This is a genomic window from Paraburkholderia sp. SIMBA_054 (assembly GCF_046534875.1).
Taxonomy (GTDB): Bacteria; Pseudomonadota; Gammaproteobacteria; order Burkholderiales; family Burkholderiaceae; genus Paraburkholderia; species Paraburkholderia hospita.
In genome coordinates, this window is sequence record NZ_JAWRXV010000048.1 from 1 (window position 1) to 57080 (window position 57080).

Below are 57080 nucleotides of genomic sequence, written 5' to 3' on the forward strand. Positions count from 1 at the left end.
CGGCGGCAAAGAAAAGTAGGTGCCGCCCCGCACAGGGGCGACGCTTGAAGCACGCTAACAAAGCGCGGATGCCAGCGAAAAGCAAAGCACACCAAACTAAAAGCAAAAACCAAAAAAACGGCGGCCTCAGAAAGAGAACCGCCGTCCGCAGGACAACAAAAAAATCAACCAGTATTTCTCAACCCAGCCGCAATCCCATTGATAGTCAAATGAATCCCACGCCGCACGCGGACATTGTCATCCCCAGCGCGATGGCGCTTGAGCAACTCCACCTGCAAGTGATTCAATGGATCAAGATAAGGAAACCGATTCTTAATAGACCGCGCGAGCAAAGGATTATCCGCGAGCCGCTCCTTCTTCCCGGTAATCTCAGAAAGCACATTGGACGTGCGCTCCCACTCCGCGACAATCCGCTCGAACACATGCTTACGCAGCTTCTTATCAGCCACAAGCGCGGCATAACGCGACGCCACCGCGAGATCGGTCTTAGCCAGCACCATATCCATATTCGACAGCAGGTTCGCGAAAAACGGCCACGCCTTATGCATCTTGCGCAGCAGATTCACACGACGCTCACGCTCCGTGTTCGTGCCCGCCGCATCGAGCCAACCGGAAACCGCGCTACCAAACCCATACCAACCCGTCAGCAGCAGCCGGCATTGTCCCCATGAGAAACCCCATGGAATCGCCCGCAGATCCTCGATCTTGCGCTGCTTCGGGTCCTGCAGCTTGCGCGACGCCGGCCGGCTGCCGATATTCAACTCGGCGATCTCCGCAATCGGCGTCGACGAGAAGAAGTATTCGGTGAAGCCCGGCGTCTCGTAGACAAGCGCACGGTACGACGCCATCGCCGCATCCGACAGCGTCTGCATCACTTCTTCGAAGTCGGGCAGTTGCGAAGGCGCATTGCCGTGCGGCAGCAACGACGCTTCGAGCGTCGCCGCAACGACGGTCTCCAGATTACGTCGGCCGATGTCCGGGTTGCCGAACTTGCTCGCAATCACCTCGCCCTGTTCCGTCAGGCGAATCTGCCCATCGACCGTGCCCGGCGGCTGCGAAAGAATCGCCTGATAGGTCGGGCCGCCGCCGCGTCCAACCGTGCCGCCGCGTCCATGGAACAGCCGCAGCGTGATGCCGCGCTCATTGAACAGCGACACCAGCGCCAGTTCCGCGCGGTACAGCTCCCAGTTCGACGTCAGGAAGCCGCCGTCCTTGTTGCTGTCCGAATAGCCGAGCATCACTTCCTGCTCGTTGCCCTGGTTCTCGATGACGGTATCGATGCCCGGCAGCGCCAGCAGGTCGCGCATGATATGTGACGCGTTGCGCAAGTCGGGAATCGTCTCGAAGAGCGGGATCACCATTAGGCCCGCGCGCGCCGGATCGACCGGGTTGCCGAGCGCGCCTTGCAGCAGGCCCGCTTCCTTTTGCAGCAGCATCACTTCGACCAGATCGCTCACCGTCTCCGTGTGCGAAATGATGTAGTTGCGCACCGCGCGCGCGCCGAACTTCTCGCGCGTCACGCGCGCCTGTTCCAGCACGCCGAGTTCGCTCTTCACCAGATCCGAGTACTCGACATACGGCGAGCGCAGCAGGCGCGGCTGCGCGAGCTCGGCGAGCAGCACGCGCAGCTTGTCGGCTTCCGAAAGCGCCGCGTAGTCGCTTTCGACTCCCGCGCGCCGCAGCAGCTCTGCGATCACTGCTTCGTGGATGTCGGAGCTCTGGCGCAGATCGATGCTCGCGAGGTGGAAGCCGAACACTTCAGCGGCGCGCGTCAGCGGCGACAGACGAGGCGTCGCCAGCGACGCGCCGTGATGCTCGGTGAGCGAATCGATCAGCACGTGCAGATCGCGCACGAACTCGGACGAATCGTCGTAGGGAATCGCGCGAATCTTCGGCGCGCCGGGGCCGGCGCTGCGCAGCGGCACGACGCCTTCGCCGAGCCTCACGCGCGCACTCGCGCCGAGCCGCGTGTAAATGCCGATCAGCGCGCGCCGGTACGGTTCGTCCGTGCGGTGCGGCGAGTGATCGGGCGAGGCTTCCGCGAGCGCCTTCAGTTCGTCGCTAGCGCCCGCCAGCAGGTTCGACACCGACAGTTCCGCGCCGAGCTTGTGCACCTGTTCCAGATAGTGCTCGAAGATCACCGCGGCCTGGCGCGTGATCGCGTTTTCGAGCGTCTCGCCCGTGACGTTCGGATTGCCGTCGCGGTCGCCGCCAATCCAGCTGCCCATCTGGAAGAAGGGCGGCAGACGCGCATCGAGGCCGTGCTCGACGAGCGCTTCTTCGATGTCGGCGTAGAGCGCCGGAATTTCTTCGAGGAACGTCGCGCGGTAAAACGACAGCGCGTTCTCGATTTCATCGGCGACCGTCAGGCGCGAGTCGCGCAGCATGCGCGTCTGCCACAGCGACGTCACGCGCGCGCGCAGCAGCGATTCGTTCTGCAGACGCTCGCGCGCCGTCAGCGGCTGGTCGCGTTCGGCGAGCAGGCGCGCGATGTCGTGCTGCGCGTCGAGAATGCTCTTGCGCTGCACTTCCGTCGGGTGTGCCGTCAGCACGGGGACGATCAGCGCGTCGTTGAAGAACTGCTGCAGCACGGGCGTGGCGGCGGCGTTCGCTTCGACGAGCCGGTCGAGCGCATGCGCGATCGTGCCCGGCTGCGACGTCGAGCCGGCCAGATCGTGAATCCGGTGCCGGCGATTGCGATGACGGTCTTCGGCGATGTTCGCGAGGTGCGAGAAGTAGCTGAACGCGCGCACCACGCTTACCGTCTGTTCGGGCGACAGCGCGCGCAGCTTCTTGTCGAGCGCCTGCGCGGCGACGCTGTCGTCCTCGCGGCGAAAGCGCACGGCCGTCTGACGAATCGTTTCGACGACGTCGAACACCGCGTCGCCTTCCTGCTCGCGCACCACGTCGCCGAGCAGCCGTCCCAGGTAGCGGATGTCTTCGAAGAGCGGCTGGTCCTTGTCTTCACGCGTGCGGGCGTTGTCCTTCATTTGCGGCGCCGCGCCATTCTTCGGTTCTTTCGACGCGCGCGCGGTCTCCTGCTTGCCGGCGCCGTCGGCCTTAATTCGTTTCGGGGCGCCTTTGGCGGGCGCCTTGGTCTTCGAGGATTTGCCGGTTTTGCCGGAGTCGAGGGCTTGCGTTGCCTTCAGGGCCTTGGCGGCCTTGACAGCGGAAGCGGCGGGAGCGGCCGATGCGGTATTGACGGCATCGGGCGAGGCAGTAGTGCGGCGGGCAGGGCGCGCCGATCCGGAAGACGTCACGATGTTTCCTCAGGAAAGCCAGGGTCTAAGAATGGTGAACTGCAACTGCGGGTACAGCGGGGAACTGCGTTCAAAGCCTGTCAGCGATGCGGCGCGCGCGGCGGAGGAGAGCCGGTTGCGCGTGGTGCGCCGCACTAAATCATCGCGCATGCGGCGCATTGACGCGCGAACGACCGTGCTGGGGCTTCTGGCGGCCACGCGAGTCACGATCGATGCGGCTATGGACGGCTCAGCGTGGATGAATCCGCAGGCCTGTCTCCTCTGGTTCTATGGCGGTTGACGGAAGTAAGCGCTTAGCGCCAACCACCGTCTCGCGCAAGTACCGTCGCGCTGCTTTGGCATGGCCGTGCGGCCAGCGAGAGGTTGCCAAAGCGCGTGCTAACATTCTTTGTTATCACATCCCGTCGTTCAATGAATCAAACAATGAATTCCGAGACGCTTGCGCCCACTCCGCCCGCCACGCTAGTCATCGCGTCGCGGGAAAGCCGGCTTGCCATGTGGCAAGCCGAGCATGTGCGGTGTGCGCTGCACAAATTATATCCATCTTGTGACGTAAAAATCCTCGGAATGACGACACGCGGCGATCAGATTCTCGATCGGACGCTGTCGAAGGTCGGCGGCAAAGGGCTGTTCGTGAAGGAACTGGAGAACGCGCTGGTCGACGGCCGCGCCGATCTCGCCGTCCATTCGCTGAAAGACGTGCCGATGGAACTGCCCGAAGGCTTCGCGCTGTCGACCATCATGGAGCGCGAGGATCCGCGCGACGCGTTCGTCTCCAGCCAGTACGACTTGCTGGCCGCGCTGCCGCCCGGCAGCGTGGTGGGTACGTCGAGCCTGCGCCGCGAAGCGATGCTGCGCACGCGCTATCCCGACCTCGTCGTGAAACCGTTGCGCGGCAATCTCGACACGCGCCTCGCGAAGCTCGACCGCGGCGATTACGCGGCCATCATTCTGGCGGCGGCCGGTCTCAAGCGTCTGGGCCTGGGCGACCGAATCCGCTCGCTGCTCGATCCCGCCGACAGCCTGCCCGCCGCGGGCCAGGGCGCGCTCGGCATCGAGATCCGCGCGGACCGCGCCGACCTCGCCGCATGGCTTGCGCCGCTGCATCACGAGCACACGGCGGCCGCGGTCGAAGCGGAGCGCATGGTGTCGCGCGCGCTAGGCGGCAGTTGCGAAGTGCCGCTCGCCGCTTACGCGACCTGGCATGACGGCGCGCTGCATCTGCGTGGCGTCGTCGCGACACCCGACGGCCAGCGCGTGCTGTCCGCGCAAGCCTCGGCGCCCGCGGCGACCACGGACGCCGCGCTCGAACTGGGCCGCGAGGTCGCGAGCCAGCTCGAAGCGCAGGGCGCACTCGAAATAGTCCGCGCGCTCACCACGGCGAGCGGCCCGGCTGCTTCCGCGTGATGGCGGCCGACTCGAACCCGACACCCGACGCATTGCCGTCCAGGGACGGCACAGGCGCATCGCATGCGACGCATCTGACCGTCGTGCTGACCCGTCCGGCGGGACAGTCCGACGCGCTTGCGAAGACGCTGCACGACGCGGGTGTCGCCACCGTCGAATTTCCTCTGATCGATATCGCCGCAGCGGACGACGAAGCGCCGCTGCGAGCATCGCTTGCGTCGCTCGACCGATACGCGCTGGTCGTCTTCGTGTCGCCGAATGCCGTCGATTACGCGTTCGCGAGCCACGACGCGATCTGGCCGCACGCGCTGCCCGTCGGCGTGGTCGGTCCAGGCAGCGTCGCCGCGCTCGCGAAGCACGGCGTCGAAACGCCCGCGTACCAGGTGATCAGCCCGGGCGCATCGGCCGATGACCACGACGGCGCGCGCTTCGACTCCGAGGCGCTATATGCGGCGATCGAAGCGTCGCTTGGCGACAACGCCTTCGAAGGCAAACGCGTGCTGATCGTGCGCGGCGATGGCGGCCGCGAATGGCTGGCCGACCGTCTGCGCGAAGCGGGCGCCGAAGTCGAGACGGTCGCGGCCTACCGGCGCCTCGTGCCCGACCCGTCGATCGGCGCATGGTCGCGCATCCACACGCTGCTGTCGGACGAATCCAGGACGCCGCACGCGTGGCTCGTGACGAGTTCCGAGGGCGTGCGCAATCTCGCCGAGCTTGTGCACGACCACCTGACGGCGAGCGAGCAGGCGCAACTGAAGCGCGCGATGTTCGTCGCGCCCCATCCGCGCATCGCGGAAACCGCGCGGGCATTGGGTTTTGATAGCATTACGGTGTCCGGTGCGGGCGATGAACGGATCGCCCGCGCGCTGTTGTCTCTCGCGGCACCTTTTGAAGTTCAACCGGTCCAGTCCAACCCGGCACAAGAACGCATGTCTGATACCAACGCATCCACGACCCCCACGCCCCCGACGTCCAACTCCGCGCCGCGGCCCGCCACTGCGCTGCCGCCGAATCAACCCTTTACGCCCTATGAAATGCAGCAGGCCAAGCCCAAGGGCAACGCGCTGCTTTGGGTTGTCATCGCGCTGGTGCTCTTTGCGGCGATCGCGGGCGGCATTGCACTGAACCGCAGGGTCATCAAGCTCGATCAGCAACTGTCGCACCGCCAGCAGGCCAACGATTCGCAGACGGCCGAGTTGCGCGTGAAGACCGAGCAGGCCGTCGCCACCGTGCGTCAGGCCGATGCGCAGATCGCGCAGCTCGAAGGCAAGCTCGCCGACGCGCAGAATGCGCAGAACGCGTTGCAGCAGCAATACGCGGATCTCGCGCGCAATCGCGACGACTGGACGATGGCCGAAGTCGGCCAGATGCTGTCGGCCGCGAGCGAGCAACTGCAACTGACAGGCAACACGCAACTCGCGCTATTTGCGCTGCAGAGCGCGGACACGCGCCTCGCCGCGTCGGACGGCGCGCAAGTGCTGGCCGTACGCAAGGCGATTGCGCAGGACATCGACAAGCTGAAATCCGCGCCGTCCACTGACCTGACGGGCCTCGCCATCAAGCTCGACAACGCGATCGATCAGATCGACCAGCTGCCGCTTTCGGGCGAGGCGCCGATTGCACACGCCACGCCGCATGCGTCCACGCCGAAGGATGTCGACCGCGTTGCGGCCGCCACGGGCGAACCGAAGTGGAAAGTGTGGTGGAACCAGCTCATCGTGGGTATTGGCCAGCAGTTGACGAGTCTCGTGCAGGTGCGCCGCATCGACCACGCCGACGCGATGCTCGTCGCGCCCGATGAGGGCTACTTCGTGCGCGAAAACCTGAAGATGCGCCTGCTGTCCGCCCGTCTCGCGCTGCTCGCGCGCAACCAGACGACGCTCAAGTCCGACCTTCACGCCGCGGACAACGCGCTCGCGCGCTACTTCGACGGGTCGTCGAAGCAGGTGCAGACGGTACGCGACCTCGTGAAGCAGGTCGACGACGGCTCGGGCGCTGTCGACGTGCCGAACCTGGATACGAGCCTGCAGGCCGTGCATCAATACCGGACGCGGGGTTAATCATGGCGCTGCGTGGACTTCTCTGGCTCGCTTTCCTGTTCGCGATCGCCGTGGTGCTCGCGATCGTCGGTCGCTTCGACACAGGGCAGGTGTTGCTGGTCTATCCGCCGTATCGGATCGATATTTCGCTGAACCTGTTCATTGTCGGGATCATCGTCGCGTTCATCGTGATTTATGCGTTGCTGCGCATCGTGCGCAACATCTGGCGCATGCCGCAGCGCGTCGCGGCGTATCGCTCGCGTCAGCGGGTCGCGAAGGCGCATGCGGCGTTGCGCGATGCGATCGGCAATCTGTACGCGGGCCGCTTCTCGCGCGCCGAGAAAGCTGCGCGCGACTCGCTCACCAATCCCGACAACAAGGGTGCGGCGGGCCTGATCGCCGCGAACGCCGCGCACCGGATGCACGAGTACGCACGTCGCGACGAATATCTCGCGCAGATCGATTCGACTGACTGGCAAGACGCGCGCCTGATGGCGACGGCCGACATGCGTGCCGATGGCCGCGATGCGGATGGCGCGTTGCTCGCGTTGACCGAAATGCAGTCGCAGGGCGGTCGGCGCATTCACGCGCAGCAGATTGCGTTGCGCGCGCAGCAGCAGTTGAAGAACTGGGGCGAAGTGCTCAAGCTGGTTAAGACGCTTGAGAAGCGCGAGGCGATTCATCCCGCTGTTGCCGTGCGTTTGCGGCAGCTTGCGGCGGAGAATCTGCTGCGCGATCGCAGGCACAATGCTGATGCGCTGCTCGAACTGTGGCATTCGCTGACGCCTGTTGAGCGGCATTCGCCGCGGCTTGCGGATGTCGCGGCTGAGTTGCTGGTCGCGTTGGGTCGTCCGCTGGATGCGCGGAAGATTGTTGAAGAGGCGCTCGCGCAGAATTGGGATGCGCGGTTGTTGCGGCGTTATCCTGACACCACTGGCGGTGACGCGTTGCCGTTGATTCAGAAGGCTGAAGCCTGGCGGAAGGAGCGTCCTGACGACGCGGATCTGATGTTTGCGCTTGGGCGGTTGTGTCTGCATCAGCAGTTGTGGGGGAAGGCGCAGTCGTTTCTTGAGCAGGCGCTCAAGCTTGCTGATAACGAGACTTTAAAGATTCGGTCGCATCGGGCGTTGGCGAGGTTGCATGAGCAACTCGGGGATGTTGATAAGGCTAGCGCGCATTATCGGGAGAGTGCGTTGGCTATGAATGTGGTTTAGGTTTTTTTTGTCTGCGACGCTTTGGGTGGTTTGCTTGTGCTTTTTGCTCGCATCCGCGGTGTGGTGCGTTTTGGCTTTTCGCTGGCATCCGCGCTATGCCTTCGTGCTTCAAGCGTCGCCCCTGTGCGGGGCGGCACCTACTTTTCTTTGCCGCCGCAAAGAAAAGTAGGCAAAAGAAAGCGGCTCACACCGCCAGTTCTTGTATTTGCCTGAGGGCCCCCGAAGGTTCTTACGCTTCACGCGGCAACCACGTGACCCACGTTCGTTGCCAGCGCTCTTGCGGTGCGCCTCACCCGCTTCACGCGCCCGCGTTGCGGCACGCTGTACCAGATATTCCACGGCCGCCCAGGTGGCAAACTGTGTGTAGGCCGTAGCGCCACACACGCCTCACTTCGGACCGATTGCGCACGCGTTCCACCCTGTAAGAGCGCCAAGCTATACGCCGCGACAACCTACACACAGTTTGCCACCTGGGCGGCATATACCGTTCGCTGCCGTGAGCCCATGTACGAGTGTTTGAAGCGGGTGAGGCGATCATTCGAAGCGTTGGCGACGAACGCGAACAGAAATGCTGCCGTGTGAAGCGTAAGACCCTTTGGGGGCCCTCAGGCAAGAAGAAATGTTGGCGGTGTTAGCCGCTTTCTTTTGCCTACTTTTCTTTGCGGCGGCAAAGAAAAGTAGGTGCCGCCCCGCACAGGGGCGACGCATGAACGGCAGACACCGCAACGCGGATGCCAGCGAAAAGGCAAACGCACAGGGGCGACGCATGAACGGCAGACACCGTAACGCGGATGCCAGCAAAAACCACAAGCAAACCAAACCGTCCGCGCCACAAAGTCAAACGGCCGAATGCCAGAGCAAAGGCAAAAAACCGGCAAAAGCACCGGCAGTGCTCACTTATTCACTAGCCTGGAAGGCACACTAACCGCCAGCACACCTCCAAGAATCATAAACGCGGCAAGCATATACATCCCAGCCGCATTCCCCGCGGTAGCCTGCTTCAGCCATCCCACCGCATAAGGACTAAGAAACCCCGCCAGATTCCCAATCGAATTAATCAGCGCAATCCCGGCGGCCGCGCCCGTACCAGCAAGAAACGAAGTAGGCAAACTCCAAAACAGCGGCAGCGTAGTGAGAATGCCCATAGTAGCAAGCGTAAGCCCAGCCATCGCTAGCGTCGTGTCGTGCGCCCACACGACAGAAAGCACCAGCCCAAGCGCCCCCACAAATCCCGGCACAGCAACGTGCCAGCGACGCTCCCGCATACGATCGGCGCTACGCGCAACGAACACCATCGCCACCACGGCAGCAGCGAACGGAATCGCCGACAACAGCCCAATCGTGAACGCGTCAGTGACGCCCGTCGATTTGATAATGGTCGGCAGCCAGAAGCTCACACCATAAAGCCCCATTACAAACGAAAAATAGATCAGGCTCATCATCAGCACGCGCGGGCTCATCATCACCTTGCCGATAGCATGATCTTCCTTCGTCGCGTCTTCGGCCGCGATGTTGCGCTCCAGCAGCTCGCGCTCTTCCTTCGTGAGCCACTTCGCCTTCGAGATGCGGTCGTCCAGCACGATGAACACCAGAATGCCGACGATGATCGACGGTATCCCTTCGAGCAGGAAAAGCCACTGCCAGCCATGCCATCCGTTCGCGCCGTCGAACGACTTCAGGATGTAGCCCGAGATCGGCCCGCCAACCACGCCTGAAATCGCAATCGCCGTCATGAACCAGGTCGTCATGCGCCCGCGCCGGTGCGCCGGATACCAGTAGGTCAGATACAGGATGATGCCGGGGAAGAAGCCCGCTTCCGCCAGGCCGAGCAGAAAGCGCATCACGTAGAACATCGTCGGCGTGGTGACGAACATCGTCAGCATCGACACGATGCCCCACGTCACCATGATCCGCGCAATCCAGACCCGCGCGCCGACGCGATGCAAGATGATGTTGCTCGGCACTTCGAAGATGAAATAACCGATGAAGAATATCCCCGCGCCAAAGCCGTAGACGGCGTCGGAAAGGCCCAGGTCCGCGCTCATGCCGAGTTTCGCGAAGCCGACGTTCACGCGGTCCAGATAGGCCACGACATAGCTGAGCATCAACAGTGGCGTCAGGCGCCAAGCGACTTTTCTGTAGGTCGCCTCTTCAAAGGTGGAAGGCGGCGCACCTGCGCCGGGATGGTGGAGTGGATTCGCAGGACTGGACACGCTTGTCTCCTATCGACCGGCGTCGGCGCGGCAGCGCTTCACGCTGGTCTTACGCAAAGCTCGTTATTGTGGAAATGTCGTACCGCCGTTCGCGATTCTAAACTTTCAACGGGCGCTGAATAGCCGCCCCAGCGTCGGGGAAAACACTGATTTTTCAAAGGTTAAGGCGCATTTTCGCCGGGCGGTGCGAGCGAGCGCGCCGCCCGCTGCGCTACACGCAGCGTCCGCCGTCCACTTCGAGACACACGCCCGTGATGAACTCCGCTTCATCGGACGCGAGATAGAGCGCGGCGTTTGCGATGTCCTGCGGGGTCGAGAAGCGGCCCAGCGGGATGCCCGCCAGAAACTTCTGCCGGTTCTCCGGCGTGTCGTCGACGCCCATGAACTCGGTCAGCAAACCCGTCTCGCCGATCACCGGGTTCACGCAGTTCACGCGGATGCGATCCGGCCCAAGCTCGACGGCCAGTGCCTTGCTCGCGACGATCACTGCGCCCTTGCTGCCGTTGTACCAGACGAGACCCGGACGCGGCCGCACGCCCGCCGTCGAAGCGATATTGACGAACACGCCGCCGCCTTGCTCGCGGAAGTACGGCACGAATGCCTGCACGCTCCAGTAGATGCTCTTCACGTTGACGGCATACACGCGATCGAATTCGTCTTCCGTCACGTCGAGCACGGGCTTGTTGCGATGCGTGGTGCCTGCATTGTTGACGACGATCTGCACGCTGCCGAAGTCTTCGATCGCGGCGGCGCGCAGCGCACTCCAGTCGCTCGCGCGCGTCACGTCGCCCGCGACGGCGATGGCCTTGCCGCCCGCCAGCGCGATCTCGCTTGCGACGCGTTCGGCCGCCGCGCCGTTCAGATCGTTGACCACGACGTTCGCGCCTTCGCGCGCATATGTCTTCGCGATGCCTTCGCCGAAGCCCGAGCCGCCGCCCGTGACGATGGCCGTTTTGCCGGTCAACCGCATGATGTCTCCTGTTGTTGTAAATGCAAAAACGCCTGGGTTGTCTTGAGTCAGTCGTGCGTCAGCCGTGCCTGATCGCGACGGTCTTCAACACTGTGAAGCCATACAGCGCTTCAAAGCCTTTTTCGCGGCCGTGTCCCGAATGCTTGACGCCGCCGAACGGCAATTCGACGCCGCCACCCGCGCCATAGTTATTGATGAACACCTGGCCCGAGCGCACGCGGCGCGCAATGCGCATCTGCCGGCCGCCGTCGCGCGTCCATACGCCTGCGACGAGTCCGTAGGGCGTGCCGTTCGCGAGCGTGAGCGCTTCCTCTTCGTCGGCGAAGGGCAGCGCGGCGAGCACGGGGCCAAACACTTCTTCGTGCGCGAGCCGATGGGTGGGCGGCACGTCGCGCAACAAGGTCGGCGCCTGATAGAAGCCTGTTTCCGGCGCTTCCGCGATCACTTCGCCGTGCGCCGCCATCGCGATGCCGTCGTGCTGCGCGTCGGAGAGGAAATCCCATACGCGGCGCTGCTGCTTCGCACTGATCAGCGGCCCGCAATCGAGGTCCGCGTGCGCCGGACCGACGCGCAATGCATTGAACGCGGTGGCGAGGCGGTCGAGCAGCGGCTCGTAGATGCTCCGCTCGATCAGCACGCGGCTGCCCGCCGAGCAGGTTTGCCCCGCGTTCTGCACGATCGCGTTGACGAGCGAGGGTAGCGCGGCGCCGAGATCGGCGTCCGCGAAGACGATTTGCGGCGACTTGCCGCCCAGTTCGAGCGTGACGGGCACGTGGTTTTCGGCGGCCATCTGTGTGACGAGCTTGCCCGTATCGGGCGAGCCGGTGAACGAGATGTGATCGATGCCGGCATGGCGCGCGAGCGCGGCGCCTGCTTCGTGTCCGAAGCCGGTGACGATATTGAGCGCGCCCGCGGGCAGGCCGGCTTCGGCTGCCAGTTCGGCGACGCGCAGCACGGAGAGGCACGCATCTTCGGCGGGCTTCACGACGCACGCATTGCCCGCCGCGAGCGCCGCGCCGACGCTGCGCCCGAAGATCTGCATTGGGTAGTTCCACGGCACGATGTGACCCGTGACGCCATGCGGCTCGCGGATCGTGAAGACGGTGTAGCCGTTCTGATAGGGCAGCGTTTCGCCGTGCAGCTTGTCGGCGGCACCTGCATAGAACTCGAAGTAGCGCGCAAGCGCGGCCGCGTCGCCGCGCGCCTGCCTGAGCGGCTTGCCCGTGTCGCGTGCTTCGAGCTGCGCCAGTTCCTCGTGGCAGGCGGCGACGAGCATCGACAGCCGGTAGAGCAGGCGTCCGCGCTCGGCGGCGCTCACGGCGCCCCATGCGCCTTCATAGGCGCGGCGCGCGGACTGGACGGCGATGTCGATGTCGGCGGCCGTGCCGCGCGCGAGCGTGGCGAACGGCTGGCCGTCGGAAGGATCGATGACGGGGATCGTCTCCCCGTTCGACGACGCGGTCCATTCACCGCCGATGAAGTGTTTCGCTTCTTCCACACATGCTCCTTGCCCGGTTGGGCGGTCAGGCGGACATCGAAAGAAACAACGAAGGGATGACGAAAAGGACAGGCGGCGGTTGCGTTGCGCAGGCTTTGGCGAAGCGCAGCGGCCGGCCAGACGCGTGGCCGCCCGGCACGGTCACACGCGTAAGACGATTATCGCGCCGATCGCCACGCGGGTGTCATCGGCCGATTGGCTATAATGGCGCATTCCGCCGTGTCCGGGTTGCGGCGTTGGGTCCCGTATCGAGACGCAGCGCGCGCCGTGCGCCTTATTCCCATTTCTTCCTGATCAGAGAGCGCCATGAGCTTCAATCACGTTCCCCCTGGTAAAGACCTCCCGCAAGACTTCAACGTCATCATCGAAATCCCGGCGCAAAGCGATCCGGTGAAGTACGAGGCCGACAAGGATCTGGGCCTGCTCGTCGTCGATCGTTTCATCGGCACGGGCATGCGTTATCCCGCGAACTACGGCTTCATTCCGCAGACGCTGTCGGGCGACGGCGATCCCGTCGACGTGCTGGTGATCACGCCGTTCCCGCTGCTGGCTGGCTCGGTGGTGCGCGCGCGTGCGCTGGGCATGCTGCAGATGACGGACGAGTCGGGCGTCGACGCCAAGCTGATCGCCGTTGCGCACGACAAGATCTGCCCGATGACGGCGGACCTGAAGTCGATCGACGACGTGCCGCAGTATCTGAAGGACCAGATCAAGCACTTCTTCGAGCAATACAAGGCGCTCGAGAAGGGCAAGTGGGTGAAGGTGGAAGGCTGGGCGGGCATCGAAGCCGCGCACAAGGAAATCACGGAAGGCGCGGCGAACTACAAGAAGTAATTCGCGCGTTTTTCGAGTTTGGTTGCAAAAAGACGCTCCTTCGGGAGCGTCTTTTTTTTTGCTCTACCGATCCGACGCAGCGCTTGGCCGGATCAAATGCCGCGCTGCGTCAGCGCGGGCTGACCGTCGCGAGGCGGCTGCCCGCGAACGGGTCGTTGCGCCAATCGACCGTAGGGCGTTCCTGTTTGACCTTTTTCGCCGGCTTGCCGACCGCAAAGTGTTCCGGCGATTGGCCGGCGCTGACAGCGTTGCTGAGCCACTGGGGCATCGCACCGTTGCCGTCCCATGTTTCGCCAAATGGGCTGCGATATCGCACCGATTGCTGACGCCGACGTTCTTCGGCTAGCGCCGCGGCCAGGTCGGCCACCTTGATGCCGACCTTAGCCATGCGGCCGCGCAAATACGCAATCATGCTGTCACGCTTTCTTTCGTCCATTTTTTCACCTCAAGAGGCCTGGGTATCGCGTCGGGTATGGGAGCGTCGCCGGTTCTGAAGTGAGCGACGCCGTTGCAGTGACCAAAGTATCTGTTCGAGTCAAAACGGCGTCCAGACGCTTATCTTGAAAACACTGTTGCACGCTACGGACAAACCGCGCCGCGTCAGGTTTCTGGTTCGCCAGCCGCTTCTTCATCAGCCGCGACTTCCTCGATCACGGCAGGCAGCACGGATTCAAGCGTGCGCGCACCCGAAGCCAGTTCCCACTTCTGCGCGGGCGCAAGCTGCTTGACGCGGTATTCGGCGCGCGACGCGGTCGAACGGTCGGCCAGTTCGAACGACGCCAGCAGTCGCACCGGCTTGCGCGAGCGCGTATAGCGCGCGCCCGTGCCGCTGCAGTGCTTGTCGAAACGGGCCTGGACGTCGGTGGCGATGCCCGTGTAGACGCTGCCGTCCGAGCATTCGATCAGATACAGAAACCACGGCATGGCGCGCGCCTGTTCCTCGTTATTCCTTGAACGGATTGTGTTCGCGCAGTTCGTCGACATACGCGTGGATGTGATTCTTCTCGTTGTCGAGAAAGTGCGCGACGGCGTCCGAAAAGGCGGGATGCGCTAACCAGTGCGTCGAGCGCGTGACGGTCGGCATGAAGCCGCGCGCCATCTTGTGCTCGCCCTGCGCGCCGCCTTCGAAGACGCCGAGCTTCTGTTCGATGCAGAACTCCAGCGGCTGATAGTACGCGGTTTCGAAGTGCAGGCAGGGCACGTGTTCGAGCGCGCCCCAGTAGCGGCCATACAGCGTGCCGCCCGCATTTGCGCCGTCGCGCTGATAGACGACGAGCGCACTCGCGATCGGCTTGCCCTCGTACTCGGCGATCACCATCATCAGATTCTCCGGCATCGACGCGCCGATCATCCGGAAGAAGTCGAGATTCAGATACGGACTCGAAAAGTGCTCGCGGTACGTTTGCCGATAACACTTGCTGAAGAAGCGCCAGTCGGCGTCGCTGATGTCTTCGCCGAGCAAGCGCCGGAACGTGACACCCGCATCGCGCACTTTGCGCCGCTCCGCGCGGATGTTTTTGCGCTTCTTCTGTTCGAGCGTCGAGAGGAAGTCGTCGAAGTGGCGGTAGCCGTCGTTGAGCCAGTGAAACTGCACACCTTCGCGCTGCATCATGCCGAGATCGGTCAGCGCTTGCGCTTCGCTTTCCGTCGGAAACAGCACATGCAGCGACGACACGTCGGCCTGTTCCGCGAATGCGACGAGCGTTGCGGCGAGATGGCGCAGCGCGTGCGCGTCGGCGGCAATGAGGCGCGTGCCTTGCACGGGCGTGAAGGGCACTGCGCACAGCAGCTTCGGATAGTAGGGCAGGCCGTTGCGCTTGTACGCGTCGGCCCACGCCCAGTCGAACACGTACTCGCCGTACGAGTGTTCCTTCGCGTAGACGGGCGCGGCCGCGGCGAGCTTGCCCGTGCGCGGATCGGTCAGCGTGACGAATTGCGGCGCCCAGCCCGTATCCGCGACGGCGCATCGCGTCGCGTGCAGCGCGCTCAGGAATTCGTGGCGCAAGAACGGCGTCGGCTGCGCCTGCTGGTTGAGCAGCGCATTCCATTCGGCTGCATCGACTTCGAGTGGCGAAGCAAGAATGCCTGCGCGGTAATCAAAACGTTCCTGGTTCAATCTGTTCGACCGTTGGCGATCCCGTGACCGCGGTGCTTGCATTGTGCGGCGGCAGGATCTGATGAGGCTGATAGGCGAATGTCGCGCGCTTCGTTTTGCTGGCACCCGGATACATCGGCACTGGGCGCAGGCGTGACCGCGGCGCGGCGAACGGCCATGTTAAAGCAAATGCGCGCCCCTAGCGCGCGGCGTGGCCCGCACGCACACGCGATCGAGACCTTGAATGCGCTTACGGCTTATCATCTACGCTGATCGATAGCAGCTGTTTCGCGCGCGACCGCTTCTCCCTGTTCGCGCGCATTGGGAATCTCGAACATGAAAGGCAACTTCTTCAACCTGTATTCGCACCGTTTTGCGCGTGTCGCGGTGGGCGTGCCGCGCTGCCGCGTCGCCGATCCGGCCTTCAACGCTGACGAGACGCTAGCGCTCGCGCGCGAGGCCGCGGCGAAAGGCGCGGCGCTCGTCGCGTTCCCCGAACTCGGCTTGCCCGCCTATACCTGCGACGACCTCTTTCATCAGCGTGCGCTGCTCGACGCATGCAAGACAGCGCTGGCAAAGATCGTCGAGGCGTCGAAGACGCTGCCCGTTGCGTTGATCGTCGGCATGCCGCTGCAGGTGGACCACAGCCTGTACAACTGCGCGATCGTCGTCGCGCGCGGTGTCGTGCTGGGGGCGGTGCCGAAGACTTACCTGCCGAACTATGGCGAGTTCTACGAGGCGCGCCAGTACACGCCCGCCGACAGCGCTGTCGCGCGCGACATCGAACTGCTCGGTAAGCAGGTGCCGTTCGGCGCGTCGCTGCTGTTCGAACTGACCGACGTGCCGGACTTCCGCTTCCACGTCGAGATCTGCGAGGACGTGTGGGTGCCCATTCCGCCGTCGTCGTTCGCGGCGCTCGCGGGCGCGACGGTGCTGGTGAATCTGTCGGCGTCGAACGTCGTGGTCGGCAAGTCGGGCTACCGGCATCAGCTCGTTGGCCAGCAGTCGGCGCGCTGTCTCGCGGCATATCTGTACACGTCGGCGGGACGCGGCGAATCGTCGACGGATATGGCCTGGGACGGCCAGGCGCTGATCTATGAGAACGGCGAGATGCTCGCCGAGTCCGAACGCTTTCTCGACGACTCGCACATGATTTTCGCGGACCTCGATCTCGAACGACTCTCGCACGAACGCATGCGGCAGACCACGTTCGGCATGTCGGTGCAGCGGCACAAAGATGAAGCGGCGAAGTTCCAGATCGTGCGCTTCGCGATCGGGCACGATGCGGCGCAGGCGCTGCCGCTCGCGCGCAAGGTCGAGCGCTTCCCATACGTGCCCGCGGATTCGCGCCGCCGCGACGAGCGCTGCAACGAGGTCTACAACATTCAGGTGCAGGCGCTCGTGCAGCGGCTGTCGGCGTCGAATATCCAGAAGGTGGTGATCGGCGTGTCGGGCGGGCTCGACTCGACGCACGCGCTGCTGGTCTGCGCGAAAGCGATGGACCGGCTGAAGCTGCCGCGCACCAACATCATCGGCGTGACGATGCCGGGCTTCGCAACCAGCGACCGCACGCTCAAGCAGGCGCGCGAGCTGATGGAAGTGGTCGGCTGTACGTCGATGGAAATCGATATCCGGCCAAGCTGCGAGCAGATGCTGAACGACCTTGGCCATCCGTACTCGGCGGGCGAGGCGAAGTACGACATCACGTTCGAGAATGTGCAGGCGGGCGAGCGCACGAACCATCTATTCCGTCTCGCCAACTTCCACAACGGCATCGTGATCGGCACGGGCGATCTGAGCGAGCTGGCACTCGGCTGGTGCACGTATGGCGTGGGCGATCACATGTCGCACTACAGCGTGAACGCAAGCGTGCCCAAGACGCTGATCACGCATCTGGTGCGTTGGGTCGCGGAGACGGGTGCCGTCGGCAAGAGCGGCTCGGACACGCTGCTCAACGTGCTCGCCACGGAAATCAGCCCCGAGCTCGTGCCGGCCAAATCGGCTGGCGCGATCGAGCAGAAGACGGAATCGTTCATCGGGCCATACGAGCTGCAGGACTTCAATCTGTTCTATATCTTGCGTTATGGGTTCTCGCCGTCGAAAGTCGCGTTCCTCGCGCTGCACGCATGGCGCGACAAGGAGCAGGGCGGCTGGCCGGAAGGCGCGCATGTCGAGCGCAACGAATACGATATCGCGGCGATCAAGCGCAATCTCGGCATTTTCCTGTGGCGCTTCTTCAAGACGAGCCAGTTCAAACGCAGTTGCGTGCCGAATTCGCCGAAGGTCGGCTCCGGTGGTTCGCTGTCGCCGCGTGGCGACTGGCGCGCGCCGAGCGATTCGGAAGCGACTGTCTGGACCGATGATCTCGCAACGGTTCCGGACAAAGCCGCCTGAAATCAGTCTTTATCTGCCGTTGAGCGCGGGTTACTGCACGCGTTGCCATGCCCGGTGCTGGCAACGTGTGCGCTGCGGCGTAGAATCAACGCATCTGAACCTTCCTTTTTCCGAACCGAGACGAGGCCCGCCATGAAACGCATTACCGCCGTCATCAAACCCTTCAAGCTCGACGAAGTCCGCGAAGCGCTCGCCGAAGTCGGCCTGACGGGGCTGACCGTTACTGAAGTCAAAGGCTTCGGCCGCCAGAAAGGACATACCGAGCTGTATCGCGGCGCTGAATACGTCGTCGATTTCCTGCCGAAAGTGAAGATCGAAGTCGTCGTCGCAAACGATCAGTGCGATCAGGTGATCGATGCCATCATCGGCGCGGCGCGCACGGGCAAGATCGGCGACGGCAAGATTTTCGTCGCGGATGTCGAACGCGTGATCCGTATTCGTACGGGTGAGGAGAACGAAGCGGCCGTGTGAGCTTCACTGCGGGCGTTGCGCCCGGCGATTGACATAGCGCATCGAAGAAGCATCGGCGTTGCACCGCGCCGGTGCTTTTCTGCACGAGCGAAGTGCCTGAGCGAAATAGATAAGACGCTTGCGCCTTCATCGCCCAGAAATAAAAAAAGGTGCGACACCCTTTCGGACATCGCACCGATACGCGCCTCTCGCAGCAGCGTGAAAACCGTTTCTGTTAAAGCTGTTCTGTTTGCACCGTCCGATTAGAACGAGTGCTGGATACCTGCGTACACGCCCGTCTGGCTGTGGCCGGGCAACGGGTTGTCCGTTGCGACTGCCGTGCCGGAGTTGTTGGCGTTCAAGCCGTAGTTAGCACCCTTGCTGTTCTGCACCGTTGCGACTTGCAGGTCCAGCAGCGTGCGCTTCGACAGGTTGTACGAGCCGCCGACCGTGTAGATCGTCGCGTTACCCGCGCCATTGTTGCCGTTCACGTGATACACGGCAGCGATCAGAGCTGCAGCCGGCGTGGCTTGCCACGTGACACCGCCCCATTCGTGATCGAGCGTCGTCGGCTGACCCGGCAGAACTGCCGTTGCGCCCGACGTGCGGACCGCTTGGTAGGCAGCCTGGATCTTGAACTGACCGAGGAACACGTTCACGAGAGCCGAGTATTCGCGCGATGCTGCGAACACGCCCGTGCCGATGTTGCCGGTGTTCGTGGCATCGCCTGACGGACCAAACAGTCCACCGTTTGCCGGATTGCGGATTTCGTCATAGAGACCGCGGATCTGGAACAGCGATGACGTGTACGTGACCTGTGCACCAGCTTCACGGCCTTGCGGCGTCGTGCCGTTACCGTTCCAGTTCGTTGCGTTCGACAGCGCGTATTGACCGTAGAAGTCAAAGCCTGCGATCTTCGGCGACTGGTAGGCTACGTTGTTGCTCGACTGCGGCCAGTTGCGGCCACGAACCAGCGATGCCGACGACCAGTTCGACTGACCGAACGGATCGAAGTCCCACACGCCGTTCGAGATGAAGAGCATGCGGCCCATCGTGAACGTACCGTATTGATCGCTCGCGAAGCCGACGGTTGCCCAACGATTGAAGAGACCGCCGCCGCCAGGGCCAGCACCCGTCATCGTGTTGAACGAGCCTTCCAACTGGAACACGGCCTTGTAGCCGCCGCCCAGATCTTCAGCACCCTTCAAGCCCCACAGGCTGGTACCCCAGTCGCCGCTTTCCGCGCGGAAGCGGTGCGTGCTGTTTGTTGCCGAGCCGTTTACCTGATTCGACGGCACACCCGACATATACTCCAGACCAGCGTCCAGACGCCCGTACAGCGTCACGCTGCTCTGTGCGTGTGCGGCAACGCCGAAAGTCAGCAGCGCTGCGGCAGCCAAAGCTTTCTTCATCTTCTCCTCCATACCCTGTCAAAAAGTAAAGCCAGTACTGCGAGTGGTGCCCGGACGCCAGCGGCGCCGAGCAGGAATCTTTTCCAGGGAGATGCGCGGTGGCCGGTTGTGATGTCGACGTGCAGCCTTTCTGGCTGTCTGATCGTCATTCCGATCCCTCGCGACCGGTATCTCCTGTTTGTTCGTTTTGAAGTGAAACTACTTTTCTTGATCTTTGTTTTGCTACTTTCGTTACTAATTTAGCAAAATACCCTTCGGTTGGCGAATAAATTAGTGATGCTCGGTAAAGATGTCTCTAAATTGCAATACCAATATGGGACAAGTGCGGGACAGAGGGCTGCGAAGGCCCCACCACGCCTTGTCGCGCAAGGGACACACCGTTGTTAATGACTTGCGTCAAGGATTGCCACTATTGACGGAGCGAATCGTCGGGAGTAAACGCGTTTTAACTGCTGTTCGCGCAGATGTTGGGACGCCGAAGCTTTTGGGCGCGCAGGAAGGAGAGGGCGACGCCGCGCAGAAATGAAAAAGGGCGCCCGGTAAGCGCCCCGTAATACTACATAAACTACATTGCAGCCTTATTTCAGACTTCCCGAGAGAAACTGCTTCAGACGCTCACTCTTCGTGTTCCTGAACACTTCGTCCGGACGGCCTTCTTCTTCGACGCGTCCCTGATGCAGGAACATCACGTGATTCGACACGTTGCGCGCGAAGGCCATTTCGTGGGTGACGACGATCATCGTGCGGCCTTCCTCGGCGAGCGTCTGCATGACCTTCAGCACTTCGCCCACCAGTTCCGGGTCGAGCGCCGAAGTGGGCTCGTCGAACAGCATCACGTCGGGGTTCATCGTCAGCGCGCGGGCGATCGCCACACGCTGCTGCTGGCCGCCTGACAGATGCGACGGATACTGCTTCTCGAGACGCGGCGCGAGACCCACTTTCTCCAGATACGTACGGGCGCGATCCTCGGCTTCCTTACGCGGAATGCCGAGCACATGCAGCGGCGCTTCGATGATGTTCTCGAGCACCGTCATGTGCGTCCACAGGTTGAAGTGCTGGAACACCATGGATAGCTTGGTGCGCATCTTCTGCAACTGCTTCGGGTCCGACACGCGCAGCGCGCCGTGCTTGTCCTTCAGCGTGCGAATCTCCTGGCCTTCGACGAAGATGCGTCCGGCGTTCGGCTGCTCGAGAAAGTTGATGCAGCGGAGCATCGTGCTCTTGCCCGAGCCGGACGAGCCGATCACGCTGATTACGTCGCCGCGGTTCGCGCGCAGCGTGACGCCCTTGAGAACTTCATTGTCGCCGTACTGCTTGTGCAGGTTGTCGACGAAAAGCATTTGCGGTGTAGCTGGAGTGTTCATCGGGTTCCTTGACTTGCCTGGGTCGGCGCCTTACTTGCCTTGCGGGCGCAGATAAGCGAGCCAGCGGCGCTCGGCACGGCGGAACAGCCAGACGAGCCCAAAAGAAATGATCAGATAGAGCAGGGCGGCGATGCCGAACGCGTCGAACGAACGGTAGGTCGCCGAGTTGACGTCGCGCGCGATCTTCAGGATGTCGGGCACCGTCGCGGTGAAGGCGACCGTGGTGGCGTGCAGCATGAGGATCACTTCGTTGCTGTAGTACGGCAGCGCGCGGCGCAGCGCCGACGGCAGGATCACGCGGCGATACAGCGTGAACTGCGACATGCCATACGCGCGCGCGGCTTCGATCTCGCCGTACGGCGTCGCCTTGATCGCGCCCGCGAAGATCTCCGTCGTGTACGCGCAGGTGTTCAGCGTGAACGCGAGCAGCGTGCAATGCATACCGTCGCGGAAGAACGCGTTGGTCAGTTCGTTCGAGCGGATGATCTCGAGGCTATACAGACCCGTGTAGCAGAGCAACAGTTGCACGTACAACGGTGTGCCACGGAAGATATATGTATACAGCCAGACCAGGGTCGACAGCCACTTCCTCTTCGACACGCGCGCGACGGCGAGCGGCACCGACAGGCAGAAGCCAAGGCCAATGGAAATGACCAGCAGCCACAACGTGATGGTGACGCCCGTGAAGCGGTAGCCGTCTGTATACAGATAGTTGCGCCAGTATTGCTGGATCAGCTCGATCATAGGTCCGCCTTGCGCACGCCAGTCGAGTAGCGTTTTTCGAGGTACATCAGCACGAAGTTCGAGGCTGTCGTGATAAGCAGGTAGATGGCGCCCGCCATCAGCGTGAAGAAGAAGAACCGCAGCGTGCCCTTGCCGGCATCCTGCGCGGCCTTGACGACGTCCGCGAGGCCAATGATCGACACGAGCGCCGTCGCCTTGACCATCACCTGCCAGTTATTGCCGATGCCGGGCAGCGCGAAGCGCATCATCTGCGGGAACATAATCCGCGTGAATACCTGCCAGCCCGACATGCCGTACGCAGCGCCCGCTTCGAGCTGGCCGCGCGGCACGGCGAGAAACGCGCCGCGGAACGTCTCCGTGAAGTACGCGCCGTAGATGAAGCCGAGCACGGCGACGCCAGCGACGAATGGATCGATGTCGATCTGATCCCAGCCGAGCATGTCGGTGAGGTCGTTCAGCCAGATCTGGATACTGTAGAAGAGCAGCAGCATCAACACGAGATCGGGCACGCCGCGAATGAGCGTCGTGTAGACCGTGCCCGCGCCCTGTGTGATCCGGTTCCTCGACAGCTTCGCAGCCGCGCCGAGCAGACCGAGCACGAAAGCGAATGCGAGCGACAGGATTGCCAGCTTCACGGTCTGCACCGTGCCGGCAAAGATGATCGGGCCGTAGCCTTGAAAGAGCATAGTGGGTCCTTGACGACGCTCCCGAGCGCCGCGAAAGACGCGGCAATCCGTACGCTGCGGCGGATTGTCCGAAGGCGGATGCCTTCGATGTCTCCCGTGCGGCGCACAGCATGCCGCTGTGCGAATCATGACTGCCTGGCCATTACTACCTGGCTGGCCGGCAGCGCGTTTTCCTGCCTTGTTCTACTGCGTTGCTACTCTCGGTTCGACTTTATTACGAAGCACGTGGACCGGCCCATCCGGGCCAGCCCCGAGCTTTTGCCGCATCTGACGCGATGCGGCTGCTTTTCAGTGCCTGTTATCGGCTCTGATCAATATCGACGTCGAAATACTGCTTTTCGAGCTTCGTGAACGTGCCGTCCTGATGAACCTCGGCAAGCGCCTTGTTCAGCTTCGCCTTCAGCTCGCCGTCTTCCTTGCGCACGCCGATGGCCGTGCCTTCGCCGAGCGTCTTCGGGTCCTTCACTTCCGGGCCCGCCCACGCGAAATCCTTGCCGCGCGGCGTCTTCAGGAAGCCGGCGTCGGCCTGCAACTCGTCCTGCAGCGCGGCGTCGAGACGCCCCGTCGCCAGATCCGCGTAGACCTGATCCTGGTTCTGGTAAGGCACGATCGTCACGCCTTTCGGCTCCCAGTACGCCTTCGCGTACGCTTCCTGCGTCGAGCCCTGTTCGACGCCGACGTGCTTGCCTTTCAGGGATTCAACCGTCGGCAGCAGCGGCGAGCCCTTCTTCGCGATCATGCGCGCGGGGGCGTCGAACAGCCGGTCGGAGAAGTCGATCTGCTCGCGGCGCTTATCGGTCACGGTCAGCGACGACACGATGATGTCGAACTTCTTGCCCTTCAGCGCCGGAATGATGCCGTCGAGATCCTGCGGAATCCATACGCACCTGACGTTCATCTTCGCGCACAGCGCGCGGGTCAGATCGACGTCGAAACCGACCATCTGGCCGCTCGGCGCCACGGATTCGAACGGCGGATAGCTGGCGTCGACCCCGATACGCACGGTTTTCCATTCTTTTGCCATGGCCCCCGAAGCCATGACGGCGAGCGCCACGCACAGTGCGTACTTCTTCATGTTTCTCCTGACTTCCCGGTCGCCGCGTGCCTGCTTGCGGTGACGGCAGCCCGCGTGCGGCCGGCCGTCGCCATTCTAGGCGGACAAAAATAGGCTGCCCGTTCTGGCGGTGGATTGTTTTGGCCGGGAGGCCCGTTCCACGTCGCCCGATGGCGCTTTTACTCTGTCCGCTTCGCGCGCTCTGCGCCCGTTACCGTGCGATCCGGCCGAGCCCGCGTTGCCGGGCGCGCCGTCCGGACGCGGCACACGCGTCGACCGATTCCAAAAAGCGCGGTATTTTACCCGAACCCGCCCGCGGTGCCAGTCCTCGAAGCATGGAAAAAGCCCTTTGCCGCCAGAGAGATGCACGCGCGACGCGCCGTTGCGGCGTGCTGCCGCGCCTTCTTACAGCATCGCGGCGGCCGATGCAACGTGCATCGCGCGGCTCCCGGGCATTGCCATCATTTATGAAACGATCCGGTGCGGCGGCGCGGATTGTGCCTTGCGGGCGCAGCCCATACATTCCCGTCATCGGAAATTTTTCACGGGAGACCCAGATGATCAGGATTCGTCGTTCCGACGAGCGCGGCCACGCTAACCACGGCTGGCTGAACGCCAAACACAGCTTCTCGTTTGCCGATTACCACGATCCCGAGCACATGCACTTCGGTCCGCTGCGCGTGATCAACGAGGATCGGATCGCCGCTGGGCAGGGCTTCGGCACGCACGGGCATCGCGACATGGAGATCGTCACCTATGTGCTCGACGGCGCGTTGTCGCATCGCGACAGCCTCGGCAACGGCTCGACGATCCGTCCCGGCGACGTGCAGCGCATGAGCGCCGGCACGGGCGTGATGCACAGCGAGTTCAATGGATCGCAGGAAGACTCGCTGCATCTGCTGCAGATCTGGATCATCCCGAAACGCGCAGGCGACGCGCCGGGCTACGAGGAGAAGCGCTTCACCGATGCCGACAAGCGCGGGCGGCTGCGCGTCGTGGCGGCGCCGGACGGCCGCGACGGCGCGGTGACGATCCACGCCGATGCGTCGATCTACGCCGGTCTCTTCGACGGCGCGGAGCGTGACGAGCTTGCGCTCGCGGCGGGACGCCAGGCGTATGTGCATGTCGCGCGCGGCGCTGTGACGGTCAATGGCGAGGCGCTGAAGGCGGGCGACGCCGCGATGATCACCGATGCCGCGAGCGTCACGGTCGAAAACGGCGAGGGCGCGGAAGTGCTGCTGTTCGACCTCGGTCAGTTGCGTTGAGCGAGGCGGCGCTTTCGTTCATTTCGTTCATTAGTCTGTTGGTCAGCCAATGAAACAACGCCACGGAAGCTGCCTTCCGTGGCGTTTTGTTTTACGCGCGGTTTTATGCGCGTCACGCCCGGCGAAGGGCGTTCATCGGCACGCCGGCGCGCGCGAGGCAACGCGGCTGACCTCGCTTAAGGCTTCACCGCCGAAGCCGCTGCGTCGCTGTGATGCTTCTCCCAACGTTCGCGCATCTTCTGATGACGCTGCTCCATTTTCGCGAAGTGCTGCTTGAGCGCGGTGCTGACGGTGGTCTTCTGCTGGTCGTTCAGGCCGTTATAGAAGTTCAGCCATGCCGTCGACGTCTGCTCGCGCAGCTGCGCGTCCTTCTGCTCGATCTGCTGATGCGCGGCGTGCATCGCGTTCAGGTCGAGAATCGGTTGCTGCTGCATCTGCTTGAACTGCTGGCGCATCTGCTCATGGTTCGCGCGCTCGGCGTCATGGCTTTGCTTCATCGTGTCGAGTGCGGCTTGCCATGCCTTTTCCTGATCCGCGTTCAGTTTCAGTTGCCCGTGCAACTGGTTCAGTTCCTTCATGAAGCCGCCGTGGTGCCAGCCCGGGCCGCCATGGCCCATGCCGGGACCATCTTGGGGCTGCGCGGCGAACGCGGCCCCGAGACTCAATGCAAGCGATGCAGCGGCAACAGCGAGAAAGCGTGATGTTTTTTTGGACATTACTGTGCTCCTTGATCAACTAGCCGACGATGCCGCCCGTCTCGAAGGTGGACCAGCGCGCATTCGGTAAGGCACAGCGTAGAGGGATCGAATGCCCGTCGTGTTACGCGTATCCTTGCGGAAGTTACGTGACATTACGTGTGCCTTTCGCGGTAACACCCGGTAACCCTTTCGGGGTCAGTAGGGGCGGAAACGCAGCGGGGCGCGCGTTACACTTCAAACCATGGCTACTCAAATTCTGGTCGTCGATGACGACGTCGAACTGCGCGATCTGCTGCGCGACTATCTGGCCCGGCAAGGCATCGAAGTGTCGGTGCTGCACGACGCCAGTTCACTGGAGCGCCGCATCGAGCGCGAACGGCCCGATCTGATCGTGCTCGACCTGATGATGCCGGGCGTCGACGGGCTCACGGCGCTGCGCAAGCTGCGCGCGTCGGGCGACGATATCCCCGTCATCATGCTGACGGCGCGCGCGGACGACGTGGACCGCATCGTCGGCCTGGAACTCGGTGCGGACGATTACCTCGGCAAGCCGTTCAACCCGCGCGAGCTGCTGGCGCGCGTGCAGGCGGTGTTGCGCCGCCGCAAGACGCTGCCGTCGGCGGCTGCGCCCGAACAGCGCGAGCCGTTCTCGTTCGGCCGCTTCACGCTCGACTTCCAGTCGCGCACGCTGCATCAGGAAGGCAAGCCGCTCACGTTGTCGGGCAGCGAATTCGCGCTGCTGAAGATCTTCGTCAATCACCCCATGCGCACGCTCACGCGCGAGCGCCTGCTCGAACTGCTGCACGGTCCCGAATACGACGGCACCGACCGCGGCATCGACGTGCAGGTGTGGCGCCTGCGCCGCATTCTCGAAACCGATCCGTCCGTGCCGCGCTTCATTCAGACCGTACGCGGACGCGGATACGTGTTCGTCCCCGATGGCGAGCAACATGCGGCGTCCAATTGATTCGTTGTTCGGGCGGCTCGCGCTGCTCGTCGTCTGTGTGTTGCTGGTGTCGCATTTCGCGTGGTATCTGCTAGTGCGCTTCGAGCGCAACCAGTCGCAGACGCGCTATGCCGTCGAAGAGGCCGTGTTCCTCGTCGACGCGGTGCGCGACCACGTCAGGCGCGAGCCGGATCAGCCGCTGCCTTCGCGCGTGCGGCTCGTCGATCCCGCGAGTGCCGACGTCCCGCCCGACGTGTCGAATTTGCCCGCGCCGCTCGACCGTTTCGTCGACGATGTGCGCGACCGTCTGCCCACCTCGACGCAGGTGCGCGTCGGCACGCCGGGCAAGCCGCCCGCGCTGTGGGTTCGCGCGGCGAGCGATCCAAGCTGGATCGTCGTGCCCGTGCAGCCGTTGCGGCCGCCGCGCTCGCTCGACCGGATGGTCCTGTGGCTCGGCATTATTTTCTCGGCGGGCGTGATGGCGGCGCTCTTTGCCGCGTGGCAGCTGCAGCAGCCGTTGCGCTCGCTGGCGCAGGCGGTGACGCGCTTCGGGCGCGGCCTGCCCGTGCCGCCCGTGCGCGAGCGCGGCCCGCGTGAACTGCGGCAACTGACGCACGGCTTCAACCAGATGGTGCAGGAGGTCGCGCGTACCGAGCATGATCGCGCGGTCATGTTGGCGGGCGTCGCGCATGATCTGAAGACGCCGCTTGCGCGTCTGCGGCTGCGCGCCGAGATGATGGACGACGCGAAGACGCGCGACGGCGTCGTGCGCGACGTCGATTCGATGACGCATATCGTCGAGCAGTTTCTCGTGTTCGCGCACGACGGCGGCGACCGCAGCGAGCCCGTCGAAGTCGACGCGCAGTGCGAGCGCGTGGTGCGCAGCTATCGCGCGGTGTCGGGCGGCGCGCCGACGGTGCAGACGGATCTACGCGCCGGCCCGGGCTTTATGCTGCCCGCCGCCACGCTCGATCGCATCCTGTCCAACCTGCTCGACAACGCGCATGCGTACGGCGCACCGCCCGTCACCGTCGCGACGGCGCGCACGTCGCAAGGCTTCACGCTGTCGGTCACGGACAACGGCAGCGGCATCGCCGCGCAGGATCTGATCAACGCGAGCCGGCCGTTCGTGCGGCTCGATCCGGCGCGTGGCGGCAATGGCCACAGCGGCCTGGGCCTTGCGATCGTCGAGCGGCTCGTGCGGCGTGCGGGCGGCGAATGGCAGATCGGCAACAATGATGCGCCAAACGGCGGCCGGGGCTTGCGCGTGCAGATGACGTTCCCGCTGGAAGCGGTGTCGCGCACGGTGGCGGCGTCGGAAATCGTCTGGTGAGTGTGATGCGCCGCGCGCTTGGGCTGCGCGGCATTCAGAAACGGGCCTGGGGCTGAGTTGGCGCTGAGGGATTGCGAAGGCCCCGTCCATACCGTTCGATCAGACAGGCAGCATGCCTATTCGGTGAAGAGCGTGTTGAGCGCGGCGGCGGCTTCGCTGTCCACGGTATTCCAGGTCACCGTATCCGCCTCGAAGATGTAGTGTGTCGTGTACTTGCCAAGACGCGCGAGGATTTCTTCCTGTATCACTTCGGGCGCTACCTCCAGCTTCAGATACCACGCGGTCGAAGACAGGCGCGTCTGAAACGCGCCGTACTCTGCGAGCAGATGATCGAAGGCGTCAGCGTCCTGATCGCGGCAGACGATGACCAGATTTCCCTTCATGCGAACCTCCGGGGGAGCGTAAAGCGGTGATCACAACTTTCGGATGAAAGTCGATGATACCTGCTTAAGCTCCGCTTGCCCGGCGGCTTCGACATACGCGATGCAGTGCGCATCACTGACCGGTCAGAGAGCGTTTCGCCTGCTTACCGGGCTTCACCAAACTCTATGAGCGGGCGTCACCAGGCATTGGCGGGCGTGCGCGTGGGCGGCGCGGTATCGTCGGGCGGCACGGCCTCGCTGCGGTCGCGTCCGCCCTGTTTCGCGGCATAGAGCGCCTGGTCGGCGCGGCTGATGATGCGCTCGGGCAGATCTTCCGCCGACAGTTCGGTAATGCCGATACTCACGCTCAAGCCGACCGACTGCGGCAGCTTCGCCGACGGCGTCGCCTTCAGGCGCACGCGCAGGCGCTCGACCACTTCGAGGCCGGTGCCGAGCGGCGTCGACGGCAGCAGAATGCCGAATTCCTCGCCGCCCAGCCGGCCGATTGCGTCGCTGCCGCGCAGCTCGGCGCGGCAGGTATCGACGAAGTGTTCGAGCGCGCGGTCGCCGGCAGCGTGGCCGAAACGGTCGTTGATCTGCTTGAAGTGATCGAGGTCGGCGATCGCCATGCACAGCGGCTCCCCCGTCGCGCGCGCGCGGTCGATCTCATGGCGCAGCAGATCGAGGAAATAGCGGCGCGACAGCGCGCCCGTCAGCGCGTCGTGACGGGCTTCCGCGGACAGCAGCGTGTTCGCCGACTGCAGTTGCTCGGCCAGCACGCGGGTTGCGCGGTGATGACGCCGCTCGCGCAAATACGACACGGTAATCACCCAGGCGAGCGCCACCGTGCCCGCGAGCGTCAGGAACACCAGCAGATGATCACGCTTGTGATTGCGCATCAGCTCGGGCCACGCGACGAGCGGATCGACGAGATGCGCGGAGAGACCCGAGTTCAATCCGCCGCGCGACTGGTAGAGCGTCGGAATCGGCTGGCCGGGCATGTCGAACAGCTGATCGGCGATCGCCGTCGGCACCCACGGCGCGTCGCTGCGCACCTGGCTCTTGACGGGCTGGATCTGGATGGTTGCGAACTGGTCGCGATGATAGGTGCCCATGCGCTCGACCGCGTTCATCTGCGTGACGCGCGAGTTCGGCATGGCCTGGCCTTCGAGCGCCGCATTGTGCGCCATGATGACCACGCCGTTGTCGTCGGTGACGAAGGTGCCGGCGTGCGCGACCCAGTGGCGCAGCCGCGCGATGCCGACCTTGGCGACGATCGCGCCTACCAGCAGGCCGTCGTCGTAGACGGGCGCCGAGATGAAGATGCCCGGCTCGCCGCTCATGCGGCCCACGCCGTAGGCCTCGCCGAACGCGCCGAGCAGGGCGTTGGTCAGGTAGCTGCGCGAGCGCATGTCGAGCCCGACGAACGAATGCGCGTTTTGCGCGTTGCTCGCCGCGACGCACAGCCCGTTCGCGTTGACCAGCCAGATGATGTCGAGGCCCGAGAAGCCCTGGGCGTCGCGCAGGAAGCCGTCGATGCCCGCCAGTTCGGGCGACTTCAGCAGTTCTTCGCGATGGGCGGGTTCCAGGTCGACGCCTGACGCGGCATAATTCTGCGAGTGCGTCAGCGCCTGCTGGATCACGCCGAGTTCGGCCATGGTGGCGGGTATCGCCCGCGACATCGCCAGGTCGCTGGCGATCACTTCGGCCATGTTGTAGACGATCGAGGCGGACATTTGCCGCTGCTGGCGCAAGGCGGTATCCAGTTCTTGCTGTACCATCCGGTCCGCGACCAGGCCGGAGGCGAACCAGCATGCGAGCACGACCAGTACGAAACTGGCCGGTCCCAATGCCTGGCGCAAGGTTGTCCTTTTCATCGACCCTCTGATCCGTCTGACTGATTCATGCAACAACGTCTTTCGTTGCAACGCGCTGGCGCTGGGCCGTTCCTGCCAATTTTCACCGTGCACCGCACGGAGCCAGGATAAATGCGCCGCGCCGCCGTCCTCGTCGCCGTCGGCCAGCAGGTTTCGCCGCCTCCCGATTTTAACCGCCGCGCGGCCCGGCGCTAGCCAGGATTTGCGCGCGCGAAAGTCCCGTGTGGGGTATTAACGGCCTCCGGCGGGACTTTCTGAATAGCGGCACGGCCGTCGGATTGTGGCTAGCACGCGACGGTTCGCCCGAAGCGGGGCGCAAAGCCGGCCTGTTGATGCACGCGGCCTGCCGCTTACAGAGCCATTCCGTTAACCATTCAGCGTGACATTTGAGTGTCAACGGTTGTTTCTGTCACACAGGTTGTAGTAGTGTCGTGCCGTCCAAAATGAGGAAAGCTCGCTGGCCTGCCGGCGGCGGCCCGCGCAACACGATTGCGCCGGCCGTAAGTGCAGGCCCGCACGGGGCGCCGCGCGATGTATCCGTCGCCGGCCAATGCGTATTGAACGCCAACGATTTACCGCGCATTAGCGTTTTGCCATGCCTGATTTCCGCTTTCCGGATCGATCCTCGGACCGTCGCGCCGCCGCCAGCCATGCCGGCGCGCGCGTAGCCATCATGGCTGGCGGCATGTTTGCATTCCGCCGCGAAAGGAGGGCCGCCTGATGGATCTGTTCAGCTTCACCCTGAACCGCACCGCCAACGCGTCGGCGTGGCGGGTGCTGCCCAATCGTTGGGATTTCATTGCGTTTCCGCTCATCATCTGCGTGATCGCAATGGCCGTGGTCGGTTTCCACGAGACGATGGCGCCCATCTCGACGCTGCAAAGCGAGCCGATCTCGCTCGACCCCGCGAACCTGCCTGAGTACGCGCTGCGTACCACGCTGCGCATGCTCGCCGCGATGGTCGCGTCGCTGACCTTCACGCTGGTCTACGGAACGCTTGCCGCGAAGAGCCGGCGCGCGGGCCAGGTGCTGGTGCCGATTCTCGACATCCTGCAGTCGGTGCCCGTGCTCGGCTACATCTCGTTCACGGTGACGTTCTTCCTCGCGCTCTTTCCGTCGCGGGTGCTGGGCGCCGAACTGGCCGCGATCTTCGCGATCTTCACGAGCCAGGCGTGGAACATGACCTTCAGCTTCTACCAGTCGCTGCGCACCGTGCCGCGCGATCTGGACGAGGTGTCGAAGGGCTTCCATCTGACGTCGTGGCAGCGCTTCTGGAAGCTCGAAGTGCCGTTCTCGATGCCGGGCCTCATCTGGAACATGATGATGTCGATGTCGGGTGGCTGGTTCTTCGTGGTTGCCTCCGAGGCCATCACGGTCGGCAATCACAGCATCACGTTGCCGGGCATCGGCGCGTATCTGGCGGCGGCGATCTCCGAGAAGAACCTGCACGCAATCGGCTGGGTGATCCTGACCATGACGGTCGTGATTCTCGCGTACGACCAGCTCCTGTTCCGTCCGCTCGTCGCGTGGTCCGACAAGTTCCGCATGGAGAACACGAGTTCCGGCGACGCGCCGGAATCGTGGCTGCTCGACCTGATCCGCCGCACGCGGCTGATTCACCGCCTGCTCGTCCCCATCGGCTGGATGTTCGCGAAGGCCGCGCGCGTGCCGATCCGCTGGCCGCGCGTCGGGCCCGTGAAGTTCGCCAAGCCGGCCGTGCTCAAGCCGTCCAGAACGGGCGACATCGTGTGGGCCGTGATCGTCGTGCTGGCGACGGCATTCGTCGTGTATCGCGTCGTCGCGTATGTGCGCACGGGCGTGACGCTCGATGAAGTCGGCCATGTGTTCGTGCTCGGCCTCATCACGCTGCTGCGGGTGACGGTGCTGATCGCGCTCGCGTCGGTGGTGTGGCTGCCCATCGGCGTGCTGATCGGGCTGCGCCCCTCGCTTGCCGAGAAGATCCAGCCGGTCGCACAGTTCCTCGCGGCGTTCCCGGCGAACCTGCTGTTCCCCGTCTTCGTGATCGTGATCGTCAAGTTCAATCTGAACCCGGACATCTGGCTGTCGCCGCTGATCGTGCTCGGCACGCAGTGGTATATCCTGTTCAACGTGATTGCGGGCGCGAGCGCCTATCCGAACGACTATAAGGAAGCCGCGAAGAATTTCCGCATCCGCGGCTGGCAATGGTGGCGCCAGGTCATGCTGCCGGGCGTGTTCCCGTACTACGTGACGGGCGCGATCACCGCCTCGGGCGGCGCGTGGAACGCGAGCATCGTCGCGGAAGCCGTGCAGTGGGGCGATACCAAACTCGCTGCGCACGGGCTCGGCGCGTATATCGCGCAGTACACGGCCGCGGGCGACTATCCGAAGATCATTCTGGGCATCGCGGTGATGTCCCTGTTCGTGTCCCTCTTCAATCGCGCGTTGTGGCGTCCGCTGTACGCCTACGCCGAAAGCCGCCTGCGGCTCGATTGAGATTCATTGAAGGCATAACGCGATGCAAAATCCGAAGACCGTAACCGCCGCGCCGATCCAGACGCCGCCGATGCCGCCGCGCCTCGGTGAAGAAATCCTGCGCGTCAAGGACGTGTGCCGCGGGTTCAACAAGACCCAGGGCGAACTGCTGGTGCTCGACGACGCCAATCTGTCGTTGCGCGAAGGGGAGATCGTCGGGCTGCTCGGCCGCTCGGGCTCGGGCAAGTCGACGCTGCTGCGTATCATCGCCGGCCTGATCGAGCCGACGGGCGGCGAAGTCACCTACATGGGCAAGCCGCTCAAAGGGCCCGCCGACGGCGTCGCGATGGTGTTCCAGACCTTCGCGCTGTTTCCGTGGCTGACCGTGCTGCAGAACGTGGAAGCGGGTCTCGAGGCGCTCGGGGTCGGTGCGCGTGCGCGCCGTGAACGCGCGCTTGCGGCGATCGACCTGATCGGTCTCGACGGCTTCGAGAACGCGTATCCGCGCGAGCTGTCGGGCGGCATGCGCCAGCGCGTCGGCTTTGCGCGCGCGCTGGTCGTCGATCCGACGCTGCTGCTGATGGACGAACCGTTCTCCGCGCTCGACGTGCTGACGGCCGAGACGCTGCGTACCGACCTGCTCGATTTGTGGACGCAAGGGCGCATGCCGATCAAGTCGGTGCTGATCGTCACGCACAACATCGAGGAAGCCGTGTTCATGTGCGACCGCATCCTCGTGCTGTCGTCGAATCCGGGCCGCGTGATCGCCGAGATCAAGGTGCCGTTCAAGCATCCGCGCAACCGTCTGGACCCGGCGTTCCGCAAGCTCGTGGACGACATCTACGCGAAGATGACTGCGCGTCAGACAGATGAGAAAACGAAGAAGGGCCTGGAGCTGCACAGCTGGCTGCCGCATGTGTCGACCAACCTGATGGCGGGTCTGATCGAAACGCTCGCGGCCGCGCCGTATCACGGCCGTGCGGACATGCCGGAAATCGCGCGCTCGCTGCATCTGGAGGTGGACGACCTGTTCCCGATCGCCGAAGTGCTGCAGCATCTCGGCTTCGCCGACGTGCGCGAAGGCGATATTTTCCTGACGCCGCCCGCGCGCGTGTTCGCCGAGTTCGGCACGCAGGAGCGCAAGCTGATGTTCGCCGACCATCTGCTCAAGCACGTGCCGCTCGCGGCGCGAATCAAGAAAGTCCTGAACGAGCGCCCGGGGCACCGCGCGCCGCGCGTGCGCTTCGAGCAGGAACTGGAAGACTTTCTGTCGGACAGCGCTGCTGAAGAAACGCTCGACGCCGTTATCAACTGGGGTCGTTATGCCGAGATCTTCTCGTACAACGACCAGACGGAAATTTTCAGCCTCGAGGACGTCGAGTCCTGACGGCAGCGCGCGATTTGCGTGAGCGAAGAAAGAAGGGGAGCCAAGCGGCTCCCCTTTGTTTTGGTCCCGATGCTCTGCGCTACGAGCAGCGTTACTGCAGATTGCCCCAGCGCTCGACAGCCGGTTCCGCCGACGCCCATTTCCAGTAACCCTTGTTGTCCTGCTGGCAGGCGCTCGCCATGTACCAGTCGACCTTCGCATCGGCCTTGTCGCCGTCGATGACCGAGAACACGAACTCCTTGCAGATCGCGAGCGACGACGCGAACGCGCGTGTCACGCGCACCTGGCCGTGGCCGTTCTCGATGGGCATCGTGTGCTTGACGCTCCAGTCGCGCGTCTCGCCGACGGGCATCGCGCCCGCCAGCGCCGCGATCACGTTCTGCTGATCCGAGTGCATCACGCGCATATAGCGCGCGACGGCCTCATCGGTGGCGGCCTGCACGGCAATGCCGACGCCGATGCCCACAGCGGGATTCGCGGTGAAGATGCCTGTCGCGGCGCCGGCCCCCGCGCCAGCCGCCGCACCGACAGAAGCCGAACTGCAGCCGCTGACGATCGCGCCCGCGCCGAAGCACAGCGCGCCGACGAGCGCGAGCCGCACAGCCGTCGCCGCCCGCAGGCTTCCGGTTGACGGCCGCGCGCTCATTGCAGCGAGCCCCAGCGCTCCGTCGCGGGCTCGGCTGATGCCCACTTCCACGCCGTGCCGTCACGGCAGATCGACGCGACATAGAACGCGCTCGACGCGGGCACGTTCTGCGTCGCGGTTTTATCGACGGAGAAGACAATCTCCTTGCAGTCGAGTTCGCCCGCGCTGATCGAGCGGCTGACAGTCACGCGGCCATGCTCGTCTTCTTCGAGCGGCACCGAATGCGTGATGCTCCACGGCGCGACCGCGCCGACCGCGAGCGGGCCGGCGACCACGGCGATGCTGTCCTGGGTGTTGCGATGGATCACGCGTTCGGAGTACTGCACGCCTGCGCGTGCCGCGGCAACGGCGCCAAGGCCGATACCTGTGGCGACGGCGGCGTTGTTCGTTACTTTCCCGGCAATGGCTGCGCCTGCGATACCGGCGCCCGCCGTTGCACCTTCCGCGTAGAGCGATCCGCATCCGCTCAATGTCGTGGTGACGGTGACGGCGACGGCCAGGGCCGCAATCAGCGTGGCGCTCGGGAAGATCGATCGCCGCATGGCGCTGGGCTGCGCGGCGTGTTTGTCACGGTGCATTGCTTTTTGCATTTCTTCGTCATCGCTCCTGCTCGTGCCTTCGACGCGTGGAGCGCGCCAGCGCGAAGGCAGATACATCTGATTTTTTCGCTGCGGCATTGTGCAGGATGCGTTTTGTAATTGGCATAGGGAAAATGCAAGCAATTGCAAAAGATGCTGCGTGGCCGGGGTCTTTCTGTTTGGCGTGACGAGCAGTTGGCATGCCTGAGCAAGGCATGGGCACGGCTGGCGCGAGCGCTTGCGCGTAGCGCGGCTCGATCGAAGAAGCGACGCGGCTTCACTGGAAGCCGCGAACACGAGTGGAGAAAATGCCGGGAGGAAGGGCTTATTGAAACCGCAAAAAACCGCAAAATCGATCAGCGCGCAATTGGCTGTGCGCGTCGCTGCGAATCAGTTGTCGTCGTGATTCGACTCTTCGTCGCCGTAGGTGCTGAGCCGGTTGTACAGCGTCTTGAGACTCACGCCGAGCGCTTTCGCCGCGCGCCGCTTGTCGCCGCCGCAATACTTGAGCGTGCCGAGAATGATCTGCTTCTGGGCATCGGCGAGCGGCGTGCCGATCCACACGCTCATCGAGTCGCCAACTGTCACGGGTTTCTTCACGCGCGACATCAGATGCGGATGCGGCAACTCCACCGCCTTCTCGGCCAGAATGAACGCGCGATACACCGCGTTCTTCAGCTCGCGCACGTTACCGGGCCACGACCAGGTGCGCAGCGTTTCCATCGAACGCTTGCTGAACACCTTGTTCGTGCCTTCCTGCCGGTTGAGTTCGTTGAGGAAATGCACCGCCAGCAGTTCGCGGTCGCCTTCGCGCTCGCGCAGCGGCGGCGCGCGCAGCGGGAACACGGCGAGCCGGTACATCAGGTCTTCGCGCAGGCCGTTTTCTTTCACCGCCACGGCGGGGTCGCGATTGGTCGCGGCGATCACGCGCACGTCGCCGCGAATCAGCTCGGTGCCGCCGACGCGATAGAACGTGCCCGTCTCCAGCGCGCGCAGCAGTTTCACCTGCCGCACGGGCGCCATTTCGGTGACTTCGTCGAGAAACAGCGTGCCGCCGTTCGCATGCTCGAAGTAGCCGATGCGGCCCTGGACCGCGCCCGTGAAGCTGCCTTTTTCATGGCCGAACAGTTCGGCTTCGATCAGTTCATCGGGTATCGCGCCGCAGTTGACGGCGACGAACGCGCCGCCCTTGCGCGCGCTATGGTCGTGAATCGTGCGGGCGATCAGCTCCTTGCCCGTGCCCGATTCGCCGATGATGAGCGCGGTCGCATCGGTTGCGGCCACGCGGTCGATCTGGTCGTAGAGATCCAGCATGATGGGCGATGAGCCGTACAGCGTGCCGTACGACCTCAGTCCCGGGACGTTTTCCGCCGTGCGTTGCTTCGCCGGAGACGCACCGCCGCCATCGGCTTCGGTGGCGGGCGAGTCCAGATCGGTTGACGACATAGGCAAGGGTGTCCTGTGCAATTTCGGGTGGGTGTCGTGAATGGCGCAGGCCAGTATCGAGAGCGTGGATTGCCTCGTAAGAGTGGTCCACTATCTCACAAAAGGCAATTTAACCACTCACGCGCCATTTCCGGCAAGGCGCATGCAAGTTTGGCGTTCGCTGGCAGTTCGCAAATGTTAACGTACGATCGACACGCGTTGCCGGCAAAAGTTGCACGCCGCGCGATGCGCGTCGGCAACTTTGTCTGCATCGCGCGTGGCTGCGCGCGGTCTTCGGGTGCGCCGCGTTTTGCGGAACTCGATGGGTATCCGTGGATCGCACGAGGATGCCGGGAACGACCGTTGCGACGGACAGGAGATGGCGCATGACACCGGAACCGCCCGTCGAGAGACGGGACAAATCCGGTCCCCGCGCCGGAACAGGAGATTGCAATGACGGAAATCACTGAACAGCTCGCGTTGGGCCGACAAAAACTTGTCCAGGATCTCAACGTGCTGTTAGCCGATTCAGAAGAAATGCTGCGGCTCGCGGCAGCCGTGCCGGGCGAAGGCCTCGACGCGCTGCGTGAGCGGCTACGCACGCACGTCGATTCCGTGCAAAACGCGCTCGCCGACGCGCAGACCTCGGCGCAGCGGCGCTACCGCAGCGCCACCGTCCAGACTGAGCGATACGTGCGCCAGAATCCGTGGCAGTCGCTGGGCATCGCGGCCGGTGTCGGCTTCGTGCTCGGCATGCTCGCCGCGCGCTGAGCGCGCTAATCCGGCATGGCGGCCGCGTGGCCGCGCCATTTCCATTCACGACAACAAGGAGTTCAACATGGCACGCCCCAAGATCGGCATATTCGGCGCCGTGTTCGCCGTGGGCAGCGTACTGGCATGGCGCTGGGTGCAAAAGCAGCGCGCCGCGCAGCAACCGCTCGCGCGCGATCTGACGCGCTGGGAAGGCGAGGGCGGCGCCGTGACGGAGCCGGCGCAACCCGCGCCGGGAGCGCCGGGCGCGCAGGTCGCGCCCACGCCCGCCAAGCATCTGCGTAACGGCAATGGCGCGGATCACGGCGACGCTTGGCCCTTTCCGCGCAGCTAAACCGGCACTGACGCGCACGGCGGAACGCGATTTAACACGACCGTGCGCCGCGTCATATGCGGGCTGATTTTTTTCGACCTGAGGCCTTATAATGAGCAAAAAGCACAACAATAAGTGCTTTTTATAGCAGAATTTGCGGTAATTGTTGCGCAGATGCATTGATTCGGAAAGTTTTTCCGGTTGAGGCGTCCGTCGCTGCTATGCAAGCGTATGCTTGAAAATCGCAGCGCGCGGGCGCTTTCGTCGTTCGCAACTTTCCGGCAAGACGCAGGCTGCGCGTATCCATGACCAGCACTTACGAGCTTTCCATACGCGATGCCACATGTATTGATTGTCGATGACGATCCGAGTACCCGCGAAGCGCTGGCGGCCATCATCGCGGAAGACGGGCTGACCACGGCGACGGCGGGCGATCTGCGCGAGGCCCGCATCCAGCTGGTGCGGCAAACGCCTGACGTCGTGTTCACCGATCTGAAGCTGCCCGATGGCTCGGGCGTCGATCTGTTCGAGGATCTCGATCCGCGCTCGGGCGTGGAATTCGTCGTGATCACGGGGCATGCGACGGTCGAGTCGGCTGTGAGCGCGCTGAAGATGGGCGCCGCCGATTACCTCGTGAAGCCGATCAACATGCAGCGCGTGAAGGCCATCTTGAGCCGCCTGCCGCGCGCGGGCGACCTGAAGGCCGAAATCGGCACGCTGCGCGGCGAGTTGCGGCGCATGGGCCGTTTCGGGCTGATGCTCGGCAATTCGCCCATCATGCAGCAGGTGTACGACCAGATCAGCCGTGTCGCGCCCACGGCTGCTTCCGTGATGCTGGTCGGCGAATCGGGCACGGGCAAGGAAGTCGCCGCGCAGACGCTGCATCAGTTGAGCTTGCGTCGCAAGCACGCGTTTCTTGCGGTCAATTGCGGCGCGATCTCGCCGAACCTGATCGAATCGGAGATGTTCGGCCACGAGCGCGGCGCATTCACGGGCGCCGACCGTCAACATAAAGGCTATTTCGAACGCGCGAACGGCGGCACGCTGTTCCTCGACGAAATCACCGAAATGCCGATCGAGTTGCAGGTAAAGCTGCTGCGTGTGCTGGAGACGGGCATGTTCATGCGCGTCGGCACGACGAAGGAAATCGAAACCGACGTGCGCCTGATCGCTGCGACGAACCGCGATCCGGAGCAGGCCGTACTCGAAGGCAAGCTGCGCCTCGATCTGTATCACCGTCTGAACGTGTTCCCGATCAGCCTGCCGCCGTTGCGCGAGCGCGGCAAGGATGTCGAGCTGCTCGCGCAGGCGTTCCTCGACGATCTCAACGAGCAGCACACTACGAAGAAGCACTTCCCGCCCGCGGTGAAGGAGATGCTGCTGTCGTATCCGTGGCCCGGCAACGTGCGCGAATTGAAGAACTACGTGCAGCGCGCACACATCATGGCGGGCACGGATTCGGACAGTACGGCCACGGTGCCGCTGCAGATTTCGCTGTCGAAGCCGACGGCGGGCACGGCGATCACGATTCCGTTCGGCACGTCGCTCGCCGAGGCCGATCGTCAGCTGATTCTGGCGACGCTCGAACAGTGCGGCGGCGTGAAGACGCGTGCCGCCGAGATTCTCGGCATCAGCCTGAAGACGCTGTATAACCGGCTCGTCGAATACGGCAACGATGCCGGACGTGCCGACGGCGACGACGTCAGCGACGAGCCGCAGGCGCTCGGCAAGGCGGACGCGTGAGCGCGTCGGTGAAATAACCGGACTTGCCGCTGTCCGCCACGGCGGACAGCGGCATCAACGGCACATGCCTTGCTGATTTGCGTTCAACAGTCGACCGCGCACCAGGCGACGACGACATCGAACGAAAACAGGGAGCCAAACCATGCCGGAGCATGACGCCGTCCACGATATCTACGCGCACCGTCCCGAACCCAACACGCCGCCCGAGCCGAACGAGCCGGATACTATACCCGACCCGACGCGCGAACCCGTCGAACCCGATACACCGCCGATCGGCGATCCGCCGTCGCAACCTTCGCAGACACCTCATACGATTGCCCGCATGACGCTGCTGCCGGAGTTCTGACCCCGGGCTTCAAACAGCAGCGACCACCCGAATGGACGCACGCGGATTTGGCGCATTGACGCAATTGACGGGCCCGCCCCCTGTACGCGTTACAAAACCGCCGAACTTTTTACCGGCAATTTACGTTCATCGGCCTAGACTAAGGTGATGCGTCCCGGGCAAACCCTGTCCGGGTACTGGCCTTCCCCTGGAGGCGTCCATCATGAGACATCCCGCATTGCGGCGCTCTGCGCGTCATTCGAAGCGCGACCAGCGCCCAGCCGGCGGCTCGGGCAATCCACCCGTAGGACCGGACCCGGCGCAGCAGAATCGCCCGGCGCCCGGCGCACCGCCAGACGGGGATCACAACCAGGGCGGCACGCGTCAGGAAGGGCTGGAATACCAGCGCGACCTGGGCTCCGAGCAGGACGCCTGAAGTCACTTTTTCGGCTTGTTCCGGCCGGATCGTCGAGCGAAAAATCTGCTGCGCGCGTGCCCAGGCGCAGCTAGTTTTTGCTCGTCTGTCACATTTGCATACATTTTTATTCCGTCTTTTCGCGTATGGCGGCATAGGACTTGCATGCCGTAAATCGGAGTATCACCGCATGTACAGTCAACTGAATGAGGTGGAGCCGCAATGAGCAGATTGATCGTCGTTTCAAACCGCGTCGCGCCGACTCAGGAAGGACGCCCCGCAGCGGGCGGTCTCGCAATCGGAGTGCTGGACGCCCTGAAGGAAACGGGAGGAGTGTGGTTCGGCTGGAGCGGCGAGACCGTCGCCGAGTCGGCGCCGCCCGTCATCGAGAAACAGGGCAACGTGACCTACGCCACCGTGGGGCTGACCAAGCGCGACTACGACCAGTACTACCGCGGTTTCTCGAATTCGACGCTATGGCCGACCTTCCACTATCGCAATGATCTGTCGCGCTACGACCGCCAGGAATATGCCGGCTATCTGCGGGTGAACGTGACGCTCGCGAAGCAGTTGAAGGAATTGCTCAAGCCCGACGACATCATCTGGGTTCACGACTATCACCTGTTGCCGTTCGCGCGCTGCCTGCGCGATCTGGGCGTAAAGAATCCGATCGGCTTCTTCCTGCATATTCCGTTTCCCGTGCCGGAGGTGATGCGTACCGTGCCGCCGCACGAGGAACTCGTGAAGTGCATGTGCAGCTATGACGTGGTCGGTTTTCAGACGGACGCGGACCGGCAGTCGTTCGTCGATTACATCGAGCGCGGCCATCACGGCACGTCGAGCGACGAGAACATGATTCACGCATACGGCCGGTTCCTGAAGGTGGGCGCGTATCCGATCGGCATCTATCCCGATGCGATCGCCAAGGCCGCCGAGCAGTTCACCGACCGCAAGCCAGTGCGTAGCCTGCGCGACGGCATGCGCGGCCGCAAGCTGATCATGAGCGTGGACCGGCTCGATTATTCGAAAGGGCTGGTCGAGCGCTTCCAGGCATTCGAGCGTCTGTTGCAGAGCGCGCCCGGCTGGCATGGCCGCGTGTCGCTCGTGCAGATCGCACCGCCGACCCGCGCCGATGTGCAGACGTACCAGCGCATTCGGCAGACGCTGGAAGGCGAGGCGGGGCGCATCAACGGCCGCTTCGCGCAGCTGGACTGGACGCCTATCCAGTACCTGAACCGCAAGTACGAACGCAATCTGCTGATGGCGCTGTTCCGTCAGTCGCACGTCGGCTATGTGACGCCGCTGCGCGACGGGATGAACCTCGTTGCAAAGGAATACGTCGCGTCGCAGGACCCGGCCGATCCCGGCGTGCTGGTGCTCTCGCAATTCGCGGGCGCGGCCGAGCAGTTGCCCGGCGCGCTAGTCGTCAATCCGTTCGATCTGTCGCAGATGGCCGAGGCATTGGAGCGCGCGCTGTCGATGCCGCTCGCCGAGCGCCAGGCGCGTCACGCGGACATGATGGCGCCGCTGCGCGAGAACAATCTGTCGGTATGGCGCGATACGTTCCTTGCCGATTTGCGGAATGTCGCGACGGCGTCGTCGGTGACGGAGAAGGCCGTCAAGCGCGCGGACGTCACGGTCTGAAAGCGCGTGAGATGGGTGAGATTGCGCGGCCTCGCGGGACGCGCAGGTTCACGAACGGCAGCCCTTGCAGGCGGCCGTTTTCGTTTCCGGTCAAGCGTTTCCGAACCGTCGAGCCCGTCACTCCTGCTGCTGGTTCAGCTCGGTGAGCGGCACGGGCGTCTGACGCGGATCGAAATCCGCCCATTTGCCGCGTTGCCAGTGACCGGTCGCGCGCTCGATATCGGCGCCGCCCGCCTCGCGCAGGATGCGCGCCGCATTCATCTGATTTTCCGGGCTCACATGCACGGCGACGAGCACGCCCGAATTGCGCATCTCGTGATGCACGACGTCGTGATGTTCGTGCGGTCCACTGCGCGCCTGGATCATCTTGCCCACCACCAACCCGAGATACGCACCGACGCCCGCCGCGATCACGACGACGGGCATCGACGCCGAAAAGGCGGTGAACACCGCTACACCGATCACGGCGCCTGCGACGGCGCCGATCGTCACCGCGCGGTGATGGCGAGGGTGCGTCGGCGGCGGCGCGGAGGAGATCGTGGGTGGGGCGGCAGCGTGTTCGTCTAGCGGATGGCGCGCGTGCTGGCCGCGCGGATTGACGAAAAACAGCGTGACGTCTTCACCGGGAAAGCCGTTGTCGAAGAGCGTTTGTGCGGCGTCTTCGGCGGCGGGGAAAGTGGTGAAACGTCCAGCGACGATGAGTGAAATGGTGCCCCCTATCGTTCAAAGGCCGAGGTTCAAAGGCCAGAGCGAAACCCGCACCGGACGTCGTGACGGACGTCGGCGGTTGAAGGCTTCGTCTACAAGAATAGGCCGAAAGCGGGGCGTTGGAAGGTATGCGTTACGCGGCCGTTGGCGCGCTGTGCCGCACACGCATCGTGCTGACGAGCGCGCCCGCGCCCGCGAAGCACGCCGCCACGTAGAGCGTGAGCACGGGGCCGTGCTGCGGCGCGATGCCGAAGATCAGCGCGACGAGCGCCGAGCCGAGCGTTTGTCCCGTCAGGCGCGCGGTGCCGAGCATGCCGCTCGCCCCGCCGCTGCGGTGGCGCGGCGCCGCCGACAGCATCGTCCGGTTGTTGGGCGACTGGAAAATGCCGAAGCCCGCGCCGCACAGCGCCATGCGCCACACGATATCGAACGCTGTGGGGTGCGCGCCGAGCGTCGCGAGCAGCAACAGACCGAGGGCCAGCGTCGCGAGCCCTAGGCCGCCGAGCCAGCCCGCCGAGATCCGGTCCGACAGCACGCCCGACAGCGGCGCCGCGCCGACGATCACGAGCGGCCACGGCGTCATCAGCAGTCCTGTCTCGACCTGGGACAGGCCCAGATTGTTTTGCAGCAGGAACGGCAGCGACACGAACGCGAGCATTTGCGCGCAGAACGAGCACACCGACGTGCCCACCGATAACGCGAAGATGGGAATGCGCAACAGATCGACGGGCAACAGCGGCGCGGACTGCGTGAGCTGCCGCCGCACGAAGAAGTAGCCGATCACGATCGCACCGATCAATTCGGCGGCGACAAAGCCGTAGCGCTCGCCGTGACCGAAGCCATCGACGGCGAAGATCAGAAGCCCGAACACGAACGCGTTCATCACGGCGCTCGGATAGTCGTACGGCGACGGATGTCCTTCGTTGCGCGGCAGCGCGCGCCAGCCCACTGCGATGGCGGCAATGCCGATCGGCACGTTGATCGCGAAGAGCCACGGCCACGCCGCGACGGCGAGTACGGCGGATGCCACCGTCGGCCCGACGGCGGACGAGACGGCGACCACCATCGCGTTGATCGCGACGCCACGTCCGAGCTGCGCGGGCGGATAGATCATCCGCACGAGCGCAGTGTTGACGCTCATGATGCCTGCCGCGCCGAAGCCCTGGATCACGCGGGCGAGCGCGAGCGTCGGCAGCGACGTGGCGAGCGCGCAGCCGAGCGACGCGATCGTGAACAGCACCAGCCCGCCCATATAGACGCGCCGGTAGCCGATGCGATCGCCCAGCGACGACAGCGGCAGCAGCGAAATTGTCACCGACAGCTGATACGCGTTGACGACCCAGATCGAACTCGCGGCGCTCGCGCGCAGGTTTCGCGCGATGGTCGGCAGCGCGACGTTGGCGATTGCGCTGTCGAGTACGGCGAGCGTGATGCCCAGCGCGACGACGAGAATTGCCCAGTAGCGCTGCGGGATCGGCAGGCCCAGTTCGGGTTCCGGCGCGGCGGCGGGAGAAGGAGCAGCGGGGTTGGAAGCGCCCGATGGATGGCGGTTGTCGGTCGACGAAGAAGCTTGCATTGTGTTGTTGTGATGAGCGGCGAGGCGGTCGATGCCCGCCGGCAGTCGAGTCCAGGAGTGTGCTTCCTGTTGTCGCGACAGCGGTCGTGACAGCTGGCAACCGCTTCGGCCCGGCATGACACGCGTATCGCGTGGCGGCCATGCCGGGCCGCAGAGATCGGAGCGCCGCCGTTACTTCAGTTCGTACAGGCCCGTGTACGTGGCCGAATCGATTTCGTTCAGATGCGTCATGTAGCGCGCGACGGCGTTCGTCGTGTCGGCGGTGAGCGGCAGGCTCGCCACCTTCAGCGCATGAACGCGGAAGATGAAGCGATGCGGCTTGTCGCCGCGCGTCGGCGCCGCGCCGCCGAACCCGACCGAGCCGTAGTCGTTGCGAAACTGCAGCGCGCCCGCCGGCAACAGGCTGCCGTCGGCTTTGCCTGCGTTGCGCGGCAGCGAGCGTGCATCGGCGGGAATGTTGACGACGACCCAGTGCCAGAAACCGCTGCCCGTGGGCGCGTCGGGATCGTAGACGGTGAGCGCCAGGCTTTGCGTGTCGGCGGGCGGCGCGTCCCATTGCAGCGCGGGCGACACGTTCTCGCCATCGCCAGAGACGCCGAACGATTTGTCGTTCATCTCCTGCGCCTTCGGCATAAAGCCGTTCGCGGGGAAGTCGTCCGACCAGATTCGAAAATCAGCCATCATGCGCCTCCTTCAGTGGATGGTTCCAGGATAGGCGGGAGCCGTTGAAAGACCGCTCGGAAGATAGCCTGGAGACTCCCAGTTAGCTAATCGAGTGTAGCACCGGCATCTTGCAAAATTCGCCGCGTCGCTTGAAGACGCAACCTCATGCGCGTTCTTCATGCAGCGGCGCATCGCCGTGCAGCCAGTCGATCAGCCGCTGCAATACGCCGTCGATGTCCCGGTTCGCGCCGCGCAAGGCGCATTCCCACACCGTCGCGACGCGCCAGCCGGCTTCGAGCAGCGCGGCTTGCGCCTTCGCATCGTTGGCGCGATTGCGGCCGATCTTGTCGCGCCAGAACTCCGGGCGCGTCTGCGGCCATTTGAAGAGATGACAGTCGTGACCGTGCCAGAAGCAGCCGTGCACGAAGATCACTGCGTGATAGCGCGGCAACACGATGTCGGGGCGTCCGGGCAGATCGCGCGCGTCGAGCCGGAAGCGGAAGCCGCGCCGATGCAGCAGGCTGCGGATCAGGATTTCAGGTTTCGTGTTGCGGCCGCGAATGCCGGACATCATCCGGCTGCGCGTGGCCGCGTCGACGATATCGACCATCAGTGCGCGAGCTCCGCCGCGCTTTCCTCCTGCGCCGCGTGCGTGAGCGCGCGCACATGCGGCAGCATGATGCGCGCGACTTCGCGCATCACGGGCACCACGACGCTATTGCCGAACTGACGGTACGCCTGGGTATCGCTGACGGGGATGCGGTACGTGTCGGGAAAGCCCATCAGCCGCGCGCACTCGCGCGGCGTCAGACGGCGCGGGCGCTTTTTCTCGCCCTGATAGACGAGAATCTCCGAGCCATCCTTGTGATAGCGCGCCGACAGCGTGCGCGTCACGCTTTGCGGATACGCTATTCCAAAGCCGAAGCCATTGCCCGCCGCGCGATGCTTCTCCGCGTAGTTCTGCAGGTAGGTCCAGAGCTTGGGCGTCAGCGTGTATTTGGGCTGCACCTGACGCGCGGCGTGATCGAAGAAGCGGTCGCCGTCCCACGGCAGGACGGGCTCGCTACCATCCGTCCGATGCAGGATCGACGCGAGCCGCGGACCTTCTTCCGGCAGGCGCAGATCGTCCCAGGAGAACGATGTCTTGCCGCGAAAGCCGACGATGATGATCCGCTCGCGATGCTGCGGCGTGAAATGCGCGCCGTCGATCACACGGTAATGCACCTCGTAGCCGAGCTCGTCGCGCAGTGTCTGAAGGATCACGTCGAACGTGCGGCCCTTGTCGTGCGACAGCAGGTTCTTCACGTTCTCGAGCAGAAACGCGGTCGGGCGGCGCGTGGCGATAATGCGCGCGACATCGAAGAACAGCGTGCCCTGCGTCGCGCATTCGAAACCGTGCGGCCGGCCGAGCGCATTCTTCTTGCTGACGCCGGCGATCGAAAACGGCTGACACGGAAAGCCGCCTAGCAGAATGTCGTGCTCGGGGACGGCTTCGGCGGGAAACGTGACGATGTCGCCGATCAGCGCGTGCTGCGTGGCGCCGTCGCGGAAATTCTCCTGATACGTTTTCTGCGAGAAGTCGTTCCACTCGCTGGTGAACACGCATTGTCCGCCGTGCGCCTCGAAGCCCATGCGGATGCCGCCGATGCCGGCGAACAGATCGATGATGCGTGTGCTCGTTCCGTTGCCTGCATGCGCGCCGGCGTTGCGCGCGGTGGCGGGATACAGCATCGCGTGCAGTGCCGGTTCGAGCATCGCGGGGCAGGGCGTTTCGCCTTTTTCCCAGCGACGCACCGTCTTGATGTCCTTGCCGACATGCGCGGCGATTTCTTTTTGTGTGAAGCGGGTGCGCGCCTGCTTCAGCAGGTCAAGCGGTGAAGCCTGAGTCACAGGAATCCTTGCTGGGAATTTTTGCGGACATTATGACCTACGAATGTCCCTAATTCGCGATTGCCGCGTGTTCCGCAGACAAATTTTCCTGCGCCGGAGGGTGTGAGCGTGCAAAGGGAGAGGGAAGGCAGCCCCGGCGACGCGCCAGATCATCCTGTCGCTGTGTCGCCGGGTGTTCGCGCTGCTGGCTGCAGCATCGTAGAAGGACGCGCGGCGGGTCAATGAATGTTAAATGCGCGGCGCACCTCGACCCACGCGGCGCGGCGGCGCCGCAGCGGTTCCGCGCGTTCGCTCAGCGCTTGCGGCGTACGCGATGGCGGTTCGCATCGCGCGACGCTGCGGGCCGTGTGATCGTCACGGGCAGCGGCGTCAGATCCTTCGTGCACAGTTCGTCGAGCTGCAACAGCAGATCGTCGATCGAGCAGAGCTGCGAATTGGTCAGATGCTCGGCGTCGAGCAGTTCGAAGAGGCGTTTGCGCCAGTAGGTGGCGGGGAGGATGGCCCCACCCAGGTCGCCATGCATCGAAGGCCGCATGACGCGGGCAATGTGCGCGATGTCCTGATCGATCAGAGTCGATTTGAACGATCCCGCCGACGAAGTGAGGTAATGGTCCATGCCCGCACTACGGCAGGGGTTTGGAAAACTTTAGGGTCAGCTTGAAAATATTTGTGCCGCGACGGGCTTTATGCGGATCGGAATCGGGCGATGTCGACGCGGACAGCGGGCGAGTGGCCGGTGTTTTGCGGGCCGTGCGCGGGTCGGTTCATGTCAGCGCGAGCGCGAGGCTGCAGGTGAGCACGACGATCATCAGGCCAGCCGCGACTGCAAGGTTGTACGGGTAGGGCATCGGTCAACCCACTGACGTATCCGAGGAGTGACGAGATGATAAAAGGACGCCGCGAGTCCGTCCGCAGACAAATGGTGCGTTAGGTGGGAGAGCGCACACTGGCTTGCGGCGCTCGCGCGCAAGCCCCGCCGGGTGGGCTTCCGGCGCATGCCGGGGCGTTCGCGCGTGTGGCTTTTTTGCGTCGCGCGATGTACACGGCGCGACGCATGCTGCATCAGGCGGGCTGATCGGGGCTAGGGGCCGGGTTGGCCGCGCCTTCGAGAAAACGGCGCGTCGCTTCGAACGATTGCAGCATCTGGTCCGGCCACGGTGTTTGCAGCATGACGGCCTGGTGATTCTCGAATGCGGTGCTCAGCAGCTTCGACAGCTCCGGCGAGTTCAAATGACGCAGCAGCACGCTGACGGCGATCGCCGTCGCCTGGCTGGCGCCTGCCGTTTGCAGTTCGGAAGTGGTGAGAGCGGCGAGTTGCTTGTTGATATCCATGGGTTGTCCTTCGATTGTGCTGGCGTGTGTTGCGTGAAGTGCGTGATTTTGTCACGGTCGGGCGAGGTCGGTCGGACCCGGTCGGCTCGGGAAAAGGTCGTCCAGCCGCGCCACGCGGGCTCGTTCTCCATTCCCTTCCAAAAAAGGGAACTGTGTTTTGGCAATTCCGATAGTTTTCTTTGTTTAGCGCGGGCGTACACTCGTTTCGAACGTTTTCGCTCTGGAGTCGATCATGCTCGCTACCTTCTTTGTGCTCTGGCCGTTTGCCGCTGCGTCGCTGTTTGCGCTCGCCAAATTCTTCGATCAGCGCGACCAGCAACTGGCCAAGATTCAGGTGGTGGTGCGCCGGCATCGGTGAACGGCTGATCGCTGTGGCTGTTCGCCGCATTGCATAGCAATGGGGCTGTAGCAAACAAAAAAACCCGCAAAGCGCGAGCTGTTGCGGGTTTTTTTGTAGCGTCGTCCGTCGCCGATGTGGTCCCCCCGACAGGAATCGAACCTGTATCTAGCGCTTAGGAGGCACTTGTTCTATCCATTGAACTACGGGGAGGGGCCGCCGACGAGCGCAGAGTATAGCAAATCGCCCGTTTGCCAAAGCGGCTTTCGATGCGGGCAACCGCCTGCGCCGACGCGGTGGCGGCTCGCGCGCCGCACGGCTACCATCGGCCGATGACCGATGCTCAATACACCGATCCGCGTCTCGTCGCGCTCTACGACGCGCTCAACCCGTTCGCCGCCGATACGCGCTTCTATATCGACCTCGCCGCACGCACGGAAGCTTCGCGTATCGTCGATATCGGCTGCGGCACGGGGCTGCTCGCCTGTGAACTGGCGCGGCGCGGCCATACCGTGACAGGCGTCGATCCGTCGCCCGCGATGCTCGATATCGCCCGCCGACGGCCGGGCGGCGAACGGGTGGAATGGATCGAAGGCGACGCGGCGCAGCTGGGCGCAAAGTCCGCCGATCTCGCCGTGATGACAGGCCACGTCGCGCAGGTTTTTCTCGACGACGCGAGCTTCGACGCCACGCTAGCCGCTTTACGATCCACGTTGCGTCCCGGCGGCTGGCTCGCTTTCGAAAGCCGCAATCCATCCGTGTCTCCGTGGGCGGCGTGGACGCCGGAGCTGTCGCGCCGCGTGATCGACGACCCGCGCTACGGCGCCGTCGAAATCTGGCAGCAACTCATCGAAGCGAGGAATGACCGCGTCCGCTTCGACACTCACTATCGCTTCCTTCGAGACGGCGACACGATCGTCGCGCCCAGCCAGCTGCGCTTTCGCACGCAGGCCGCGCTGAGCAAAGCGCTTGTCAAAGCGGGTTTCAGCGACCTGGATTGGTTCGGCGACTGGTCCCGATCGCCCGTCGATCCCGCGAGCCGCGAACTGATCGTCGTCGCAAGGCGCGACTGACCGGAGCGGGCGGGCCGCCAAAAGCAAAGCGGTCCGCAGGCATCGAACCCGCGGACCGCTCTAAACGAACGACGTTTCTGTAACAGAACCGCCGATCAGAACTCGACTACAGCAAATTCAGCCTTGCCCACATCGCACAGCGGGCAGCGCCAGTCCACGGGGATATCGGCGAAACGCGTACCCGCTTCGATACCCTCCTCGGGCAAACCTTCCTCTTCGTTATAGATCCAGCCGCAAATCAGACAGACCCAGCTCTTATATTCGATCACTTCACTCACGACACACGCTCTTCATTGATTCAATGCAAAATCCGCCAATCTGCCCCTTTTTAGTGCATCCGGCGGCGACTCGCAATATTACCGGAATTCGCTGGAAGCCCCACGCTGCCCGCTCCGTTTACCGTTTCAGATCAACGCGAAGCGACGTGCATCCCGGCGATCCGATACCCGGCGGGCCCGGCGCCAACGTGTATTCTTTCAGTGCGATGCGGTCGTGCGCGAACGCCTACGCGCACCGTGTCCATCGAGCCGCTTTAGCCAAGGAGAAAAACGATGCTGAATAACAGATGGTTGGCCGGCGCAGCGTGCGCGGGCATGCTGGTCTTGTCGGGCGCGGCGCATGCCGCGGGCGTCTCGTTCGTCGAGCCGCAGGACGGCGCGACCGTGAGCAACCCCATTCACGTGAAGTTTGCTGTCGAAGGCATGAAGATCGTTCCTGCGGGCACGATGACGGAAGGCACGGGGCATCATCATCTGATCATCGACGGGCAGCCGCTGCCGAAGGGCGAAGTCATTCCCGCCAACGACAAGTCGCTGCATTTCGGCAAGGGCCAGACGGAAACGGAGATCACGCTGCCACCGGGCGATCACACGCTGACGCTCGATTTCGGCGACGGCGCGCACCGTTCGTATGGCCCGGAGATGAGCAAGACGATCACGATTCACGTGAAGTAAGCAAAGGCGCGCTTGCCGCGCCTTTTTTTCGCTCCCTTCAATTCACGGAACGGTTTGCCGCTGCGAACGCCGACACCGGGACGGGCGTTCGCATTCTCTTCCGTCCGTGCGCGTGCTGAGCGCCTGCTCATGCGCCGATCCGCCGGTTCGAGCACCGTGGGCATGCGCGGCATGCGTCATTCGTCCTATGCCATCCTGCCGGGCCGCATCCCGTCAGTATTCGGGCCGCCGACCGGTACAATGAGCGCTTCCGACTCATCGCTGGTTCCTCCTTTCCCATGTCGCTTTACACCATCACGGGCGCGCAACTGGCGTTCGGCCACGTCGCGCTGCTCGATCACGCGGATTTCTCTCTCGAAGCCGGCGAGCGCGTCGGGTTGATCGGCCGCAACGGCGCGGGCAAGTCGTCGCTGCTGAAGATCGTCGCCGAACTCGCCAGACCGGACGATGGCCTCGTTACGCGCCAGCAGGATCTCGTCACCGTGTACGTGCCGCAGGAGCCCGAATTCGACGCGGACGTGACGGTGTTCGACGCGGTTGCCGCGGGCCTCACGCATGCGAGCGCGCTGCTCGACGAATACAACACGGTCGCGCACGAGCTGGCGGAAACGCCGGAAGGCGCGCAGCACGACGCGTTGCTTGCGCGCATGAACGCGCTGCAATCGTCGCTCGATACCACCGATGCCTGGAACTGGCGCACGCGCGTCGCCACGACGCTCGCGCAGATCGGCCTCGATGGCGACGCGCGGGTCGGCTCGCTATCGGGCGGCATGCAAAAGCGCGTCGCGCTGGCGCGGGCGCTCGTCGTGCAGCCGGACGTGCTGCTGTTGGACGAGCCGACCAACCATCTGGACTTCGACGGCATTCGCTGGCTGGAAGAACTGCTGATCGCGCAGCGCGCCGGTTTGCTGTTCATCACCCACGATCGCGCATTTCTCGATCGCGTCGCCACGCGCATCGTCGAACTGGATCGCGGGCGGCTGTTGTCGTATCCGGGAAATTTCTCCGCGTATCAGACGCGCAAGGCGCAGCAACTGGAAGTGGAGCGGGTCGAAAACGAGAAGTTCGACAAGCTGCTCGCGCAGGAAGAAGTGTGGATTCGCAAGGGCGTCGAGGCGCGGCGCACGCGCAGCGTCGGGCGGATCGCGCGGCTCGTGCAGATGCGCAATGACCGCGCAGAACGCCGCAATGTGCAAGGCAACGTGAGGCTCGACGTCGGGCAGGGCGAAAAGTCCGGCAAGATCGTCGCCGAACTGACGGACGTGACGAAGCGGTATGGCGAGCGCACGGTGGTCGATCGTTTTTCGGCAACGGTGATGCGCGGCGACAAGATCGGCTTCATCGGTCCGAACGGCGCGGGCAAGACGACACTGCTCAAGCTGATTCTCGGCGAACTGCAGCCGGACGACGGCAAGGTGCGCATCGGCACCAACCTGCAAGTCGCTTACTTCGACCAGATGCGCGCACAGCTCGACCTGGACAAGAGCCTCGGCGATACGATCAGCCCCGGCAGCGACTGGGTCGAGATCAATGGCCAGAAAAAGCACGTGATGAGCTATCTGGGCGATTTTCTGTTTGCCCCGGAGCGCGCGCGCTCGCCTGTGAAGTCGCTGTCGGGCGGCGAGCGCAACCGTCTGCTGCTCGCGCGTCTCTTTGCGCGTCCGGCGAACGTGCTGGTGCTTGACGAGCCGACCAACGACCTCGACATCCCCACGCTCGAACTGCTCGAAGAACTGCTGACGGACTACGACGGCACGGTGCTGCTGGTGAGCCATGATCGCGCGTTTCTGGACAACGTGGTGACGTCGGTGATTGCGTCGGAGGGCGAGGGCAAGTGGCGCGAATATGTCGGCGGCTTTACCGACTGGCAGATCCAGCGCGAGCGTTCCGAGCAGATCGCGCAACAGGATGTGCCGAAAGAGGCGGCGAAGGAAACCGCGGCCAAGGACAGCGCGGCAGGCCGCAACGCGCAGCGCACGGTGAAGCTTTCATTCAAGGAACAGCGCGAGCTGGAGGCGCTGCCCGAGAAGATTGCCTCGCTCGAAGCGGAGCAGAAAGCGATCGGCGCGCAGATCGAGGACGGCTCGATTTTCGCGAAGGACGCGCAGGAAGGCGCGCGGCTGACCGAGCGCTACGCGGCCATCGATGAGGAACTGCTCGTGGCGATTGAACGGTGGGATGAGTTGGAGAGTAAGCGGAAGTAGACCACCCATCGGGGTGTAGGACGCTTTCCCGACCAACCGTCCTACACCCATCATCTAAATTGCCCCGCGCATCGAAATCAGTAAAATACCCGCGAACCTGCTTCCCACGGTCGTTCCAGCGTACCGCCCGAAACCGGGCTTGCGGGAAAACCGCGGAAAGCAGACAAGGCAAACCGATAACTGCTGCACGCAAGTCGCGCAGCGCACACACTCCGTTGTTTCGTTTCGCTTTTTTTGAAAACTCAACGCATTGTCCACGCACCTGTCCACAGGACATGTGGACAACGATGAACCGACGGACCCGAGCAAGCCATGTCAACGAAAAAGCCTAACGCCGCGTATAGCGAAGCATCGATCAAGGTGCTCAAGGGCCTGGAGCCGGTCAAGCAGCGGCCCGGCATGTACACGCGCACCGAAAATCCGCTGCACATCATCCAGGAAGTCATCGACAACGCATCCGACGAAGCGCTCGGCGGCTACGGCCGTCAGATCACCGTCACGTTGCATGCCGACCAATCCGTGTCCGTCGAAGACGATGGCCGCGGTATTCCATTCGGCATGCATCCGGAAGAAGGCGTGCCCGTCGTCGAAATCGTTTTCACGCGTCTGCACGCGGGCGGCAAGTTCGACAAGGCGGCAGGCGGTGCGTACACCTTCTCGGGCGGCCTGCATGGCGTCGGCGTATCGGTGACGAACGCGCTGTCCACGCGCCTCGACGTCACCGTGTGGCGCGACGGCAAGGTCGCCGAACTGAGCTTCTCGCATGGCGACGTCGTCAAACAGCTACAGGTGCGCGCCGCGGCGAAGGGCGAGAAGAAGTCCGGCACGCGCGTGACCGCGTGGGCCGATGCGAAATACTTCGACTCGCCGAACCTGCCGATCGGCGAGTTGCAGCGCCTGTTGCGCTCGAAGGCCGTGCTGCTGCCGGGCGTCGAAGTCGTCCTCGTCAATGAAAAGACGGGCGAGCGCCAAAGCTGGAAATACGAAGACGGCCTGCGCGGCTATCTGATGGAAGGCATGGCGGGCAGCGACCTGCTGATCCCCCTCTTCGAAGGCGAGCGCTACGCGGAAAGCTCGCGCTCCAACGAAGAGACGTTCGCCGAAGGCGAGGGCGCGGCGTGGGTCGTCGCGTGGAGCGAAGAAGGGTCGCTCACGCGCGAGTCCTACGTCAATCTGATTCCGACGCCCGCTGGCGGCACGCACGAATCGGGCTTGCGCGACGGTCTGTTCCAGGCCGTGAAGAGCTTCGTCGAACTGCATAACCTGCAGCCGAAGGGCGTGAAGCTGCTCGCGGAAGACGTGTTCGCCCGCGTGTCGTTCGTGCTGTCCGCGAAGGTGCTCGACCCCCAGTTCCAGGGGCAAATCAAGGAACGTCTGAATAGCCGCGACGCTGTGAAGCTGGTGTCGTCGTTCGCGCGTCCCGCGCTCGAACTGTGGCTCAACCAGCACGTCGAGCACGGCAAGAAGCTCGCCGATCTCGTCATCAAGCAGGCGCAGGCGCGTACGCGCGCCGGCCAGAAGGTCGAGAAGCGCAAGAGTTCGGGCGTCGCCGTGCTGCCGGGCAAGCTGACCGACTGCGAATCGACGGAAATCGGCCGTAATGAGCTGTTCCTCGTCGAGGGCGATTCTGCTGGCGGCTCCGCGAAGATGGGGCGCGACAAGGAGTATCAGGCTATCTTGCCGTTGCGCGGCAAGGTGCTGAACACTTGGGAAACCGAGCGCGATCGTCTGTTCGCCAACAATGAAGTGCACGACATTTCTGTGGCGATCGGCGTCGATCCGCACAGCCCGGACGACAACGTCGATCTGTCCAATTTGCGCTACGGCAAGATCTGTATCTTGTCCGATGCGGACGTCGACGGCTCGCACATCCAGGTGCTGCTGCTTACGTTGTTCTTCAAGCACTTCCCGCAACTGATCGAGCGCGGTCACGTGCATGTCGCGCGTCCGCCGCTGTTCCGCGTCGATGCGCCCGCGCGCGGCAAGAAGCCCGCGCAGAAACTGTACGCGCTGGATGAAGGCGAACTCGAAGCGATCCTCGACAAGCTGCGCAAGGACGGCGTGCGTGAATCGCAGTGGTCGATCAGCCGCTTCAAGGGCCTGGGTGAAATGAGCGCCGAGCAGCTGTGGGACACGACGATGAACCCGGACACGCGGCGCCTGTCGCCCGTCGCGCTCGGCCAGCTCGACTTCGACGCGACCGTCGCGCGAATGACGATGCTGATGGGCAAGGGCGAAGCGGCGTCGCGCCGCAGCTGGCTCGAGGACAAGGGCAACCAGGTCGAAGCGGATATCTGAGCGCCGCCGCGCTTCGTGCCAGCGAACCCATGCAACGCATGGCAAGCACGAAGCGCGCGCCGCCGAACAAGGACACGGAATCTAGATGGACGACAACACTCCCGATCTTTTTACCGAGCCGGCCGCGCCCGAAGGCGACGTGCTGACGCTTGGCGACTACGCTGAAAGCGCGTACCTCGAATACGCGGTGAGCGTGGTGAAGGGCCGCGCGCTGCCCGACGTTTGCGACGGCCAGAAGCCCGTGCAGCGCCGCATCCTGTATGCGATGAACGAGATGGGCCTCGCCGACAACGCGAAGCCCGTGAAGTCGGCGCGCGTGGTCGGCGACGTGCTGGGTAAATACCACCCGCACGGCGACCAGTCGGCGTACGACGCGCTCGTGCGTCTCGCGCAAGACTTCTCGATGCGCTATCCGCTGATCGACGGCCAGGGCAACTTCGGTTCGCGCGACGGCGACGGCGCAGCGGCGATGCGATACACGGAAGCGCGTCTCACGCCAATCGCGAAACTGCTGCTCGACGAAATCGATCAGGGCACCGTCGATTTCATGCCGAACTACGACGGCTCGTTCGAAGAGCCGAAGCTGCTGCCCGCGCGTCTGCCGTTCGTGTTGCTGAACGGCGCGTCGGGTATCGCAGTCGGCCTGGCGACGGAAATCCCGTCGCACAACCTGCGCGAAGTCGCGACGGCCGCCGTCGCGATGATCCGTCATCCGCACATCACGCACGCCGAGTTGATGCAGCATGTGCCCGGCCCGGATTTCCCGGGCGGCGGCCAGATCATTTCGAGCGACGCAGAAATCTCGCAGGCGTACGAAACGGGCCGTGGCAGTCTCAAGGTCCGCGCGCGCTGGAAGATCGAAGATCTCGCACGCGGGCAGTGGCAACTCGTCATTACCGAGTTGCCGCCGTATACATCCGGCCAGAAGGTGCTAGAAGAGATCGAGGAACAGACGAATCCGAAGATCAAACTTGGCAAGAAGTCACTGACGCCGGAACAGTTGCAGACGAAGCAGACGCTTCTCGGTCTTCTCGACGCCGTGCGCGACGAGTCGGGCAGGGATGCGCCCGTGCGTCTCGTATTCGAGCCGAAGTCGCGCACCATCGATCAAGCCGAGTTCGTCACCACGCTGCTCGCGCATACGAGCCTCGAATCGAACGCGACGCTGAATCTGGTGATGGTCGGCGCGGATGGCCGGCCGCGTCAGAAGGGGCTCGGCGAGATCCTGCGCGAATGGGTCGGCTTCCGTTTCACGACGGTCACGCGCCGCACGCAGCATCGTCTCGCCAAGGTCAACGACCGGATTCACATCCTCGAAGGCCGGATGATCGTCTTTTTGAATATCGACGAAGTCATCCGCATCATTCGCGAATCCGAAGAACCCAAGTCGGCGCTGATCGAAGCCTTCGGTTTGTCCGATCGTCAGGCAGAAGACATTCTTGAAATCCGGCTGCGTCAGTTGGCGCGCCTCGAGAAGATCAAGATCGAGAAGGAACTGTCCGAACTGCGCGACGAGAAGGCCAAGCTCGAAGAGCTGCTCGGCAGCGAATCGGCGATGAAGCGCCTGATCATCAAGGAAATCGAAGCAGACGCGAAGCAATATGGCGACGATCGCCGCACGCTGATCCAGCAGGAAAAGCGCGCAACGTTCGAAGTGCGCGTCGTCGACGAGCCGGTGACGGTGGTCGTGTCGCAGAAGGGTTGGGTGCGCGCGTTGAAGGGCCACGGGCTCGATCCCGCCGGCTTCACGTTCAAGGCGGGCGACGGTCTCTATGCCGCGTTCCAGTGCCGCACGCCCGACATGCTGATCGCGTGGGGCAGCAAGGGCCGCGTGTATTCCGTCGCGGTGTCGCAATTGCCGGGCGGCCGTGGCGACGGCGTTCCCGTCACGTCGCTGATCGAGCTCGAATCGGGCACGCATCTGATGCATTACTACGCGGCGACGGCGGAGCAGGCGCTGTTGCTGGCGTCGTCGAATGGCTTCGGCTTTATCGCGAAGGTCGGCGACATGGTGAGCCGCGTGAAGGCGGGCAAGGCGTTCATGACGATCGACGAGGGCGCGACGCCGCTCGCGCCGATGCCGATGCTGCCCGATGCGACGCAGGTGGCGTGTCTGTCGGGCGGCGGGCGTCTGCTGGTGTTCGGCCTCGACGAGATGAAGACGCTGTCGGGCGGCGGACGCGGCGTGATCCTGATGGCGCTCGATCCGAACGAATCGCTGACGCAGGCG

51 protein-coding genes and 1 tRNA gene (1 of these 52 running past the window's edge) are annotated in these 57080 nt (G+C 63.8%); 24 read left to right on the forward strand and 28 right to left on the reverse strand.

The window, feature by feature from the left end:
• Window positions 1-164: 164 nt before the first annotated feature.
• A complete protein-coding gene (gene ppc, locus SB822_RS39560; RefSeq protein WP_007588206.1) occupies window positions 165-3260 on the reverse strand; it encodes a phosphoenolpyruvate carboxylase in 3096 nt (1031 codons plus the stop codon).
• 1 nt (window position 3261) lies between these two features.
• Here ppc and SB822_RS39565 point away from each other — a divergent pair, with 1 nt between their 5' ends.
• The 4 genes from SB822_RS39565 to SB822_RS39580 all read left to right on the forward strand — a co-directional run bounded on the left by SB822_RS39565 (window position 3262) and on the right by SB822_RS39580 (window position 7920).
• Entirely contained in the window at window positions 3262-3540 is a 279-nt protein-coding gene (locus SB822_RS39565; RefSeq protein ID WP_236674045.1) for a hypothetical protein, read from the forward strand.
• A 143-nt stretch (window positions 3541-3683) separates the two neighbouring features.
• Window positions 3684-4667, forward strand: coding sequence for a hydroxymethylbilane synthase (hemC, locus tag SB822_RS39570; RefSeq protein ID WP_410857201.1), 984 nt, complete (start codon window positions 3684-3686; stop codon window positions 4665-4667).
• Window positions 4667-6727: a fused uroporphyrinogen-III synthase HemD/membrane protein HemX gene (gene hemDX, locus SB822_RS39575; RefSeq protein ID WP_410857224.1), complete on the forward strand. Its 2061-nt coding sequence runs from the start codon at window positions 4667-4669 to the stop codon at window positions 6725-6727. The genes hemC and hemDX overlap by 1 nt, the downstream gene beginning before the upstream one ends.
• Window positions 6728-6729: 2 nt before the next feature.
• Window positions 6730-7920, forward strand: coding sequence for a heme biosynthesis protein HemY (locus SB822_RS39580; protein ID WP_410857202.1), 1191 nt, complete (start codon window positions 6730-6732; stop codon window positions 7918-7920).
• Window positions 7921-8813: 893 nt separating this feature from the next.
• On the opposite strand, the gene SB822_RS39585 is transcribed toward SB822_RS39580, so the two are convergent.
• The 3 genes from SB822_RS39585 to SB822_RS39595 all read right to left on the reverse strand — a co-directional run bounded on the left by SB822_RS39585 (window position 8814) and on the right by SB822_RS39595 (window position 12601).
• Window positions 8814-10133: an MFS transporter gene (locus SB822_RS39585; protein ID WP_410857203.1), complete on the reverse strand. Its 1320-nt coding sequence runs from the start codon at window positions 10131-10133 to the stop codon at window positions 8814-8816.
• A gap of 211 nt (window positions 10134-10344) precedes the next feature.
• Window positions 10345-11103 carry an SDR family oxidoreductase gene (locus SB822_RS39590; protein WP_007744413.1) on the reverse strand — a complete coding sequence of 253 codons (759 nt, stop codon included), beginning with the start codon at window positions 11101-11103 and terminating at the stop codon, window positions 10345-10347.
• A 58-nt stretch (window positions 11104-11161) separates the two neighbouring features.
• On the reverse strand, window positions 11162-12601 hold the full coding sequence (locus SB822_RS39595) for an aldehyde dehydrogenase family protein (protein ID WP_410857204.1): 1440 nt from the start codon (window positions 12599-12601) through the stop codon (window positions 11162-11164).
• A 306-nt stretch (window positions 12602-12907) separates the two neighbouring features.
• Here SB822_RS39595 and ppa point away from each other — a divergent pair, with 306 nt between their 5' ends.
• Complete coding sequence (gene ppa / locus SB822_RS39600) at window positions 12908-13435, forward strand: inorganic diphosphatase (protein WP_007587974.1); 528 nt, start codon at window positions 12908-12910, stop codon at window positions 13433-13435.
• Window positions 13436-13544: 109 nt separating this feature from the next.
• On the opposite strand, the gene SB822_RS39605 is transcribed toward ppa, so the two are convergent.
• From SB822_RS39605 to SB822_RS39615, 3 genes are all read right to left on the reverse strand, one after another.
• Window positions 13545-13871 (reverse strand): H-NS family nucleoid-associated regulatory protein, encoded by a 327-nt coding sequence (locus SB822_RS39605; RefSeq protein ID WP_410857205.1) that lies wholly within the window; start codon window positions 13869-13871, stop codon window positions 13545-13547.
• A gap of 164 nt (window positions 13872-14035) precedes the next feature.
• The gene (locus SB822_RS39610; RefSeq protein WP_410857206.1) at window positions 14036-14359 is read right to left on the reverse strand and encodes a GIY-YIG nuclease family protein; all 324 of its coding nucleotides are present in this window, start codon (window positions 14357-14359) and stop codon (window positions 14036-14038) included.
• A 19-nt stretch (window positions 14360-14378) separates the two neighbouring features.
• Window positions 14379-15551, reverse strand: coding sequence for a GNAT family N-acetyltransferase (locus tag SB822_RS39615; protein WP_410857207.1), 1173 nt, complete (start codon window positions 15549-15551; stop codon window positions 14379-14381).
• A gap of 315 nt (window positions 15552-15866) precedes the next feature.
• On the opposite strand from SB822_RS39615, the gene SB822_RS39620 reads away from it, so the two are divergent.
• Both SB822_RS39620 and glnK read left to right on the forward strand, forming a co-directional pair.
• A complete protein-coding gene (locus SB822_RS39620; RefSeq protein WP_410857208.1) occupies window positions 15867-17924 on the forward strand; it encodes an NAD(+) synthase in 2058 nt (685 codons plus the stop codon).
• 132 nt (window positions 17925-18056) lie between these two features.
• Window positions 18057-18395 carry a P-II family nitrogen regulator gene (glnK, locus tag SB822_RS39625; protein WP_007587958.1) on the forward strand — a complete coding sequence of 113 codons (339 nt, stop codon included), beginning with the start codon at window positions 18057-18059 and terminating at the stop codon, window positions 18393-18395.
• A gap of 242 nt (window positions 18396-18637) precedes the next feature.
• Here glnK and SB822_RS39630 read toward each other — a convergent pair whose 3' ends face one another.
• The 5 genes from SB822_RS39630 to SB822_RS39650 form a co-directional block, all read right to left on the reverse strand.
• Window positions 18638-19786, reverse strand: coding sequence for a porin (locus SB822_RS39630; protein ID WP_079500122.1), 1149 nt, complete (start codon window positions 19784-19786; stop codon window positions 18638-18640).
• Window positions 19787-20364: 578 nt separating this feature from the next.
• A complete protein-coding gene (locus SB822_RS39635; protein ID WP_079486269.1) occupies window positions 20365-21150 on the reverse strand; it encodes an ABC transporter ATP-binding protein in 786 nt (261 codons plus the stop codon).
• Window positions 21151-21180: 30 nt separating this feature from the next.
• The gene (locus SB822_RS39640; RefSeq protein WP_007587949.1) at window positions 21181-21894 is read right to left on the reverse strand and encodes an ABC transporter permease; all 714 of its coding nucleotides are present in this window, start codon (window positions 21892-21894) and stop codon (window positions 21181-21183) included.
• Window positions 21891-22580, reverse strand: a complete 690-nt coding sequence (locus SB822_RS39645) for an ABC transporter permease (protein WP_007744406.1) — start codon at window positions 22578-22580, stop codon at window positions 21891-21893. The genes SB822_RS39640 and SB822_RS39645 overlap by 4 nt, the downstream gene beginning before the upstream one ends.
• Before the next feature lie 298 nt (window positions 22581-22878).
• Complete coding sequence (locus SB822_RS39650) at window positions 22879-23655, reverse strand: ABC transporter substrate-binding protein (RefSeq protein ID WP_007587941.1); 777 nt, start codon at window positions 23653-23655, stop codon at window positions 22879-22881.
• A gap of 536 nt (window positions 23656-24191) precedes the next feature.
• Here SB822_RS39650 and SB822_RS39655 point away from each other — a divergent pair.
• Window positions 24192-24899, forward strand: coding sequence for a pirin family protein (locus SB822_RS39655; RefSeq protein ID WP_007744404.1), 708 nt, complete (start codon window positions 24192-24194; stop codon window positions 24897-24899).
• Window positions 24900-25075: 176 nt separating this feature from the next.
• Here SB822_RS39655 and SB822_RS39660 read toward each other — a convergent pair whose 3' ends face one another.
• Window positions 25076-25615, reverse strand: coding sequence for a periplasmic heavy metal sensor (locus SB822_RS39660; protein WP_007744397.1), 540 nt, complete (start codon window positions 25613-25615; stop codon window positions 25076-25078).
• Window positions 25616-25838: 223 nt separating this feature from the next.
• On the opposite strand from SB822_RS39660, the gene SB822_RS39665 reads away from it, so the two are divergent.
• Together SB822_RS39665 and SB822_RS39670 are read left to right on the forward strand one after the other, a co-directional pair.
• On the forward strand, window positions 25839-26564 hold the full coding sequence (locus tag SB822_RS39665; protein WP_007587938.1) for a response regulator: 726 nt from the start codon (window positions 25839-25841) through the stop codon (window positions 26562-26564).
• A complete protein-coding gene (locus SB822_RS39670; RefSeq protein ID WP_007587937.1) occupies window positions 26548-27876 on the forward strand; it encodes an ATP-binding protein in 1329 nt (442 codons plus the stop codon). Before SB822_RS39665 ends, SB822_RS39670 begins: the two co-directional genes overlap by 17 nt.
• Before the next feature lie 116 nt (window positions 27877-27992).
• On the opposite strand, the gene SB822_RS39675 is transcribed toward SB822_RS39670, so the two are convergent.
• Both SB822_RS39675 and SB822_RS39680 read right to left on the reverse strand, forming a co-directional pair.
• Complete coding sequence (locus SB822_RS39675) at window positions 27993-28259, reverse strand: hypothetical protein (RefSeq protein ID WP_007587935.1); 267 nt, start codon at window positions 28257-28259, stop codon at window positions 27993-27995.
• 176 nt (window positions 28260-28435) lie between these two features.
• The gene (locus tag SB822_RS39680) at window positions 28436-30115 is read right to left on the reverse strand and encodes a sensor domain-containing diguanylate cyclase (protein ID WP_079486263.1); all 1680 of its coding nucleotides are present in this window, start codon (window positions 30113-30115) and stop codon (window positions 28436-28438) included.
• A 720-nt stretch (window positions 30116-30835) separates the two neighbouring features.
• Between SB822_RS39680 and SB822_RS39685 the strand changes: the two genes are divergently transcribed.
• Together SB822_RS39685 and SB822_RS39690 are read left to right on the forward strand one after the other, a co-directional pair.
• A complete protein-coding gene (locus SB822_RS39685; protein WP_007587933.1) occupies window positions 30836-32590 on the forward strand; it encodes an ABC transporter permease in 1755 nt (584 codons plus the stop codon).
• Window positions 32591-32612: 22 nt separating this feature from the next.
• Window positions 32613-33956 (forward strand): AAA-associated domain-containing protein, encoded by a 1344-nt coding sequence (locus tag SB822_RS39690; protein WP_007587932.1) that lies wholly within the window; start codon window positions 32613-32615, stop codon window positions 33954-33956.
• A 91-nt stretch (window positions 33957-34047) separates the two neighbouring features.
• Here the strand turns inward: SB822_RS39690 and SB822_RS39695 are convergent, their stop codons facing one another.
• The 3 genes from SB822_RS39695 to SB822_RS39705 form a co-directional block, all read right to left on the reverse strand.
• On the reverse strand, window positions 34048-34602 hold the full coding sequence (locus SB822_RS39695) for a hypothetical protein (RefSeq protein ID WP_410857209.1): 555 nt from the start codon (window positions 34600-34602) through the stop codon (window positions 34048-34050).
• Window positions 34599-35180: a hypothetical protein gene (locus SB822_RS39700; protein ID WP_410857210.1), complete on the reverse strand. Its 582-nt coding sequence runs from the start codon at window positions 35178-35180 to the stop codon at window positions 34599-34601. Before SB822_RS39700 ends, SB822_RS39695 begins: the two co-directional genes overlap by 4 nt.
• 390 nt (window positions 35181-35570) lie before the next feature.
• Entirely contained in the window at window positions 35571-36626 is a 1056-nt protein-coding gene (locus tag SB822_RS39705; RefSeq protein WP_410857211.1) for a sigma-54 interaction domain-containing protein, read from the reverse strand.
• A gap of 432 nt (window positions 36627-37058) precedes the next feature.
• Between SB822_RS39705 and SB822_RS39710 the strand changes: the two genes are divergently transcribed.
• From SB822_RS39710 to otsA, 6 genes are all read left to right on the forward strand, one after another.
• A complete protein-coding gene (locus SB822_RS39710; RefSeq protein WP_410857212.1) occupies window positions 37059-37376 on the forward strand; it encodes a YqjD family protein in 318 nt (105 codons plus the stop codon).
• Window positions 37377-37443: 67 nt separating this feature from the next.
• On the forward strand, window positions 37444-37710 hold the full coding sequence (locus SB822_RS39715) for a hypothetical protein (RefSeq protein ID WP_007744382.1): 267 nt from the start codon (window positions 37444-37446) through the stop codon (window positions 37708-37710).
• Between the two features lie 315 nt (window positions 37711-38025).
• Window positions 38026-39432, forward strand: coding sequence for a sigma-54-dependent transcriptional regulator (locus SB822_RS39720; RefSeq protein WP_180728478.1), 1407 nt, complete (start codon window positions 38026-38028; stop codon window positions 39430-39432).
• Between the two features lie 142 nt (window positions 39433-39574).
• Entirely contained in the window at window positions 39575-39778 is a 204-nt protein-coding gene (locus SB822_RS39725; RefSeq protein WP_079499109.1) for a hypothetical protein, read from the forward strand.
• Window positions 39779-39980: 202 nt separating this feature from the next.
• Complete coding sequence (locus SB822_RS39730; RefSeq protein ID WP_007587923.1) at window positions 39981-40193, forward strand: hypothetical protein; 213 nt, start codon at window positions 39981-39983, stop codon at window positions 40191-40193.
• 201 nt (window positions 40194-40394) lie between these two features.
• Entirely contained in the window at window positions 40395-41816 is a 1422-nt protein-coding gene (gene otsA / locus SB822_RS39735) for an alpha,alpha-trehalose-phosphate synthase (UDP-forming) (protein WP_007587922.1), read from the forward strand.
• Window positions 41817-41933: 117 nt separating this feature from the next.
• Here otsA and SB822_RS39740 read toward each other — a convergent pair whose 3' ends face one another.
• The 7 genes from SB822_RS39740 to SB822_RS39770 all read right to left on the reverse strand — a co-directional run bounded on the left by SB822_RS39740 (window position 41934) and on the right by SB822_RS39770 (window position 47985).
• Complete coding sequence (locus SB822_RS39740; protein ID WP_410857225.1) at window positions 41934-42524, reverse strand: hypothetical protein; 591 nt, start codon at window positions 42522-42524, stop codon at window positions 41934-41936.
• Window positions 42525-42657: 133 nt separating this feature from the next.
• Entirely contained in the window at window positions 42658-44100 is a 1443-nt protein-coding gene (locus SB822_RS39745; protein WP_410857213.1) for an MFS transporter, read from the reverse strand.
• Window positions 44101-44271: 171 nt separating this feature from the next.
• Window positions 44272-44781, reverse strand: a complete 510-nt coding sequence (locus SB822_RS39750) for a YbhB/YbcL family Raf kinase inhibitor-like protein (RefSeq protein ID WP_248554750.1) — start codon at window positions 44779-44781, stop codon at window positions 44272-44274.
• A gap of 145 nt (window positions 44782-44926) precedes the next feature.
• Window positions 44927-45373, reverse strand: coding sequence for a very short patch repair endonuclease (locus SB822_RS39755; protein WP_410857214.1), 447 nt, complete (start codon window positions 45371-45373; stop codon window positions 44927-44929).
• On the reverse strand, window positions 45373-46653 hold the full coding sequence (dcm, locus tag SB822_RS39760) for a DNA (cytosine-5-)-methyltransferase (RefSeq protein WP_410857215.1): 1281 nt from the start codon (window positions 46651-46653) through the stop codon (window positions 45373-45375). The genes SB822_RS39755 and dcm overlap by 1 nt, the downstream gene beginning before the upstream one ends.
• Window positions 46654-46945: 292 nt before the next feature.
• Entirely contained in the window at window positions 46946-47269 is a 324-nt protein-coding gene (locus SB822_RS39765) for a hypothetical protein (protein WP_007587915.1), read from the reverse strand.
• A 446-nt stretch (window positions 47270-47715) separates the two neighbouring features.
• Window positions 47716-47985, reverse strand: a complete 270-nt coding sequence (locus SB822_RS39770) for a hypothetical protein (RefSeq protein ID WP_007587914.1) — start codon at window positions 47983-47985, stop codon at window positions 47716-47718.
• A gap of 232 nt (window positions 47986-48217) precedes the next feature.
• On the opposite strand from SB822_RS39770, the gene SB822_RS39775 reads away from it, so the two are divergent.
• The gene (locus SB822_RS39775; RefSeq protein ID WP_007587913.1) at window positions 48218-48343 is read left to right on the forward strand and encodes a hypothetical protein; all 126 of its coding nucleotides are present in this window, start codon (window positions 48218-48220) and stop codon (window positions 48341-48343) included.
• Between the two features lie 117 nt (window positions 48344-48460).
• Here the strand turns inward: SB822_RS39775 and SB822_RS39780 are convergent.
• A tRNA-Arg gene (locus SB822_RS39780) sits at window positions 48461-48535 on the reverse strand.
• Between the two features lie 56 nt (window positions 48536-48591).
• On the opposite strand from SB822_RS39780, the gene SB822_RS39785 reads away from it, so the two are divergent.
• Window positions 48592-49395: a class I SAM-dependent methyltransferase gene (locus SB822_RS39785; protein ID WP_410857216.1), complete on the forward strand. Its 804-nt coding sequence runs from the start codon at window positions 48592-48594 to the stop codon at window positions 49393-49395.
• Between the two features lie 95 nt (window positions 49396-49490).
• On the opposite strand, the gene SB822_RS39790 is transcribed toward SB822_RS39785, so the two are convergent.
• The gene (locus tag SB822_RS39790) at window positions 49491-49673 is read right to left on the reverse strand and encodes a rubredoxin (protein WP_007587908.1); all 183 of its coding nucleotides are present in this window, start codon (window positions 49671-49673) and stop codon (window positions 49491-49493) included.
• Between the two features lie 273 nt (window positions 49674-49946).
• Between SB822_RS39790 and SB822_RS39795 the strand changes: the two genes are divergently transcribed.
• Window positions 49947-50348 carry a DUF4399 domain-containing protein gene (locus SB822_RS39795; RefSeq protein WP_007744365.1) on the forward strand — a complete coding sequence of 134 codons (402 nt, stop codon included), beginning with the start codon at window positions 49947-49949 and terminating at the stop codon, window positions 50346-50348.
• Here SB822_RS39795 and SB822_RS39800 read toward each other — a convergent pair.
• The gene (locus SB822_RS39800; RefSeq protein ID WP_410857217.1) at window positions 50336-50512 is read right to left on the reverse strand and encodes a hypothetical protein; all 177 of its coding nucleotides are present in this window, start codon (window positions 50510-50512) and stop codon (window positions 50336-50338) included. The genes SB822_RS39795 and SB822_RS39800 overlap by 13 nt on opposite strands.
• 114 nt (window positions 50513-50626) lie before the next feature.
• Between SB822_RS39800 and SB822_RS39805 the strand changes: the two genes are divergently transcribed.
• The 3 genes from SB822_RS39805 to parC form a co-directional block, all read left to right on the forward strand.
• On the forward strand, window positions 50627-52552 hold the full coding sequence (locus SB822_RS39805) for an ATP-binding cassette domain-containing protein (RefSeq protein WP_410857218.1): 1926 nt from the start codon (window positions 50627-50629) through the stop codon (window positions 52550-52552).
• A gap of 312 nt (window positions 52553-52864) precedes the next feature.
• A complete protein-coding gene (locus tag SB822_RS39810; protein ID WP_007587902.1) occupies window positions 52865-54850 on the forward strand; it encodes a DNA topoisomerase IV subunit B in 1986 nt (661 codons plus the stop codon).
• A gap of 85 nt (window positions 54851-54935) precedes the next feature.
• Window positions 54936-57080, forward strand: the 5' portion of a protein-coding gene (parC, locus tag SB822_RS39815) for a DNA topoisomerase IV subunit A (RefSeq protein ID WP_007744360.1). It continues 177 nt past the right edge of the window; 2145 of the gene's 2322 nt are visible here — the first part of the coding sequence; it begins with the start codon at window positions 54936-54938; the stop codon falls past the right edge of the window.

Bases quoted from the DNA above. Each gene is read 5' to 3' on its own strand.
- SB822_RS39565 (WP_236674045.1), top strand. From the start codon at position 3,262: ATGTTTCCTCAGGAAAGCCAGGGTCTAAGAATGGTGAACTGCAACTGC.
- hemC (WP_410857201.1), top strand. From the start codon at position 3,684: ATGAATTCCGAGACGCTTGCGCCCACTCCGCCCGCCACGCTAGTCATC.
- hemDX (WP_410857224.1), top strand. From the start codon at position 4,667: ATGGCGGCCGACTCGAACCCGACACCCGACGCATTGCCGTCCAGGGAC.
- SB822_RS39580 (WP_410857202.1), top strand. From the start codon at position 6,730: ATGGCGCTGCGTGGACTTCTCTGGCTCGCTTTCCTGTTCGCGATCGCC.
- SB822_RS39590 (WP_007744413.1), bottom strand. From the start codon at position 11,103: ATGCGGTTGACCGGCAAAACGGCCATCGTCACGGGCGGCGGCTCGGGC.
- ppa (WP_007587974.1), top strand. From the start codon at position 12,908: ATGAGCTTCAATCACGTTCCCCCTGGTAAAGACCTCCCGCAAGACTTC.
- SB822_RS39605 (WP_410857205.1), bottom strand. From the start codon at position 13,871: ATGGACGAAAGAAAGCGTGACAGCATGATTGCGTATTTGCGCGGCCGC.
- SB822_RS39610 (WP_410857206.1), bottom strand. From the start codon at position 14,359: ATGCCGTGGTTTCTGTATCTGATCGAATGCTCGGACGGCAGCGTCTAC.
- SB822_RS39620 (WP_410857208.1), top strand. From the start codon at position 15,867: ATGAAAGGCAACTTCTTCAACCTGTATTCGCACCGTTTTGCGCGTGTC.
- glnK (WP_007587958.1), top strand. From the start codon at position 18,057: ATGAAACGCATTACCGCCGTCATCAAACCCTTCAAGCTCGACGAAGTC.
- SB822_RS39630 (WP_079500122.1), bottom strand. From the start codon at position 19,786: ATGAAGAAAGCTTTGGCTGCCGCAGCGCTGCTGACTTTCGGCGTTGCC.
- SB822_RS39635 (WP_079486269.1), bottom strand. From the start codon at position 21,150: ATGAACACTCCAGCTACACCGCAAATGCTTTTCGTCGACAACCTGCAC.
- SB822_RS39640 (WP_007587949.1), bottom strand. From the start codon at position 21,894: ATGATCGAGCTGATCCAGCAATACTGGCGCAACTATCTGTATACAGAC.
- SB822_RS39645 (WP_007744406.1), bottom strand. From the start codon at position 22,580: ATGCTCTTTCAAGGCTACGGCCCGATCATCTTTGCCGGCACGGTGCAG.
- SB822_RS39650 (WP_007587941.1), bottom strand. From the start codon at position 23,655: ATGAAGAAGTACGCACTGTGCGTGGCGCTCGCCGTCATGGCTTCGGGG.
- SB822_RS39655 (WP_007744404.1), top strand. From the start codon at position 24,192: ATGATCAGGATTCGTCGTTCCGACGAGCGCGGCCACGCTAACCACGGC.
- SB822_RS39660 (WP_007744397.1), bottom strand. From the start codon at position 25,615: ATGTCCAAAAAAACATCACGCTTTCTCGCTGTTGCCGCTGCATCGCTT.
- SB822_RS39665 (WP_007587938.1), top strand. From the start codon at position 25,839: ATGGCTACTCAAATTCTGGTCGTCGATGACGACGTCGAACTGCGCGAT.
- SB822_RS39670 (WP_007587937.1), top strand. From the start codon at position 26,548: ATGCGGCGTCCAATTGATTCGTTGTTCGGGCGGCTCGCGCTGCTCGTC.
- SB822_RS39675 (WP_007587935.1), bottom strand. From the start codon at position 28,259: ATGAAGGGAAATCTGGTCATCGTCTGCCGCGATCAGGACGCTGACGCC.
- SB822_RS39680 (WP_079486263.1), bottom strand. From the start codon at position 30,115: ATGAAAAGGACAACCTTGCGCCAGGCATTGGGACCGGCCAGTTTCGTA.
- SB822_RS39685 (WP_007587933.1), top strand. From the start codon at position 30,836: ATGGATCTGTTCAGCTTCACCCTGAACCGCACCGCCAACGCGTCGGCG.
- SB822_RS39690 (WP_007587932.1), top strand. From the start codon at position 32,613: ATGCAAAATCCGAAGACCGTAACCGCCGCGCCGATCCAGACGCCGCCG.
- SB822_RS39695 (WP_410857209.1), bottom strand. From the start codon at position 34,602: ATGAGCGCGCGGCCGTCAACCGGAAGCCTGCGGGCGGCGACGGCTGTG.
- SB822_RS39700 (WP_410857210.1), bottom strand. From the start codon at position 35,180: ATGCACCGTGACAAACACGCCGCGCAGCCCAGCGCCATGCGGCGATCG.
- SB822_RS39705 (WP_410857211.1), bottom strand. From the start codon at position 36,626: ATGTCGTCAACCGATCTGGACTCGCCCGCCACCGAAGCCGATGGCGGC.
- SB822_RS39710 (WP_410857212.1), top strand. From the start codon at position 37,059: ATGACGGAAATCACTGAACAGCTCGCGTTGGGCCGACAAAAACTTGTC.
- SB822_RS39715 (WP_007744382.1), top strand. From the start codon at position 37,444: ATGGCACGCCCCAAGATCGGCATATTCGGCGCCGTGTTCGCCGTGGGC.
- SB822_RS39720 (WP_180728478.1), top strand. From the start codon at position 38,026: ATGCCACATGTATTGATTGTCGATGACGATCCGAGTACCCGCGAAGCG.
- SB822_RS39725 (WP_079499109.1), top strand. From the start codon at position 39,575: ATGCCGGAGCATGACGCCGTCCACGATATCTACGCGCACCGTCCCGAA.
- SB822_RS39730 (WP_007587923.1), top strand. From the start codon at position 39,981: ATGAGACATCCCGCATTGCGGCGCTCTGCGCGTCATTCGAAGCGCGAC.
- otsA (WP_007587922.1), top strand. From the start codon at position 40,395: ATGAGCAGATTGATCGTCGTTTCAAACCGCGTCGCGCCGACTCAGGAA.
- SB822_RS39745 (WP_410857213.1), bottom strand. From the start codon at position 44,100: ATGCAAGCTTCTTCGTCGACCGACAACCGCCATCCATCGGGCGCTTCC.
- SB822_RS39750 (WP_248554750.1), bottom strand. From the start codon at position 44,781: ATGGCTGATTTTCGAATCTGGTCGGACGACTTCCCCGCGAACGGCTTT.
- SB822_RS39755 (WP_410857214.1), bottom strand. From the start codon at position 45,373: ATGGTCGATATCGTCGACGCGGCCACGCGCAGCCGGATGATGTCCGGC.
- SB822_RS39765 (WP_007587915.1), bottom strand. From the start codon at position 47,269: ATGGACCATTACCTCACTTCGTCGGCGGGATCGTTCAAATCGACTCTG.
- SB822_RS39770 (WP_007587914.1), bottom strand. From the start codon at position 47,985: ATGGATATCAACAAGCAACTCGCCGCTCTCACCACTTCCGAACTGCAA.
- SB822_RS39775 (WP_007587913.1), top strand. From the start codon at position 48,218: ATGCTCGCTACCTTCTTTGTGCTCTGGCCGTTTGCCGCTGCGTCGCTG.
- SB822_RS39785 (WP_410857216.1), top strand. From the start codon at position 48,592: ATGCGGGCAACCGCCTGCGCCGACGCGGTGGCGGCTCGCGCGCCGCAC.
- SB822_RS39795 (WP_007744365.1), top strand. From the start codon at position 49,947: ATGCTGAATAACAGATGGTTGGCCGGCGCAGCGTGCGCGGGCATGCTG.
- SB822_RS39800 (WP_410857217.1), bottom strand. From the start codon at position 50,512: ATGCCCACGGTGCTCGAACCGGCGGATCGGCGCATGAGCAGGCGCTCA.
- SB822_RS39805 (WP_410857218.1), top strand. From the start codon at position 50,627: ATGTCGCTTTACACCATCACGGGCGCGCAACTGGCGTTCGGCCACGTC.
- SB822_RS39810 (WP_007587902.1), top strand. From the start codon at position 52,865: ATGTCAACGAAAAAGCCTAACGCCGCGTATAGCGAAGCATCGATCAAG.